This window comes from Candidatus Manganitrophaceae bacterium (assembly GCA_012960925.1).
Classification (GTDB): domain Bacteria; phylum Nitrospirota; class Nitrospiria; order SBBL01; family JAADHI01; genus DUAG01.
In genome coordinates, this window is sequence record DUAG01000055.1 from 16,950 (window position 1) to 69,567 (window position 52,618).

General features: G+C 49.0%; 50 protein-coding genes, 3 tRNA genes and 1 other RNA gene. 42 read left to right on the forward strand and 12 right to left on the reverse strand.

The window, feature by feature from the left end:
* Positions 1 to 99: 99 nt before the first annotated feature.
* The 11 genes from ychF (at position 100) to EYQ01_08870 (ending at position 6,844) form a co-directional block, all read left to right on the forward strand.
* A complete protein-coding gene (gene ychF / locus EYQ01_08820; GenBank protein HIE65892.1) occupies positions 100 to 1,194 on the forward strand; it encodes a redox-regulated ATPase YchF in 1,095 nt (364 codons plus the stop codon).
* 310 nt (positions 1,195 to 1,504) lie between these two features.
* Positions 1,505 to 1,864, forward strand: a complete 360-nt coding sequence (rpsF, locus tag EYQ01_08825; protein ID HIE65893.1) for a 30S ribosomal protein S6 — start codon at positions 1,505 to 1,507, stop codon at positions 1,862 to 1,864.
* On the forward strand, positions 1,865 to 2,263 hold the full coding sequence (locus EYQ01_08830) for a single-stranded DNA-binding protein (GenBank protein HIE65894.1): 399 nt from the start codon (positions 1,865 to 1,867) through the stop codon (positions 2,261 to 2,263). It begins immediately after the preceding gene.
* 18 nt (positions 2,264 to 2,281) lie between these two features.
* Complete coding sequence (gene rpsR, locus EYQ01_08835; protein ID HIE65895.1) at positions 2,282 to 2,509, forward strand: 30S ribosomal protein S18; 228 nt, start codon at positions 2,282 to 2,284, stop codon at positions 2,507 to 2,509.
* A gap of 106 nt (positions 2,510 to 2,615) precedes the next feature.
* Positions 2,616 to 2,999, forward strand: coding sequence for a hypothetical protein (locus EYQ01_08840; GenBank protein HIE65896.1), 384 nt, complete (start codon positions 2,616 to 2,618; stop codon positions 2,997 to 2,999).
* Positions 2,996 to 3,553, forward strand: coding sequence for a hypothetical protein (locus EYQ01_08845; protein ID HIE65897.1), 558 nt, complete (start codon positions 2,996 to 2,998; stop codon positions 3,551 to 3,553). The genes EYQ01_08840 and EYQ01_08845 overlap by 4 nt, the downstream gene beginning before the upstream one ends.
* The gene (locus EYQ01_08850; protein ID HIE65898.1) at positions 3,554 to 4,054 is read left to right on the forward strand and encodes a DUF4149 domain-containing protein; all 501 of its coding nucleotides are present in this window, start codon (positions 3,554 to 3,556) and stop codon (positions 4,052 to 4,054) included. It begins immediately after the preceding gene.
* 41 nt (positions 4,055 to 4,095) lie between these two features.
* The gene (locus EYQ01_08855; protein ID HIE65899.1) at positions 4,096 to 4,929 is read left to right on the forward strand and encodes a septal ring lytic transglycosylase RlpA family protein; all 834 of its coding nucleotides are present in this window, start codon (positions 4,096 to 4,098) and stop codon (positions 4,927 to 4,929) included.
* A gap of 111 nt (positions 4,930 to 5,040) precedes the next feature.
* Positions 5,041 to 5,853: a nucleoside triphosphate pyrophosphohydrolase gene (mazG, locus tag EYQ01_08860; protein ID HIE65900.1), complete on the forward strand. Its 813-nt coding sequence runs from the start codon at positions 5,041 to 5,043 to the stop codon at positions 5,851 to 5,853.
* Positions 5,854 to 5,882: 29 nt separating this feature from the next.
* A complete protein-coding gene (locus tag EYQ01_08865) occupies positions 5,883 to 6,356 on the forward strand; it encodes a c-type cytochrome (GenBank protein HIE65901.1) in 474 nt (157 codons plus the stop codon).
* 20 nt (positions 6,357 to 6,376) lie between these two features.
* A complete protein-coding gene (locus EYQ01_08870) occupies positions 6,377 to 6,844 on the forward strand; it encodes a hypothetical protein (GenBank protein HIE65902.1) in 468 nt (155 codons plus the stop codon).
* A 6-nt stretch (positions 6,845 to 6,850) separates the two neighbouring features.
* On the opposite strand, the gene EYQ01_08875 is transcribed toward EYQ01_08870, so the two are convergent.
* Positions 6,851 to 7,609: a hypothetical protein gene (locus EYQ01_08875; protein ID HIE65903.1), complete on the reverse strand. Its 759-nt coding sequence runs from the start codon at positions 7,607 to 7,609 to the stop codon at positions 6,851 to 6,853.
* A 228-nt stretch (positions 7,610 to 7,837) separates the two neighbouring features.
* The gene (locus tag EYQ01_08880; protein ID HIE65904.1) at positions 7,838 to 8,890 is read right to left on the reverse strand and encodes a hypothetical protein; all 1,053 of its coding nucleotides are present in this window, start codon (positions 8,888 to 8,890) and stop codon (positions 7,838 to 7,840) included.
* Positions 8,891 to 8,978: 88 nt separating this feature from the next.
* On the opposite strand from EYQ01_08880, the gene EYQ01_08885 reads away from it, so the two are divergent.
* From EYQ01_08885 to EYQ01_08975, 19 genes are all read left to right on the forward strand, one after another.
* The gene (locus tag EYQ01_08885; protein HIE65905.1) at positions 8,979 to 10,814 is read left to right on the forward strand and encodes a M3 family oligoendopeptidase; all 1,836 of its coding nucleotides are present in this window, start codon (positions 8,979 to 8,981) and stop codon (positions 10,812 to 10,814) included.
* Positions 10,815 to 10,830: 16 nt separating this feature from the next.
* Positions 10,831 to 12,111 carry a Vi polysaccharide biosynthesis UDP-N-acetylglucosamine C-6 dehydrogenase TviB gene (gene tviB / locus EYQ01_08890; GenBank protein HIE65906.1) on the forward strand — a complete coding sequence of 427 codons (1,281 nt, stop codon included), beginning with the start codon at positions 10,831 to 10,833 and terminating at the stop codon, positions 12,109 to 12,111.
* A 3-nt stretch (positions 12,112 to 12,114) separates the two neighbouring features.
* Positions 12,115 to 13,125, forward strand: coding sequence for an NAD-dependent epimerase (locus tag EYQ01_08895; GenBank protein ID HIE65907.1), 1,011 nt, complete (start codon positions 12,115 to 12,117; stop codon positions 13,123 to 13,125).
* Between the two features lie 8 nt (positions 13,126 to 13,133).
* Complete coding sequence (locus EYQ01_08900; GenBank protein ID HIE65908.1) at positions 13,134 to 13,820, forward strand: DUF374 domain-containing protein; 687 nt, start codon at positions 13,134 to 13,136, stop codon at positions 13,818 to 13,820.
* Between the two features lie 52 nt (positions 13,821 to 13,872).
* Positions 13,873 to 14,193, forward strand: coding sequence for a hypothetical protein (locus EYQ01_08905; protein HIE65909.1), 321 nt, complete (start codon positions 13,873 to 13,875; stop codon positions 14,191 to 14,193).
* Positions 14,194 to 14,385: 192 nt separating this feature from the next.
* Positions 14,386 to 14,694 (forward strand): hypothetical protein, encoded by a 309-nt coding sequence (locus tag EYQ01_08910; GenBank protein HIE65910.1) that lies wholly within the window; start codon positions 14,386 to 14,388, stop codon positions 14,692 to 14,694.
* A 20-nt stretch (positions 14,695 to 14,714) separates the two neighbouring features.
* Positions 14,715 to 14,790 (forward strand) — tRNA-Glu (locus EYQ01_08915).
* 209 nt (positions 14,791 to 14,999) lie between these two features.
* Entirely contained in the window at positions 15,000 to 15,461 is a 462-nt protein-coding gene (locus EYQ01_08920; GenBank protein HIE65911.1) for a hypothetical protein, read from the forward strand.
* A 90-nt stretch (positions 15,462 to 15,551) separates the two neighbouring features.
* On the forward strand, positions 15,552 to 16,964 hold the full coding sequence (locus EYQ01_08925) for a TolC family protein (GenBank protein ID HIE65912.1): 1,413 nt from the start codon (positions 15,552 to 15,554) through the stop codon (positions 16,962 to 16,964).
* A complete protein-coding gene (locus EYQ01_08930; GenBank protein ID HIE65913.1) occupies positions 16,961 to 18,148 on the forward strand; it encodes an HlyD family efflux transporter periplasmic adaptor subunit in 1,188 nt (395 codons plus the stop codon). Before EYQ01_08925 ends, EYQ01_08930 begins: the two co-directional genes overlap by 4 nt.
* Complete coding sequence (locus EYQ01_08935; GenBank protein HIE65914.1) at positions 18,145 to 21,273, forward strand: efflux RND transporter permease subunit; 3,129 nt, start codon at positions 18,145 to 18,147, stop codon at positions 21,271 to 21,273. The genes EYQ01_08930 and EYQ01_08935 overlap by 4 nt, the downstream gene beginning before the upstream one ends.
* Entirely contained in the window at positions 21,176 to 21,550 is a 375-nt protein-coding gene (locus EYQ01_08940; GenBank protein HIE65915.1) for a DUF3240 domain-containing protein, read from the forward strand. The genes EYQ01_08935 and EYQ01_08940 overlap by 98 nt, the downstream gene beginning before the upstream one ends.
* Positions 21,551 to 21,597: 47 nt before the next feature.
* Positions 21,598 to 22,356: a HupE/UreJ family protein gene (locus EYQ01_08945; protein ID HIE65916.1), complete on the forward strand. Its 759-nt coding sequence runs from the start codon at positions 21,598 to 21,600 to the stop codon at positions 22,354 to 22,356.
* A 27-nt stretch (positions 22,357 to 22,383) separates the two neighbouring features.
* Complete coding sequence (locus tag EYQ01_08950) at positions 22,384 to 22,734, forward strand: hypothetical protein (GenBank protein HIE65917.1); 351 nt, start codon at positions 22,384 to 22,386, stop codon at positions 22,732 to 22,734.
* A gap of 93 nt (positions 22,735 to 22,827) precedes the next feature.
* Positions 22,828 to 23,652 carry a hypothetical protein gene (locus EYQ01_08955; GenBank protein ID HIE65918.1) on the forward strand — a complete coding sequence of 275 codons (825 nt, stop codon included), beginning with the start codon at positions 22,828 to 22,830 and terminating at the stop codon, positions 23,650 to 23,652.
* Between the two features lie 18 nt (positions 23,653 to 23,670).
* Complete coding sequence (locus EYQ01_08960) at positions 23,671 to 24,438, forward strand: TIGR00266 family protein (GenBank protein HIE65919.1); 768 nt, start codon at positions 23,671 to 23,673, stop codon at positions 24,436 to 24,438.
* Positions 24,439 to 24,472: 34 nt separating this feature from the next.
* A complete protein-coding gene (locus EYQ01_08965; GenBank protein HIE65920.1) occupies positions 24,473 to 26,707 on the forward strand; it encodes an acyl-CoA dehydrogenase in 2,235 nt (744 codons plus the stop codon).
* Positions 26,708 to 26,905: 198 nt separating this feature from the next.
* Positions 26,906 to 27,508, forward strand: coding sequence for a penicillin-binding protein activator LpoB (locus tag EYQ01_08970; GenBank protein ID HIE65921.1), 603 nt, complete (start codon positions 26,906 to 26,908; stop codon positions 27,506 to 27,508).
* Between the two features lie 16 nt (positions 27,509 to 27,524).
* On the forward strand, positions 27,525 to 28,898 hold the full coding sequence (locus EYQ01_08975; protein ID HIE65922.1) for a hypothetical protein: 1,374 nt from the start codon (positions 27,525 to 27,527) through the stop codon (positions 28,896 to 28,898).
* A gap of 270 nt (positions 28,899 to 29,168) precedes the next feature.
* Here the strand turns inward: EYQ01_08975 and purU are convergent, their stop codons facing one another.
* Both purU and EYQ01_08985 read right to left on the reverse strand, forming a co-directional pair.
* Positions 29,169 to 30,044 (reverse strand): formyltetrahydrofolate deformylase, encoded by an 876-nt coding sequence (purU, locus tag EYQ01_08980; protein ID HIE65923.1) that lies wholly within the window; start codon positions 30,042 to 30,044, stop codon positions 29,169 to 29,171.
* Between the two features lie 139 nt (positions 30,045 to 30,183).
* Positions 30,184 to 30,627 (reverse strand): polymer-forming cytoskeletal protein, encoded by a 444-nt coding sequence (locus EYQ01_08985; GenBank protein ID HIE65924.1) that lies wholly within the window; start codon positions 30,625 to 30,627, stop codon positions 30,184 to 30,186.
* Positions 30,628 to 31,092: 465 nt separating this feature from the next.
* Here EYQ01_08985 and EYQ01_08990 point away from each other — a divergent pair, with 465 nt between their 5' ends.
* Both EYQ01_08990 and EYQ01_08995 read left to right on the forward strand, forming a co-directional pair.
* Entirely contained in the window at positions 31,093 to 32,001 is a 909-nt protein-coding gene (locus EYQ01_08990; GenBank protein ID HIE65925.1) for a type I restriction endonuclease subunit R, read from the forward strand.
* A gap of 46 nt (positions 32,002 to 32,047) precedes the next feature.
* The gene (locus EYQ01_08995; protein HIE65926.1) at positions 32,048 to 33,154 is read left to right on the forward strand and encodes a site-specific integrase; all 1,107 of its coding nucleotides are present in this window, start codon (positions 32,048 to 32,050) and stop codon (positions 33,152 to 33,154) included.
* Positions 33,155 to 33,157: 3 nt separating this feature from the next.
* Here the strand turns inward: EYQ01_08995 and EYQ01_09000 are convergent, their stop codons facing one another.
* The 3 genes from EYQ01_09000 to smpB all read right to left on the reverse strand — a co-directional run bounded on the left by EYQ01_09000 (position 33,158) and on the right by smpB (position 35,535).
* Positions 33,158 to 34,405, reverse strand: coding sequence for a DUF4102 domain-containing protein (locus tag EYQ01_09000; GenBank protein HIE65927.1), 1,248 nt, complete (start codon positions 34,403 to 34,405; stop codon positions 33,158 to 33,160).
* A gap of 162 nt (positions 34,406 to 34,567) precedes the next feature.
* Positions 34,568 to 34,913, reverse strand: a transfer-messenger RNA (tmRNA) gene (ssrA, locus tag EYQ01_09005).
* Between the two features lie 148 nt (positions 34,914 to 35,061).
* Positions 35,062 to 35,535, reverse strand: a complete 474-nt coding sequence (gene smpB / locus EYQ01_09010; GenBank protein ID HIE65928.1) for an SsrA-binding protein SmpB — start codon at positions 35,533 to 35,535, stop codon at positions 35,062 to 35,064.
* Positions 35,536 to 35,750: 215 nt separating this feature from the next.
* Here smpB and EYQ01_09015 point away from each other — a divergent pair, with 215 nt between their 5' ends.
* Positions 35,751 to 36,212 (forward strand): DUF721 domain-containing protein, encoded by a 462-nt coding sequence (locus EYQ01_09015; protein ID HIE65929.1) that lies wholly within the window; start codon positions 35,751 to 35,753, stop codon positions 36,210 to 36,212.
* Between the two features lie 167 nt (positions 36,213 to 36,379).
* Here the strand turns inward: EYQ01_09015 and EYQ01_09020 are convergent, their stop codons facing one another.
* From EYQ01_09020 to dnaA, 5 genes are all read right to left on the reverse strand, one after another.
* Positions 36,380 to 37,201, reverse strand: coding sequence for a tetratricopeptide repeat protein (locus EYQ01_09020; GenBank protein HIE65930.1), 822 nt, complete (start codon positions 37,199 to 37,201; stop codon positions 36,380 to 36,382).
* Positions 37,202 to 37,448: 247 nt separating this feature from the next.
* A complete protein-coding gene (gene gyrA, locus EYQ01_09025; GenBank protein ID HIE65931.1) occupies positions 37,449 to 39,905 on the reverse strand; it encodes a DNA gyrase subunit A in 2,457 nt (818 codons plus the stop codon).
* Positions 39,906 to 39,922: 17 nt separating this feature from the next.
* The gene (gene gyrB / locus EYQ01_09030) at positions 39,923 to 42,343 is read right to left on the reverse strand and encodes a DNA topoisomerase (ATP-hydrolyzing) subunit B (GenBank protein HIE65932.1); all 2,421 of its coding nucleotides are present in this window, start codon (positions 42,341 to 42,343) and stop codon (positions 39,923 to 39,925) included.
* A 96-nt stretch (positions 42,344 to 42,439) separates the two neighbouring features.
* On the reverse strand, positions 42,440 to 43,561 hold the full coding sequence (gene dnaN, locus EYQ01_09035; protein ID HIE65933.1) for a DNA polymerase III subunit beta: 1,122 nt from the start codon (positions 43,559 to 43,561) through the stop codon (positions 42,440 to 42,442).
* Positions 43,562 to 43,564: 3 nt separating this feature from the next.
* The gene (gene dnaA, locus EYQ01_09040; GenBank protein ID HIE65934.1) at positions 43,565 to 44,905 is read right to left on the reverse strand and encodes a chromosomal replication initiator protein DnaA; all 1,341 of its coding nucleotides are present in this window, start codon (positions 44,903 to 44,905) and stop codon (positions 43,565 to 43,567) included.
* A gap of 475 nt (positions 44,906 to 45,380) precedes the next feature.
* On the opposite strand from dnaA, the gene EYQ01_09045 reads away from it, so the two are divergent.
* The 9 genes from EYQ01_09045 to EYQ01_09085 all read left to right on the forward strand — a co-directional run bounded on the left by EYQ01_09045 (position 45,381) and on the right by EYQ01_09085 (position 52,420).
* Positions 45,381 to 45,518, forward strand: a complete 138-nt coding sequence (locus EYQ01_09045) for a 50S ribosomal protein L34 (GenBank protein HIE65935.1) — start codon at positions 45,381 to 45,383, stop codon at positions 45,516 to 45,518.
* A gap of 6 nt (positions 45,519 to 45,524) precedes the next feature.
* Entirely contained in the window at positions 45,525 to 45,854 is a 330-nt protein-coding gene (gene rnpA / locus EYQ01_09050; GenBank protein HIE65936.1) for a ribonuclease P protein component, read from the forward strand.
* Positions 45,855 to 45,880: 26 nt separating this feature from the next.
* A complete protein-coding gene (gene yidD, locus EYQ01_09055) occupies positions 45,881 to 46,063 on the forward strand; it encodes a membrane protein insertion efficiency factor YidD (protein ID HIE65937.1) in 183 nt (60 codons plus the stop codon).
* A 32-nt stretch (positions 46,064 to 46,095) separates the two neighbouring features.
* Positions 46,096 to 47,763, forward strand: a complete 1,668-nt coding sequence (locus tag EYQ01_09060; protein HIE65938.1) for a membrane protein insertase YidC — start codon at positions 46,096 to 46,098, stop codon at positions 47,761 to 47,763.
* A 24-nt stretch (positions 47,764 to 47,787) separates the two neighbouring features.
* Positions 47,788 to 49,173 (forward strand): tRNA uridine-5-carboxymethylaminomethyl(34) synthesis GTPase MnmE, encoded by a 1,386-nt coding sequence (gene mnmE / locus EYQ01_09065; protein HIE65939.1) that lies wholly within the window; start codon positions 47,788 to 47,790, stop codon positions 49,171 to 49,173.
* 148 nt (positions 49,174 to 49,321) lie between these two features.
* Positions 49,322 to 51,253 (forward strand): tRNA uridine-5-carboxymethylaminomethyl(34) synthesis enzyme MnmG, encoded by a 1,932-nt coding sequence (gene mnmG, locus EYQ01_09070; protein HIE65940.1) that lies wholly within the window; start codon positions 49,322 to 49,324, stop codon positions 51,251 to 51,253.
* Positions 51,254 to 51,317: 64 nt separating this feature from the next.
* Entirely contained in the window at positions 51,318 to 51,956 is a 639-nt protein-coding gene (gene rsmG / locus EYQ01_09075; protein ID HIE65941.1) for a 16S rRNA (guanine(527)-N(7))-methyltransferase RsmG, read from the forward strand.
* Between the two features lie 298 nt (positions 51,957 to 52,254).
* Positions 52,255 to 52,331: transfer RNA gene (locus tag EYQ01_09080), tRNA-Arg, on the forward strand.
* A gap of 13 nt (positions 52,332 to 52,344) precedes the next feature.
* Positions 52,345 to 52,420 (forward strand) — tRNA-Lys (locus tag EYQ01_09085).
* Positions 52,421 to 52,618 lie beyond the last annotated feature (198 nt).

A 52,618-nucleotide genomic window follows, 5' to 3' on the forward strand; every position in this document is an offset into this window, starting at 1 on the left:
GAGCTATGCTCCCTCGTCACGCCTTGCCTCGGACTCAAAGCTGGGACTCCCAATCGCGCATGTTATTTTGGGACAGACCCTAACCATTAGGAAAAAAGTATGGCCATCAACTGCGGATTGATCGGACTTCCGAATGTGGGAAAGTCCACGATTTTTAATGCGATGACGCGCGGAAACGCGGCTGTCGCCAACTTTCCCTTTTGCACGGTTGATCCGAATGTCGGCATCGTCGAGGTTCCCGATATCCGCTTGACCCGTCTGACCGAAATTTATAAACCGAAGAAGGTCGCACCCACAAACATGGCTTTTGTCGATATCGCTGGCCTCGTGGCGGGAGCAAGCAAGGGGGAAGGCCTTGGGAATCAATTTTTGAGTCATATGCGGGAAACGGATGCCCTAGTTCATATCGTCCGATGCTTTGAAGACCCTGAAATTGTCCATGTGGATGGCACGGTCGATCCCACACGTGACATCGAAACCATTGACACAGAGTTGATTCTGAAAGACCTGGATACGCTTGAAAAACGACTTTTCCGGACGGGGAAAAAGGCAAAGTCAGGAGACAAGACGGCAATTTATGAAGCCGAGCTCTTGAAACAACTTCAGGACTGTCTTTCCAGCGGAAAGTCAGCGCGTACGCTATCGCTCCCCGAAGAAGCAGCCCCCTTTCTCAAAGAACTCGCCCTCTTGACGGCAAAACCGGTTCTTTATGTCGCCAATGTCCCGGAGGACAAGGTCAAGGAAGGTAATCCCTATTCCGAACGTGTCGCGGAAATTGCCCACCGCGAGGGGACATCCTCCATTATTATCAGCGGAAAGATCGAATCTGAGATCGCCGCGCTCCCACCGGAGGAATGGGAAGAGTTCTTAAACGAACTCGACCTATCCGAGTCCGGACTCTCCCGCTTGATTCAGGCCTCCTACCAGATGCTCGGACTCCTGACCTTTTTTACCGTGGGGGAAGATGAAGTCAAGGGCTGGACCATCGGGAATGAAACCCCCGCAGTCAAGGCGGCCGGGAAAATCCATTCCGATATAGAGAGGGGTTTCATTCGGGCAGAGATATTTCGCTATCAGGACCTGATCGAACATGGCAACCTGCAGGCAATTAAATCGAAAGGCCTCCTGAGACTGGAAGGAAAAGACTATTTGATTCAGGATGGCGATTGTGTCTACTTCCGTTTCAACGTGTGATTCCAAAATACACGATTGGATTTTGGGATAAACCGCTAAGTCGGCTGAAAGACAAGGCCAGAGGTCATAAGGGCGACCGAGGCGTACTCACTCGTACGTTGAGGAGGCCGTTGGCCAATAACGCAGTATTTCAGCCGACTTAGCGGTTTCTAATTCCGCAACCGCGGAATTAGACCATGATTTGACTCGGCAGGATCAAATATGTTAGTAAACATCACATAATTTTCCAATTAATCAATCGGGTTGATCATCTCATCCCAATCCTCGCTCTAAAGACTGATTTAGGGCTAATAGCCAGGAGGGTCACTTTTTGAATGCCTATGAAACAATCTATATCGTAAAACCTACCCTCTCCGAAGAAGAGATCACAAAAATAACCGACAAGATCAAGGCCCTGATTGAAAAGGACGGGGGGGAGATCGTTGGCGCGGACTCCTTTGGGAAGAAAAGGCTAGCCTACGAAGTGCGTAAGGAAAAAAGAGGGATCTATCTCATCCTCCACTTCAGAGCAACACCTGCAATCCTGTTGGAGTTAGAGCAAAGCTATCGCTTGTCTGAAACCATCATCAAGTACCTGACCATTAAGATAAGTGAAGATCAGTTAGGAAAGATGATCCCTGTCCGTGATGAAAAATCATTCTCACCCCGGGCCAGAGGAGGACGGTACTAAATGGTAAGTTTTAACAAGGTCATTCTTATCGGCAATCTGACCAGAGATCCTGAAGTACGTTACACCCCCAGCGGAACAGCCGTTGCCAGCTTTGGGCTTGCTGTGAATCATCGGTATAAACAAGGGGAAGAGATGAGGGACGAGGTCTGTTTTATCGACATTGTGGTTTTTGGGAAGCAGGCTGAAAATTGCGGACAGTACCTCTCAAAGGGACAAGGTGCCATTATCGATGGACGTCTCCAACAGCGTAGATGGGAAACGGAAGAAGGTCAAAAAAGAAACAAGCACGAAGTGGTTGCACAATCGATTCGCTTTCTCCCGAAACGGCAGGGACAGACCGAAGGGGCGGACAAAGAAGGTCCGGCCGTTGAAGAGGGTGGCGACGAGGTTCCATTTTAAGGAAGTTAGGGAGGGTGTGTGGAAAAGAAATACTTTCAAAGAAAACGTGTTTGTCGATTCTGTACTGAGAAGATAAAAGACATCGATTATAAAGATACTCAAATCCTGAAAGGATTTGTCACAGATCGTGGAAAAATTATCCCAAGGCGTATCTCAGGGAATTGTGCCGGACATCAGCGCCAACTCACAAGGGCCATAAAACGGGCCCGGAATATTGCCTTCCTGGCATTTGCAGAAGAGCGCTGACACCATTCATCTCCGGGGAAATGATTCATATTGACCCCCTGCTCACATTATTGCTATAGTTTGACCTGCCTGTATCACTGAAGTCTGATCTCCACCAAGAGGGAGAATGCCGATGCTACCTTCAATTAAAAAAACCCGAACCAAAAATGATAGAGTTCACCAGAGAACTCCGTTTATCATTCTAGAGGTCAAAGGAAAACATTCCAACGAAGTATTCCTCGCTTCCGCGGAAAATATAGGACCGGGCGGACTTTTTCTTTCCTCATCCAAAAAGCTCAAGGTAGGGGGACGCTTTCCAATAGAATTTGTCCTGCCGGATAAGAAGACAAAAATTTTCTGTACCTGTGAAGTGGTCTGGAAAAAGGACTACGACAATTTGGGCCTCGCTTCAGAAGGAATCGGGGTGCGTTTTGTTGATATGGACGCATCCCAGAAAAAGCTTATTTCTGATTGGGTCGATAAAAAACACAGGAGAAAACGTCGTCCATGAACCAATTTTTCCCCATGACTCTTTTCATAAAACGACAGTACCTACCCCTCCTTCTCCCTGTCATCCTCCTTCTTTTCATCGCACTACCCATCGCGCAAGCTGAAGTCGGAGAACTGCGGGCCGATGTCTTTGAAGCAAAAGTTCTCAAGGTCATCGACGGAGATACCATCCGCCTGGAGGATGGCAGGTTGGTCCGCTATCTTGGAATAGATGCCCCGGAAGTCCGAAAAAAAGTGGGCGGAAAATGGGTCTTTGATCCGGAACCTTTCAGTGAAGCGGCAACCGCCCTGAACAAGAAGCTGGTCGAAGGGAGGCCGGTTATCATTCAAATCGACCCGCAAAGGCCGAGGGATCGCTTTGGCCGACTCCTCGCCTATGTCTTCGTTGAGAATGAAAAGAAATACTTTGTGAATGTGGAACTCTTAAAACAGGGTCTGGCCAAGGTGAAGAACATGCCTCTGGGGACAGTACACAGGGTCCGGTTTTTTAGCGCGGAGGAGGTGGCCTGGACAGACAAACGTGGTGTCTGGTCTGAAAATGGAAACCCGGAATAAATGGAAGTCCCAATCCCCAACTTTTATTTCATGGGCATTCAATTCATCCATCTCTTCGCCCTTGCCATCTGGGTAGGCGGCATCGTCATCATCGGCGCTATTGTCGCGCCAACAATTTTCAGGAAGATAGAACCGCGAAGACGGGCCGGAGAACTCATGGGCCAGATCCTCTCGAAGTTCGACAAGGTCGCCTTGGGTTGCAGCGCGGTCTTGATCGGGACCGGGATCGTAAAGTTCTTTACCTGGGAAAATCTGACCCCATGGAATGCGACCCGCTATCTGGCCATCATGATCATGTCCGGGGTCTGTTTCTATTCGGTGTTTGTTATTTCTCCCCGGCTAAGAGTTCTGATTTCGAAACGACAATCCGAAAACAAAACGGATGAGGAGAGCTCTGAATCTGAAATTCCCCGCACAGAATTCAGCAAACTACACTTAACCTCTGTTCGGCTAATGATGGTCAATCTTGTATGCGGTACACTCGCCCTCTTGATGGCATGAGTTTACCGGAGAGATCAAACGATCGAGCATCGTAAGGAGGAATGACGGAAGGGAGATCGCCGCCTGGAAAATCGCCAGATAATGGAAAGACGTTATTAAACCTGCCCCATCTGTCTCGATCAACTGACTTCCCGCTTTTACTGCCCCAATTGCAAGATGAAGGTGGTCAAAATACGGGACTAATTCTTTTGCGGAGCACTAAAATCCTTAAGATCCCTAAGCAGAAAGCCTCTTTTCCTCAGCCTCCGCCTTTTCTATTTACTCTTTTTGTCTCCCTTCTTTTATTAAATGCCTGCAGTGCTTCAAGACAATACCGGGTCGGCTATCGTGAGGTGGGCCTCGCCTCCTGGTATGGGGATAAATTTCACGGACGTCCCACGGCCAGCGGTGAAATTTACGACATGTATGGACTTTCTGCTGCCCACAAGGAACTTCCCCTCGGGACACTCCTTCGAGTAAACGATCCCAAGACTGGCCGTTCGATCAAGGTCAAGGTCAATGATCGGGGACCCTTTATCGGGAGGCGTATCCTCGATCTTTCTTACGGGGCCGCAAAAAAACTGGGTGTGGTAGAGGCGGGAGTCACCACGGTCAAGATCGAAATTATCGGCCGCGCCCCGACATTGCGGCGGTCTCAGTCTGCCAACAATCGCTTCTTTGTGCAGGTGGGTTCTTACTCGATTCGGGAAAACGCCTTACGCATGAAACAGGAAGTCGGCCAATACTATAAAAAGGTCTACCTGAAAGAGGCCGGGACCAATCAAGGGACGCGGTATCGTCTTCGAATCGGTCCTTATCCCTCATTATCCCTCAAAAAAATCGGCACAGACCGTGGCACAAGGTCTACGCACCCGGATGACCGGAGTAAAGATTAACCCGGTCGTCTTCCGTGGCTACTAGCAAGATGCCCCTCCATTGTTGTGAAGGTTCTTGAGAATTAGCATTGTTCGGTTGTATAATGCAGGACTGTTTAGTGTGGGAGCCTGATGTCAAAAGCATTTGATGCCTTGGTCGAGGTCATGGCCCGTTTAAGGGGAGAAGGGGGTTGTCCCTGGGATCGCGAGCAAACCGCGGAATCCTTGAAACCCTTCCTGATCGAAGAGGCTTATGAGGTCTATGAAGCGATAGAGGCCGGACGGGCGGAGCCGCTCTGTGAGGAATTGGGCGACCTGCTTTTTCAGGTTCTTTTCCATGCGGAGATCGCAAAAGAACGCAAACTCTTCGATATTGAAGAGATCCTGGTTACGGTCACAGAAAAGATGACCCGCCGTCACCCCCATGTCTTCACCCCGAAGGGCGAGGGGAAGGCAAACTCCCCGATGGACAGCACGGAAGTCCTTGCAAAATGGGAGGAGATCAAAAAGAAGGAAGATCGCCATCGCGACCGGAAATCCATTCTCGACGGCATCCCAAAACAGCTTCCGGCCCTGCTTCGCGCGCATCAGCTGCAGTCGCGGGCCGCCCGCGTGGGATTTGACTGGAAAACCTCTGAGCCTATCCTCGCCAAGGTCGAAGAAGAGGTTCAGGAGCTTTGCGAGGCCGTTGCCAGAAAAGATCTCGCCGGGATTGAAAGTGAACTGGGTGATCTTCTTTTCTCCATCGTCAATGTCGCGCGTTTTCTGAAAATAAACCCGGAAGATGCCCTGCGCGGAACCATTGATCGTTTTACCGGACGCTTTCATAGGATGGAATCCGCAACGGAGAAAAATGGCGGATTGAAGACGCTTTCGCTTGAGGAAATGGATGCATTGTGGGAAGAGGCTAAACTGGCCGAAAGGGCCGCCCTCCCCCTGGATTAATGCCATTTTAAAATAAAGAGGAACCTTCAATGGCCCAACTGCGTATTATCGGCATCATGATGGCAATGATTATCGGCTTTGCCGTTTTTGTGCATCTGACGACCAAGGCGATCGTCCCGGAGAAACTGGATTCGGGAATGATCTCCTTTGATATGTCCCGCCCGCGCGCGCCCAGCGAGTCCCGGAGGGTAAAGAATCCGATTCTGGTCTCGACGGCTGTGATCGAGGAAGGGAAGAAGGCCTACCTCGGCGGGGGATGCGTGGTTTGTCACGGGAAAGAAGGGCTGGGAGACGGTGATGGCGGCATCCAGTTATCACCGCCTCCTCGGGACCTGACCGACGCGAACTTCCAACTCCTTCGCACCGACGGAGAAATGTTCTGGTCGATCGAACACGGGGTAGAGGGAACCGGAATGTTCGGGTATATCCCGAGGATGGTTTCTGAAGAAGAGGCCTGGAAGATCGTTCACTATATTCGGACATTGAGACGGGGACCAACATAATAGCAGAAAGGATATTAAGAATGAAGCAACAAATGCTATCGAGTCCAGCGGCAAAAAATCCTATCATTTACCGAACTCTCTTGCTCTTTATCATCCTCCTGGGCCTGGGTTCTTCAGGGGCACAGCCGGCCAGCGCAGATCATATCAGTGATGCAGATGTTGAGAAATTTGTCCGGGCAAAGATTGACCTGAGCGAGTCGATGGGGAATTTCTTCCGGGGCAGAAGCTCCCCGCGCTTCGGACCCGATGGGGAAGGCCCCGACATGGAGGCACTCCGAAGGCTTGAAAAAGAGATCAACAACCATGTCGCCAGCGTCCTGGCAAAACATGATCTGAGCATTGAGGAATACCAGGAAAGAAGCCCTGAGATCTTTGAAGACAAAGAAGCCGTCGACAGGTTCCTAGAGGCGCATCCGGATTTAAAGGAACGGTATGAAAAACTTCCGCAGAGCCCAAGGCGGGGAAGGCGCAGCGGTAGACCATTTTAAGGTCTTTCAGTTAGACTGGCACGAGACCCCATTCTGATGGAATGGATCGACAAGCGTCCCTGTAGGACAACCGACAGGGTTTACGACAGGAGAATCATTCATAGTGACAAACCCGGTGGAGGCTGATGTAAAGGTACTCGTGTTTACGCGAAAATTTCCGCTTGTATTGGTGCAGGCATTTGACCCCGGCAGGCAGGTTACCGTAAATGTCCCCGTCGGCGTACCTGGAGCCGTGACGATAATATCTCCGTTGGCATCATTTTTTGAATCAATGACAAAGTCAAAACGCATGGCCGTTTGCGCAGCCGCTGCACCCGTCATATCCTGCTGAATCGAGAATTCGATATGGTTGCAACGGGGCTGGTCACAGAAGACACTCGGGACGTTCGGATCGATAATTCCTCCATTCGGAACAGACCGAAAGCTCTGGAAATGTGTGATGATATTCCGGTTTACGGTCTGTCCACAGGTTGCCTCTGAATTACAATTATTGGTCACTTCACCTGACATCGGGTTAGAGAGAAATGTTCCTCCATGGATCAGGAACCCGGGAATGGTCACGTTACTCGTTCCACTAGGAACTGAGTCATTGGTCAGACCTCCGAAGCTTGCACCGACATCTGTCCCGGTTCCTATAATCGGGTTCAAGCCTGTCCCCACCTGAGTATCGGCACCGGGGGGGATCATTGGAGGAGTGACCCGACAAACAGGCACATCGGTCGGATTCACATTAATGGCTTCACCGCAAAGATTAAAATTTAACATACCCCCGTTAATAGGGATCGTTACCCCTCCAGTTTGAATTGTCCCTGGGCAGATCTCCCCTTGGTTCCCCCGGCAGTCTTCTCCGTTGGTAAAGATCGTTTGGTTTTGGGTTGTCGTTGTCAGGGACCTAGAATCAGTTGCCTGGGCGAAGTCGTAGGATAAAACATTGAAAAAGCCCAAGAAAATTATCACAATAACTGTATTCGCCTTCAAATTCATTACTTATCCTTATGGAATTGTAATGCAAGTCCCGGCCGGTGCACCCGTTGAGCAGACAAATGGTGATGCATTCATCAGCGGGACGGTGACCATCGGGAAGGTCGTTGGACTAGTCGCTGCCCCACTCTCCCGCGTAAAACTCCCTGACATTACGCCTGTATCAAACTCACGGTTGGCAGTCGTCCCATCAAAGACCGGATTCTGAATGCGTTGCGTCCAGCTGACAACCGGAGCATTAAACGTGGTTGCGGTACTCCCTGTAATCTGCCAGCTCGCCGTTTGCTCAAAAATCTGTTCACCCGCGCCGGGAGATGTGCGCGTTCCAGGTGTCCCTGTAAGTGCGGTGACCTGGTTTTCTTTCTGGAACGCACCCACACAGATTGAGGCCCCACACGTTCCCGTTGCCGGCACGGTCAGCACCCCATCACTGGTGGAGTTATTCGTCATGATAAAACGATTTTCAAGCTCTATGCCTGCATGTGCGCCATCACTGGGGAAAAAGTCCCCAACAGGATTATTACTTGCGGAGAAGGGGGCTAGGCTGTTCGTCGCAGGAAAGGTGGGAATAGTTGTCATCCCTTGACTGGCGGGGTCGAATCTTAAATCGCCGCAGTTCAAACCATTCCCGCTCGCGTCGGCTTGATCCGGAGGAATGCCATCCGCATCATTTAGAGCACATCGTGCGGGCTCGTCGTCGGAAGTATCGGGAAGGGCATCTGCGCCACGGTGGACACTCGAAATTACGCCAAACATATTATCGGTAATGGCGCCTGGGCCTAAGGAATTGAAAAAACGGCCGGACACTGTTGCACCAAGAGAAGGAGCCGTTGTTGTTATTGTCAAACTAAAAGTAATGTTCGTATCCAGTGGGTCCGGATCGGTGCCCGAGTGTTTAATGAGCGTATCGGGGTTAAAACCGGGGCAGTTTGGGCAAGCGCCCGCTCCTCCCGTCGACAGTTTGTCCACCGATTGCGTGTTGCTGAAGAAGTCGGATGTTTGAGACCATCCGTTCAGGGGAAATAACAGGACAAAAATAAATAAGGCAAAGGCAAGACGGACCACTTGGAACCTCCTTCAGCAGTCCCCCATTTTGCCAAAGAATTCAACAGAGGTCAAGGACTATTTTGCTGTTTCAGGAGCCCCTGTTTTTATGGTATCTTGGTGTCAATTTTTTATCGGGAAAGGAACCGTTTTGAACGAAGCCGATTTACCGCGCTGGGACCTGAGCGATCTCTATAAGGGGACCGACGATCCAAGGATTGAATCCGACCTGGCAACCGCTTTGAAAGAGGCGAAGGGCTTTGAGAAGCAATACCGGGGAAAGATCGGGGCAGAGGAGAGCGGAGCGAAAGGGCTTTATGAGGCGATCCGCGCGCTTGAGATGGCCCGGGAGCGGAGCGACCGGGTCATCTCCTATGCCTCGCTTGTTTTTTCTACCGATACGAATGACCCTAAAAACGGCGCCTTGTTGCAAATGGCCCAGGAGCGTCTAACCGAGATCAATAAACACCTTCTCTTTTTTGACCTGGAGTGGACCGTCGTCCCCGAAGAACGCGCAGCGGCATGGATGAAGACGCCAACCCTCGCGAAAGACCGTCACTTCCTGGAAGAGATCCGAAAGTTTGGCCCCCACCAACTCTCAGAACCGGAAGAAAAAATCCTGGATGAAAAGGCCAACACCGGCATTCGAGCCTTCCAACGCCTCTTCGACGAAGCGATCAACCTGATCCGGTTCAAGGTCAACGTAAAAGGAGAAATCCAGTCCCTGACGGAGCAGGAGACCCTGTCTCTTCTCCATGATCGACGGCGTTCCACGCGGCGCGCCGCGGCCCTCGGCCTGACGGAGGGTTTAAAGGAGCACGCACCCATCCTCACCTTTATTCTAAACCAGGTCACCGCAGACCATGCCAGTGACGACCGGCTCCGCCGGTTTTCGGATCCAATGGCCTCCCGGAACTTGTCAAGCGAGATCGACGCGAAGGCCGTGGACGCCCTCCTCTCTTCCTGTGAAGAATATTTCTTTCTTGTGGCCCGTTATTACGAACTCAAGAAAAAGGTGCTGGGGCTTGAGACCCTCTATGATTATGACCGTTACGCCCCCCTGTCTTTAATCACAGAACCCGTTACCTTTGATCAGGGGCGTGAGACCGTGCTCTCCGCCTTTCATGATTTCTCCCCGAAAGTCGAGGAGGTCGCGTCCCTCTTTTTTAAAAATCAATGGATCGATGCCGCGGTTCGGCCCGGAAAGCGGGGCGGGGCCTTCAGTCACAGCACTGTCCCGAGTGTCCACCCCTATGTCTTCGTGAACTACCTTGGAAGCCCGCGTGATGTGATGACGCTCGCCCACGAACTCGGCCACGGGGTCCATCAATGGCTCTCTCGTCAACAAAGCTATTTCAACTTTTCCACCCCCTTAACCACGGCGGAGACGGCCAGCGTCTTTGCAGAGATGCTCGTTTTTCACCGACTTAAAAAGTCAGAGAAAGATCCGGAGAAACGCCTGGCGCTGATCATGTCAAAACTCGAAGAGGATTTTGCCACCGTTTTCCGGCAGGTCGTCCTCTGCCGCTTTGAACAGATTGTTCATGCGGCGCGTCGAAGTGAGGGGGAACTCAGTACCACACGGGTCAATGACCTCTGGCTGTCAGCTAACCAAGAGATGTTTAAAGGCTCCGTCACCCTGACGGATGATTACAGCTCCTGGTGGATGTACATCCCTCACTTTATCCATTCCCCCTTTTATACCTATGCTTATGCCTTCGGCCACCTCCTTGTCCTCTCCCTTTTTCAAAAATATATGGAGGAAGGGAAGAGATTTGTCCCGAAGTACTTAAACCTTCTCTCCGCAGGAGGCTCAGTGCGTCCTGATGTACTCCTTCAGGAAAAGATGGGTTTAAATATCAAAGACCCTCTCTTCTGGAGAAGGGGACTCGGCCTGCTCGAGAAGATGGTTGGCGAGGCGGAGCGCCTGGCCGACAGGAAATAACAAGAGGTGAATAACATTGTCGAACCTTGAAAACCAATATCAGATTGCCGTCATCGGCCTCGGATATGTCGGCCTCCCCCTGGCGGCAGAATTTGGAAAGCGCTTCAAAACGGTCGGATTCGATATCGACCTGGATCGGATTGAATCCCTGAAAGAAGGCGTGGATACGACCTTGGAGGTCAGTTCTGAAGGCCTGAAATCAGCGATGCGGCTCTCATACACGACAAGTTTGGCCGAACTCAAAGAGTGTAACTTCTTCATTGTGACGGTGCCCACCCCGATTGACAGTTACAAAAGGCCGGACCTGAGCGCATTGATCCGGGCATCTGAATTTGTCGGGGCCGTCTTAAAGAAAAATGATATTGTCGTCTATGAATCGACCGTCTACCCCGGCGTCACGGAGGATATCTGTGTCCCGATCCTGGAGAAGGCCTCCGGTTTGCGCTTCAATCGTGATTTTTTTGCGGGATATTCTCCAGAGCGGATCAATCCAGGAGACAAAGAGCACTCCTTCACACAAATACTAAAGATCGTCTCCGGCTCAACACCCGAGGCCCTGGAGACGATCGACGCCGTTTACCGATCTGTGATCCAGGCTGGAACCTATCGCGCGGAATCGATTCAGGTGGCCGAAGCGGCTAAGGTAATCGAAAATACACAGCGAGACCTCAATATCGCCCTGATCAATGAATTTGCCCTCCTCTTCAATCGTCTGGAAATTGACACCGAAGCCGTCCTGAAGGCCGCGGGAACCAAGTGGAACTTTTTGAAGTTCACCCCTGGCCTGGTCGGCGGCCATTGTATCGGGGTTGATCCCTATTACCTCTGCCATAAGGCCCAGGAAGTCGGATATCACCCGGATGTCATCCTCGCCGGGAGGAGGATCAATGACAATATGGGAAACTATGTAGCGGGGGAGGTCGTCAAACTCATGACCCGAAAGCGGATTCAGGTTGGCGGAAGTCGTATCCTGATCCTGGGCCTGACCTTCAAAGAAAACTGCCCCGATATCCGAAATACGCGGGTGATTGATATTGTTCAAGAGTTTGAGAAGTATCAAGCTGAGGTCGATATCTATGATCCCTGGGCAGACCCCCCGGAAGTTGAGCGCGAATATGGAATCAAACTGGTCGGGACCTTGTCCGAACATTGCTATGACGCCATCATTCTGGCCGTTCCACACAAGCAGTTTAAAGAATGGGGGAAAGACGACCTTGTTCGTTACACCCGGGAAGTTTCAGTGATCTACGACATTAAGCATCTCTTCGACCGGGCTTGGGTAGATGGAAGGCTTTAGGTCATGAAGATTCTCATCACCGGGTCCGCCGGGTTCATCGGCTTTCATCTTACCCAACGGCTTCTCTCAGAAGGAGAAGAGCTTGTCGGCCTCGATAATCTGAACGATTATTATGATGTCCGGCTCAAGACCGAACGCTTAAAAAAATTGGACGAATCGTCTCGGTTTCGTTTCCTCAAAATGGATCTGGCGTATAAAGAAGGCCTGGAAGACCTTTTTCAGAAAGAGCGCTTTGACCGGGTGATCCATCTCGCCGCACAAGCGGGGGTCCGCTACAGTCTCGAAAACCCCCATGTCTATATCGAAAGCAATCTGATGGGTTTTCTTAATATCCTCGAAGGCTGTCGACATACCAAGGTGCCCCACCTGGTCTACGCCTCCTCCAGTTCGGTCTATGGAGCGAACACCCGGATGCCTTTTTCCATTCATGACAATGTGGACCATCCGGTTTCCCTTTATGGTGCGACAAAAAAAGCCAATGAACTGATGGCCCACGCTTATGCCCACCTTTACCAAGTCCCGACCACCGGCCTTCGATTTTTTACCGTTTACGGCCCGTGGGGCAGACCCGACATGGCTCTCTTTCTTTTCACAAAAGCCATCCTCGACGGAAAACCGATTGACGTATTTAATTATGGCCGGATGCAGCGAGATTTCACCTATGTCGATGATATCGTGGAAGGAATTGTCCGGGTCACGGAAAAGATCCCTTCACCTGATCCAACATGGGACGGGGCAAGCCCTGATCCGGGAACCAGCAAGGCGCCCTATAAAGTTTACAACATCGGGAACAACAACCCTGTCGAACTTTTGAGGCTGATCGAGGTCCTGGAAGATTGTCTCGGCAAAAAAGCAGAACGTCGGCTTTTGCCGATTCAAGCGGGGGATGTACCTGCAACCTATGCCGACGTTGATGATCTGATGCGGGATGTCGGTTTCAAACCGGCGACGCCGATTGAAGAAGGGGTTCAACGCTTTGTCGCCTGGTATAAAGATTATTATCGACTGAAATAGCCCGGTTCATGTCATTTACTTCAAAAATACAAAAGCGTTTCCTCTCCTTTTCGGCCTTTATTTTTATTCGCGTTCTCATAAATATATGGCAATGGACCTGCCGGATTGAAGTTAAGGGCCCTCTCCTAGAAACCCTCAAGGGAGACGAGCCTGTAATCCTGACCTGCTGGCACCAGGACATGATCTTCAACTATGCCTATCTCCTGAAGATCAACCCGCGGCGAAAAATCGCGACGATTGTCAGTCACAGTGAAGATGGAGATCTCGCCGCCTCTGTCATCCAAAAACTGGGGGCAATCGTGGTCCGCGGCTCCAGTTCAAGAGGGGGGAGAGAAGCCTTGGGGGGGCTGACCCGAACCGTCCTTCGAGAAAAAGCAATCGGGATGATCGTCTGCGACGGCCCGAAACCACCGGGACGCATCGTCAAGCCCGGCATTCTCTTGTTGGCGCGAAAATCCGGCTGTCCGATTATGGCGATACGCTCCTGGAGTGATCGGGGGTTTCTCTTTAAAAAAAGCTGGTCGAAGCTTCATGTGGTTTTTCCCTTCTCTCGTGTCGTTATCTGGTCGGCAGCCCCACTCTCCATCCCGACCAACACAAAAAAACCAGAAATGTTGACCTTCCGACTGCATATTGAAAAGGGCTTGAATGATATGGCCGATCTGTCTGAAAGTCACTTTAAGCAACCAGACTGAATCTTCGGATTATGGAATTGACTCTCCCCTGAAGATTTGATAGCTTGCCCCCATGCGGACCAAGCTTTTTCTTAAACCATTTAAGCTTTCTGTCCCCGGCACGGCTGTCACCGGGATCACCGGGGGCGTGGTAGGTTCGTTCATGGGCGGACCCGTTTTCATTGTCGTCATGGCCTTGATCGGCGCACTGATTGGAAACGTCGTGTGGATGATGGGCGGGCAGGACTTTTTTCTCTATGTTGTGGTCGGGGTCTTCCTCGGTATTGGACTCGCAATCTTTATTAGTGGAATGGAAGCGGCATTGCTCGGTGCGGGAACCGGCGGAGCGATTGGGGGGTTTATCGCGGTGAATAAGAGCATGCTCACTAAGTAAAACCGCCGATCGTCCACAAGTCTCCTCACCGTACGTGAGTACGCCTCGGTCGCCCTTGTGACCTCTGGCCTTGTCTTGTGGACGACTTGGCGATTTTACGATACTGATCGCATACATTAGGATACAAGATTTATTGACAATGAATTCAGATTTAGATAAAGTCACCTACAGATCAAACATAGGTTGGACAGGATGATTCAAGGAAAGAGTGAGATTAAAAAGATTTCTGCCAAGGTGGGGAAGCCCTTCCAGATCCGGATCTGGGAAGACCGGACCAAGGGGGGATGTCGTTTTGTCCCGACCTTTGATACAGGCATTTTAAGACTTTTGAGTGACGAATATGACCGAATGCGGAACATTCGCGTGACCGATTCGGGGATGCGGTCTTTTGAATTTGTCGCACTGTCTTCCGGAAAGACCACCATTGAACTTGAATCAAGATATGGCTGGAAATTCTCCGCCGAAAGTCATCTAAGCTACGAAGTGGATATCACCCAATAACGAAAGGTATTTCAAATAATGGTCCCATCGTCTAGTGGCCTAGGACGTTGGCCTCTCACGCCGAAAACACGGGTTCGAACCCCGTTGGGACCACCAGTTTTTCAACAGCTTGCGTTCTTTCCTTGCTCTTCATCATTCTCATAGCGTCTTACCTTTTGCAGACCTGTCAGTCTTCTGATCTGTTTTCCCTGGAAGGTTTTTTCAATCTCCAATGAATGCAACCTTTCACGTATAATTTGTTTTTATGGTAAAGTTTATGTTATAAAGTGATTTTATCAACGGACAATATCCCCAAAGGCATGATATTGAGTAGGTATTTTTCTTCCCAGCGTGTCGGTACTTTTGCACTGCTCTTTCCGATGCTTCTCCTGCCGATGCTACACCTTCACCCGGCATACGAACATGTGCGAGGGGATGCGGAAGGTCATCAGCATCAATCTGCTGTTCATATCAATTTCTTTCCAGAGGTGACCCATGGGCACGAACGTCAGGATGATCATGATCAAGGTGTGCTGGATTTTGGCCTTTCAATAGATGTCTCACACCATAGCCTTTCCCAAGTTGCCCTCCTTCCCCTCCATATAGGACAATCTTTCCAATTCTCTTCAGTATTCAAGAAAAATCTGCTCGCCTTAGATCAGGGTTCGCCTGACCTCTCCATGCTTTTCCATTTTCAAAGAGGGGCTCTGGTACGCCTGAGTATCCCTCCTCTACAAACAAGCCAATTTTCACCCCCCTCACTCCGTGCACCTCCCTACTCCACGTAAATTCCTAAAACCATCCATCTTTAATCGCTAAAACTTTAGGCCTTTTTTCAAAGAGGTGCGTTCTTATTCGTAACGTAGCGGAGGAATTCTATGCGTTTTAATCCCATATTCGTCCTAAGTCTTGTTCTGGCGACAGGACTTTCCGGATGTAACACTTCACGTGAAAATATTAAATGGCCGGTACCGCGTCCCCTGGGTCATGACATCGCGGTCTTTCGTCCACCGGAAACACCGGGAAAGAGGGTGCCCCCCTCCTCGGTGAAGGAACCCGACGGCGAGATCACCTTGAGAAAAGCGATCGCCCTGGCACTCCTGAACAACCCGGAGTTGAAAGCATTCTCATGGGCGCTGCGAGCCCGTGAGGCCGGAAGACTGCAAGCCAGTCTAAGACCAAACCCGGAAATCGGAATTACCATCGAAAACATGGCTGGCTCCGGTGCCTTCAGCGGTACAGATGAAGCAGAAACGACGATACAACTGAGCCAAGTGATTGAGCTCGGGGCAAAGCGATTTGCAAGAACCCAGGCTGCGACACGTCAGCGGGATCTGACAGGATGGGAATATGAAATAAAGCGGATGGAAGTGTTTACCCGGGTATCGAAGGCCTTTACCGCCATCTTAAGTGCGCAAGAACGCCTCATCTTGATTGAAGAGGTTCTGCGCATCGGGAGACAGGTGGTCGAAACCGTCTCTGCAAGGGTGGATGCCGGAAAAACCTCCCCGGTTGAGGAAATTAAGGTAAAAGTCGCCCTTGCATCCATCCAAATTAAATTGGAACGTGCCAAGCGGGCCTTAATCGTTTCCCGACAACATCTGGGGGCAACATGGGGAAACACTGATCCGTTTTTTAAGCGGGCCAAGGGTCGACTTTCCTTTGTCTCTGGAATCCCGTCTCAAGAAAAATTGATGCAAAGTCTGACACAAAACCCGGAACTCGCGCGGTGGTCTGCTGAACTTTCAAGCCGTCAGGCCCTCATTGTTTTGGAAAAGAGTAAAGCCATTCCGGATCTGAACATCAGCGGCGGCCTCCGGCGTTTAAGCGGACCGGGTGAGGATGTTTTTGTCGTGGGGCTTTCCTTCCCGCTTCCTTTGATGAATCAAAATCAGGGGGGGATCCTGGAAGCGCGTCATGAACTTGCGAGGGCGGAAGAAGCGCGCCGCGCGGTCGAAGTCCGGATCAATATTGCGCTGACCGATGCCTACAACAGGCTGGCGACGGCGCGTGCCGAGCTTTCTGCGCTCAATCGTAACGTGCTTCCCGGGGCGCAAGAAACCTTTGATGCGATGAGTGAGGGCTATCGTTTAGGAAAATTCAGTCTGATGGATATGCTGGACACTCAGCGGACGATTTCTGATGTGAAAAGTCAACATCTGGATGCATTGACAGATTACCATATGGCCCTTTTTGATTTGGAGCAACTCATCGGGGAATCAATACCGAATAAGCCAATAAACGCGGACAAATCGATGGCAGATGAGAAGAAAAGGGAGGACGCTCGATGAAAAATTTTACAGAGATGATTTTAAAAATGGTGTCGGGGCTTATATTGCTGTTTGTTCTCATCATGGGGACAGCCGATCCGGTCAAAAGCGCAGAATCGCCTCATCTTGTTTTGACACTGACCGATGAAGTGATTACCAATGCTCAAATCACAGTTGAAACGGCCAGGCCCGTTCAAATAAAAACCGCCCTGACCTTTGCGGGTCAGGTGAAGCTGAACATCAAAAAGGTGGCCCATGTTGTTCCCAGGCTTTCCGGAATCGTGAGTGAAATCCGAAAAACTCTAGGGGATGTGGTCAAAAAAAACGAAGTCATTGCTGTCATTGAGAGCCGAGAGCTGGCCAATGCCAAAAGTGATTATATCGAAGCCGTAAATCGGCTCGCATTTGCCCGGAATTCTTTTACCAGAGAAGAAGCGCTTTTAAAACAAAAGATCTCTGCAAAAGAGGATTATTTTGCCAGCCGTCAGGCCCTGCAAGAAGCGGAACTGGAAAAATACGTGACTGGACAGGATTTATTTGCCCTAGGGTTGCGTTCTGCTGAACTTTCGGGGCTCGTGAATATCCCGAAGGGAAAAGAGCGTCTCATTATTTTTTCCGGTCAGTCCCTGACACGGTATGAGCTTCGTGCCGCAATGAGTGGCATTGTGATCGAAGAAAATGTGATCTTGGGTAAGGCGGTGGACAAAAAGACTCCGCTTTTTGTTTTGGCCGATATGGGCGAGATCTGGGTGGATGCCCAAGTGCTGGCCAAAGATTTGAACCGTCTCAAGGTGGGTCAAAATGCAAGGGTGACTTCCAAAAACGCAGGCCTGGGAGGATTGGGAGAGGTGATTTATATCGGACCACGCTTCGACGAAAAAACCCAGATGGGGATGGTCCGCTTAAGGCTTCAAAACCCGGACGGGAAATGGCGTCCCGGACTCTTTGTCTCGGTGGATCTGGTTCGGGAAGAGGTGGCGGCCCCAGTAGCTGTTTCTGTGAGTGCGATACAGGTTATCGGGGATCGTAGCGCGCTCTTTATTCAGGTTGGAAAGCGTTTTGAACTCCGCCCCGTAAAGCTAGGGATCTCAGACGGGCGTCAGGTCGAAATTCTGGAAGGTCTTTCCGGTGGAGAGCAGGTCGTCACCCGGAACAGTTTTGTCATCAAGGCTGAATGGCTGAACCAGGGAGGTGAACTGAAATGATTGCCCATCTCATACGTTTTGTTTTAACGCAGCGGTTGATGGTTCTGGTTACCGCTTTAGGGCTTTCCGCTGCCGGCGCGTGGTCCTTTCTGCAGTTGCCGATTGATGCCTTTCCTGATGTTTCATCCCCTCAAGTGGTCATCATTGTAAAAGCGCCTGGTATGGCACCTCTGGAGGTGGAGCAGCGGATCACCCGCTTGATTGAGGTCGAGGTGAATGGCATCCCTCGCCAGACGGTTCTGCGTTCCCTGACAAAATATGCACTTTCTTCCATTACGATTGATTTTGAAGAAGGCACCGATATCTATTGGGCACGGCAGCAAGTCTCCGAACGGCTCAACCAGGTCTGGAGCAGCCTGCCCAGCGGTGTGGAGGCCGGACTCGCACCAATCATCACCCCATTAGGTGAAGCCTACATGTTCATGGTCGAGGGTGAGGGGCATTCAAACATCGAGTTACGCGGGCTGCTCGATTGGGTGATCCGGCCTCGGCTTCTTTCCGTCGAAGGGGTGGCCGATGTGAATGCACTGGGGGGCGAAGTGAGAAGTTACCACGTGACGCCTGACCCGGAGGCGCTCCTGGCAATGGACCTGAATATCGGCGACCTGAAAAAGGCCCTGGAAAACAATAACCGTAACGCGGGCGGGGACCGGGTCGTCCGAAACAATGAGGTCTTGCTGGTTCGCACTGTCGGCCATATTACCTCAGGCGAGGATATTGAGAATATCACGGTCACAACGCAGAATGGTCAGCCCATCCATATCAAAGACCTCGCCAGTGTTCAAATCGGGTCTCTGACCCGCTATGGCGGGGTAACCAAGAATGGTGAAGGAGAATTTGTAGAAGGGATCGTCCTGAACCGGATGGGGGCCAATGCCAGTCTGACTGTTGCGGGAGTCAAAACCGCGTTGAAGGAAATCGAAAAAAGCCTTCCCGACGGCGTAAAAATCGTTCCCTTTTATGACCGGACCGACCTGGTCAATACCGCAATCGGGACAGTAAAAACCGCCTTGAGTGCGGCATTTGTTCTGGTGGTCATCGTCCTCATTATTTTCCTGGGGTATATGCGCGGGGCGATTACGGTTGCGGCGATCCTGCCTTTGAGCATCTTGTTCACCTTTATTCTGATGTACCTCGGCGGGGTCTCGGCCAACTTGATGTCTTTGGGGGGGCTGGCCATTGCGATCGGGGTACTGGTCGATCCTGCGGTTGTGGTCGTGGAAAATATCCAGACCCACCTCGCGCGTCGTTTGAAGGGGGTCGATCCTTTGCACGTTATCTACCGCGCGGTAATAGAAGTGGCACAGCCTGTCGTTTCCGGGACACTCATTATCATCGTGGTTTTTCTCCCCCTGCTCAGCCTGAGCGGTCTTGAGGGAAAACTCTTCACGCCGCTGGCGATCACTATCACTCTGGCTTTAGCCGTTTCGATGTTGATCGCCCTGACGGTGATCCCCGTGCTGGCCAGTTTTTTGATGAAATGCGGCCCCGCAAAAGAAAATCGCCTGATCGAAAGCTTAAAGAACCTTCATCGACCGATCATTGCTTTTGCATTGAGCCATCGAAAATGGTCGGTGGGTGTTTCCATGATGCTTTTGGCCGGGGCAATCAGCCTTTATCCCTTTATCGGAAAGGAATTTATGCCGGTATTGGATGAAGGCATGACGGTCGTAATTGTCGAAAAACTGCCGAGTATTTCGCTCGAACGTTCTCTCGAAATAGACGGAGACATCCAGACGGCCCTTATGGCTCTGCCTGAAATCGAAGGCGTGGCTGCCCGGATGGGCTCTGACGAGTTGCGATTAGATCCGATGGGTTTGTATCAAACGGATAACTTCCTCCTAACCAAGCCCCGCTCAGAATGGACGGTAGACGGCCCGGCCGAACTTGAAGTGAAAATTCGCGAGATTCTCGACCGTTTTCCGGGGATCGTTTATGCCTTTACACAGCCGATTGATATGCGGGTCTCAGAGATGTTGACAGGTGTCCGAGCCGCCCTTGCCGTGAAATTGTATGGTGAAGACCTTGCCTTACTTGAAGAAACGGCAAAGAAGATAGAGGCCCTTGTGGCGGAGATTCCCGGCAGTGTCGATCTCTTCCGGACAGACATCACCGGCCAGCGCTACCTGGAGGTTCGAATGCGCTCAGAGGTGATGAGCCGTTTTGGGATCAACACCGAGGACATCAATGAACTGATCAGCACGGCTGTGGGAGGAAACATTGTCACTGAGGTGATGGAAGGCGTCCGGCGAACGCCCGTGTTGCTGAGATATCCTGAATCCATGCGGAACTCCGCTGAGGCCATCGGCAATATTCGGGTAGATACCCCGACAGGAGACAAAGTCCCCATCAGCCTCCTGGCCGATATTGTAGATGTAGACGGACCGGTTCAGGTCGTTCATGAAGGCATTTTGCGGCAAGTCGTGATTCAAACGAACCTCGAAGGCCGGGATATTGTCGGTTTTGTAGATGAAATCAGGGCAGCCATTGATGAAAAAATCGTCCTTCCGCCTGGATTTTTTGTGGAATTTGGCGGCCAGTTTGAAAATCAGCAGCGCGCGGCCAAGCGGTTGGCGATTGTTGTGCCCATTGCCATTGCGCTCATTTTTCTATTTTTATTCACCACCTTCAATTCTGTTCGACAAGCAGGACTGATCATCCTGAATATTCCCTTCGCCATGATCGGCGGGATCGTTGCCCTGTATTTCTCAGGTCTCTACCTTTCAGTGCCGGCCTCGGTCGGTTTTATCGCCCTTTTTGGCATGGCGATCATGAACGGCATCGTGATGGTTAGTTATTTCAATCAGCTTCGAGAAGAAGGGCTTCCGCTTCATCAAGCCGTTCTTCAGGGTGCAGAACGGCGGCTTCGTCCTGTGCTTATGACGGCAATTACAACAGGTCTCGCCTTGATTCCCTTGCTGATTGCGACCGGGCCGGGTTCGGAGTTACAGAAACCCCTGGCGATCGTGGTGATCGGAGGGCTTTTTACATCCACACTTTTAACCTTGATATTGCTGCCGACACTCTATGCCTGGTTCGAAGGGGATGGCGAAGAGAAAATACAAAAGGAGGAAACCGGCGATGAAATGTTTGACCTTGATCGTACACGCGTCCGCGAAGCGTGACCTGGCAGATCGTCTTAGAAATATTACTGGCGTGAAGGGGTTTACATTGCTTGCATGTGAAGGACATTCCGCTGAGACCGAGCACGAACCCTTTCAAAGCGTCCGGGACCGGGTGGTGGGTTATGTCCCTCGCGTACGTGTGGACATCCTCCTGGAGGATGCACATACAGACGGCGTCATTAAAGCCCTCAAGGAAGCATTCAAAACAGATGAAAAGCAGCGTGCCCGAATCGGTATCTGGTTCATGACAGATATTTTGGCGTCTGGTAAAATATGAAAAAGGAGATCAGAATGAATTTAAAAAAATTGAAGGTCGCTGCGGGGATGCTTATGCTGATACTTATTCCTGTGCTTGCACTGGCCCATGGTATTTCTGAAGCAGATAAACAGGCCATGATCGACGGCGGTTACCTCCAGTATGTTTGGCTCGGGGGAAGTCACATGCTGACCGGCTATGACCATCTTCTCTTTATTTTCGGGGTGATCTTTTTTCTGACCGGGTTTCGTGATATCGTGAAATACATCACCATTTTTACCCTGGGACACAGCCTGACGCTTGTTTTTGCGACCATCTTCAGCATCTCGGCAAACTACCATCTCGTTGATGCCGTGATTGCCCTTAGTGTTTGCTACAAGGGATTTGATAATCTGGATGGCTTTAAAAAATACTTGAAGATGTCCTCCCCCAATCTCTTGTGGGTTATCTTTATTTTTGGTTTGATTCATGGTTTTGGTCTTTCGACAAGGCTTCAACAATTACCTTTGGGAGAAAGCGGTTTGATCTTCCGGATACTGTCTTTTAACGTCGGCGTCGAATTGGGACAGATCACGGCCTTGACTATTATGCTGTCACTTATTATCACCTGGCGCAGATTTAACTCTTTCAAGCAGTTCAGTACGGTCTCTAACGCCGGACTGATTGTGGCCGGGGCATTTCTGTTTTTGATGCAAATTCATGGTTATGGTCATACGACCGATCCGGATAGTTTCGGATTTAGTACGGACAACCACATTCACGAACATCAGCAGATGGAAGAAGAAATCATCACGCAGCAAAGAAACAGTCGCGACTCAATCTTTTAACGCAATTCAACTTTCTGGGAGGTTCAGATGAAAAAAATATCAGCTTATCTACTTGTTCTATTTGTATTTTCGGCCCCCGTGGTTTTTGCCGGCCCAGGTGGTGGCGACCATTCGCACGAATCCGCCAGCCCAATATCAGAGGACGAAGCCCTGAAAACGGCGAGTGGCGTTGTGGCGGAGATTGTCAATGAAGGGAAATTGGATAAATCCTGGGAGGTGGTTAAACCGAAACAAATTATACAGAAAACTTTTAAAAAAGGCCCAGAATGGGTGGTCACCTTTGACAATCCTCTGGCCGAAAACAAAGACAAGCAAACCTTGTACGTCTTTCTCAGTCTGTCCGGGCGTTACCTCGGTGCTAATTTTTCAGGGAATTAGTCCATCTTAATGCACTCTTATCCAAAAGTTCGAAATGAGAGTGCATTAAGATATCCTTGACAAAAATATCATCTCAGAACACAATCACACTCCATGCGGAAACAAGTCGATCAACAAATAGAGCGGCATACCAACCAGGCCCTGTTGGGTTTTTGGGGCGCACCTTTTTTTAAAAAGGCGGTCCTTGGCCTTATCTTTCTTTGTACTGCATCGGTCTTGCTTGGCGCCTGCGCTTCCCGGCAGCGTGTTCCTTCTGCCTCAGCTTTGCCCTTGGCCCTCTCCGAAAGCCCCCCGGAAGGAGAGGATAATCGCTTCTGGTGGGAGGCCCGCTTTAAAATAGTATGGCCTTCAGATCACGCTCCGGATAGCGCCGTAGACCTCCTCCTTGCACATGCCGTTATTGAGCCTTTATTGAAAGACCATGCAAAGCATCTTCTCCGCTGGCGCTTCCACCGGAGGGCCGCCCCGGACAGCACGGGCCACCAGTTCACCTTTTTTTTCTACACAAACACGGACACTGCAGCCGAACTCTTTAAAAAAATTAAAGAGAATGATCATCTGATTCAGGCGCTGTCGGCTCAGATTGTTGAAAAGGTTATTTTGGACAATCCTGACAAACCCTCTCGTCCTCAGATTGAAGACACGAGTGACCCCCAATGGTCACCCTCGCTTCAAAAGAATTGGCCTTCATACATCATGGGGGTCAGCGCCTTATGGCTTGGTCTCATCGACGATGAAATGACCCAGGTCTCGCACCTCCCGGGAATGGAAATCTCTCAACAACTTGAGACCTATCGAAAGGCTGAAATTCGCATCACGAAGTCCTGGAATCGTGAAGGTCAACACGCATTTCTTCACCACCTCAGTGCGGTGTTCGGATACGAACCCTTGCTCATCAGGAAAAATATTCTCTTTTAAGAACAGGAGAGTCATTTTATGAAATGTCACGAAGTGGACTACCAGATCATTGGAGATGATATGCAGATCGTAGAAGTCGAACTCGATCCCGGAGAAACAGTCATCGCTGAAGCAGGTGCCATGAATTATATGGACGACGGCATCACCTTCGAGGCGAAAATGGGGGATGGTTCCAATCCTGGCGAGGGTATTTTCGGTAAACTTTTGAATGTCGGTAAGCGGGTGCTCACGGGGGAATCTATTTTTTTGACCCATTTCTCAAATGAGGGCCGCAGCAAAAAACGTGTCGCCTTTGCCGCACCCTATCCCGGAAAAATTATTCCCATACATCTGGCAGACGTCCAGGGAGAGTTGATGTGCCAGAAAGATGCCTTTCTCTGCGCAGCCTTTGGGACCGAAATCGGGATTGCCTTTACAAAGCGTCTTGGCGCTGGCTTCTTTGGGGGTGAAGGATTCATTCTCCAACGCCTCCGGGGCGACGGGATGACCTTTGTCCACGTCGGGGGGACCGTGATCCGGAAGACCTTGAATAATGAACGGATTCGTGTGGATACGGGTTGTCTCGCGGCATTTACATCGGGTATTCATTATGATATTGAGCGGGCCGGCAGCCTGAAGTCGATGTTTTTCGGTGGGGAAGGTCTTTTTCTCGCAACCTTGAGCGGGACAGGGACGGTCTGGCTTCAGAGTCTTCCTTTCTCTCGAATGGCAGATCGTATTCTTCAGCATGCCCCCGCGGCCGGGGGAGGCCGCAAAGGAGAAAGCGGGATATTGGGAGGCCTGTAAGCGGCTGTGCAATATTTTCTTTGAGGAGAAAACCATGGTTTTTACCACATTGCGCAGAAATATCCTGACCCGGCCTATTTTTCGATGGGCCCGGAAGGCTTTACCAAGTCTTTCTGAAACAGAAAGAGAAGCCTTGGAGTCCGGCGATGTCTGGTGGGATGGAGAACTGTTCACCGGAGATCCGGATTGGCAAAAACTTCTTGATACCCCGCCTTCAAAACTGTCCGAAAAAGAACAGGCATTCCAGGACGGTCCGGTGGAAGAACTCTGCGGTATGTTGAATGAGTGGGAATTCAATCATGTTATTCTCGGTCTGCCGGAGCAGGTATGGGATTTCATGCGCAAAAATAAATTTTTTGCCATTATTATTCCTGAAGCATTTGGCGGGTTGGAATTTTCCGCCTATGGCCACTCAGAAGTTATCCGAAAAATTGGTAGCCGTTCTCTCGTCGCTGCCGTCACCGTCATGGTGCCGAATTCCTTAGGCCCCGGCGAACTTTTGATGCAATTCGGGACAAAAAAACAACAGGATTATTGGCTCCCGCGCCTTGCAAAAGGTGATGAAATCCCCTGTTTTGGGCTCACCAGTCCGACAGCCGGTTCGGATGCCGCATCATTACATGATAATGGAATTGTCTGCAAAAGCACCTTTGAAGGAAAGAAAGTGACGGGCATTCGCCTGAACTGGCACAAACGCTATACCACATTGGGACCTGTCGCCACGGTACTGGGCCTGGCTTTTAAGCTTTACGATCCAGAGCATATTCTTGGCGAGCAGAACGATCTTGGGATTACAGTTGCACTTGTCCCCACAGATCTAAAAGGCATTGAGATCGGCCGTCGGCATTTGCCGGCAGGACAGATGTTCCAGGTCGGACCCAATTGGGGCAAGGATGTCTTTATCCCAATGGATTATATTATTGGCGGAGAAGCGCAAATCGGAAAAGGATGGAAAATGCTGATGATGGCTCTTGCTGCAGGGCGGGGAATTTCACTGCCTTCCCTTTCAGCTTCCAGTATAGCGTTTTCTGCGCGCACGACCGGGGCTTACGCCCAGATCCGAAAACAATTCGGTATCCCCATCGGAAAATTTGGAGGGATACAAACGCTCCTGGGCCGTATGGCCGCGAGTGCCTACCTGGTTGATGCCGCCCGGAAACTCACCTGTGCCGGATTGGACGAAGGATACAAGCTTGCCGTTATTTCCGCCATTATGAAAGCACATGCAACCTCCCGGATGCGGGACTCGGTGATTGATGCGATGGACGTGCATGCCGGAAAGGCCGTGATGGATGGTCCGTTAAATTACATCGGCCAACGGTACAAGGCCTTGCCTGTTGCCATTACCGTGGAAGGGGCTAATGTTTTAACACGCAGCATGATTATCTTCGGACAAGGGGCCATTCGCTGCCACCCGTGGTTGCTCAAAGAAATGACGGCCCTCGACGAAAAAGACAAGGCCAGGGCTTTGGCCGATTTTGATAAGGCCTTATGGGGCCACGTCGGGCATGGATTCAGAACACTGGGCCGGGCGTGGTTGTGGTCCTTGAGCAAGGCTTTGATCGTACCGGCCCCACTCGTACCGGATGCAGTCCGCCCTTATTACAAAAATCTGAGTCGATATGCGGCTGGATTTGCCTTGCTGTCGGACATCGCCTTTTTGACCCTTGGCGGCACCTTGAAGAGAAGGGAAATGCTCTCGGGCCGACTCGGCGATATTCTCTCGGAGCTTTATCTGCTCTCTGCGGTTTTAAAGCGCTGGGAAGATGACGGACGCAAAGAAGAGGATCTGCCTCTTGTGGCCTATTGTATGGAGGACGGGTTTACCACAATAGAGGCACGGACGGCCGCCATCTTAAAAAATCTGCCGAGCAGGCCTTTCGCCTGGCTCGTCCGCCTGATCACCCAGCCTTTCGGCCCCCGCAATTACGGCCCATCCGATGACTTGATCAAGCAATGTGCAGGAATATTGTTGGAGTCGTCGGAAACACGGGATCGTTTGACCGGGGGATTGTATTTTGGCAATGAGGGCGACCCCGTCCATACGCTTGAAAAAGCCTTCGTCGGGGTGCAGGAGACAAGATCTCTAAGGGAAAAAATGCACAAGGCCAATATTGATGATGTCGAAGAGGCACAACAGAAGGGTATTCTGACAGACAATGAAGCCGAAAAGCTGCAGGAAACGAATGAGGCGATCGAGAAGACGATTGCTGTTGACGATTTTGCACCTGAAGACCTGGTCGGCCTCAAAGGGCATCAGGATACATGACAAAGTAATTATCGCCTCTTCCAGAAAACCCTTCGTCTAATATTAAGATACAATCGTAAAGCTGACTTAAACATGGTAAAACTCTTGGGGGTAGGAGGGTTATCTTTAAGAAATTGTGAGGCTTGAGCTGTAAAGATAAAGTTACTAAGATCGGTGAAGCCTAAACTAGGGACCACATTCAGGGGAGGAGGAGATCCTATGAAAAGAACTATTAGATATCTACTAAGCGTGATCTGTGTGGTAGGAGCTCTAAGTGCTTGTGCAACAAGCGTGACGCGGGTCAGCCCTGATAAAATCATTGACCTGAGCGGACGGTGGAATGATACGGATTCCCGCTTGGTGGCCGAAGAAATGATGAAAGAGGCCTTGATCCGGCCATGGATAGACAATTTTTCCAGTAAAAACAATAAACCGCCGACGGTTATCGTGGGAAGCATTCTTAATCGGAGCCATGAACACATCAATGTTCAGACATTTACTAAGGATCTGGAGCGGGAGTTGACCAATTCGGGCCGGGTCCGGTTTGTTGCCTCCAAAAGCGAAAGGGAAGAGCTTCGCCAGGAACGTGAGGAACAGATGGAGCATTCGAGAAAGGATACTGTAAAAGCGCCCGGCAGAGAAATCGGCGCCGACTATATGTTGAAGGGAAGTATTAACAGTATCCAGGATGAGGAGGGAGGCAGGAAAGTGGTTTACTTCCAAGTGACGCTTGAAATGATCGATATTGAGAGCAACATCAAGGTCTGGTTTGGAGATAAGAAGATCAAAAAGTTTATCAAAAAAAGACGCTTCGGCTTCTGAGAGATGGATGAGTGTGATGAGTAGTTACAGGAATTTAAGGATTAAAGGGTTCTGGTTCTTCAATTCTTGTACCTTGCTGCTGTCCTTTTCTGCTTGTAGTCCTGTGACCGAGCACTATGTCCAGGTAGATCATTACCTCGCACAGGAAAAGTATAGCGAGGCGGATCTTCTTATCGAACAGAACCAGGAAGGGTATGGCAAGAAAAATTTTGTGTTGTACAATCTGGATCGGGCCATGACCTTGCATCTTGAGGGCAGGTACACGGAGAGCAACCGCTTTCTCGATGTGGCCGAACAGCAGATCGACCTTTTGTATACGAAAAGCATTCCCGGTGAAACCGGTGCAATGTTGACCAATGACAATATGCTTCCATACGAAGGAGAAGACTTTGAGAAGGCAATGATTAACGTCATCTCCTCTTTGAACTATGTCTATCTTGGCCAGTTGGACGAGGCCCTTGTGGAAATGCGCAAGGTCGACCATAAGCTCAACCTCTTGAACGATAAGTATGAGCAAAGAAATATTTATAAGGAAGATGCCTTCGCTCGTTACCTTTCCGGTATTCTATATGAGGCCAAGGGAGAGCTTAATGATGCCTTTATTGCGTACAGGAAGGCCTTTGAAACATATAATGATTACTGGGAAGACTATGGTACCGTCCTGCTTCCAACGCTTCCGGGAGACCTTCTTCGTGTCACCGAGGCCATCGGATTGACCGAAGAATTCCAATTCTATCGGAATAAGTTCCCAAATGTCATATGGGTTTCTCAAAATGAACTCGACCGGCAGGCCGAGTTGGTGTTTCTCAGTTATGACGGCCTCTCCCCGATAAAAGAAGATTTTTTTATCGATGCCCCTGTTCCGAATGGTGAGGGAGGGTTTTACTTCATTCGAATCGCCCTTCCTCGATATATTAACCGTCTGACAGACTTAGTATATACCAATATCCGTTTGATTGGACCCCAGGGTGAGGCTGCTTCTCAGCGTACCTTTTTGGTCGAGGATATTGAGGCCATTGCAAACAAGAATCTGGACGACCGTATTGCCAGAATTACGGTAAAAGCGATTGCCCGTGCGACAAGTAAATACCTTGCAGCCCATAAAATCCGAGAGAACACTAAAGAGAATTCCCTGGCAAAATTATTGGCCGATTTGGGTACGAATATCTATTCTATTGTGTCGGAACAATCCGACAAGCGAAGCTGGAGGACCCTGCCGGGAAAGATTCGAATGGCCCGCCTGTTTGTACCTCCAGGACCCTACACTGTTTCTGTAGACTACTATGCAAATGCCGGAGGGTTAATCGCATCAAAAAACTATCAGGTCATATTGAAAGCGGGGGAAAAGCGGTTCTTGAGCCACCGTGTATTGGGACACGTTCTTCCATAAAACATGATTTTAATTGATGTGGGCTTCCACGGACTGGAGGGGGTTCTTCTACATGAAGGGACCTCGGACTCAAAGGTAACTTCTGACCTTAGGGAAGCTCTGAATAAGTCATGAATTGTTTTTTCAGGGCAAAAAATGTCCCGCTTCTGCGTTGCAAATCTTGACAATAGCGGGCTATGGCTTCGCGAGAACCATCCTCTGCGATTTGAGCCTTGAATCGATACATTATTATCTCCTGAAAAACTCAACCCAGACTTAATCAGAGCTTCCTTAGGTGAAAATAACCGTCCGGTTATCGTATACCAGGGTTTTTCTCTCTACGTGGGACCAAATGGCCCTTGAGAGGACGACCTTTTCCAGGTCACGCCCTTTCCTGATCAAATCTTCTACCGAGTCGGTATGACTCACCCTCGTGACATCCTGTTCGATGATCGGCCCGGAATCCAATTCCGATGTGACATAATGACTTGTCGCCCCAATAACCTTAACCCCTCGATCATGAGCAGAATGATAAGGCTTTGCGCCTGGAAAGGCGGGAAGGAAGGAATGGTGTATATTTATAATCCTATTTGGGTATTGATCGACAAAGTCTTTGGTTAAGATCTGCATATAGCGGGCGAGGACAATAAAATTTATTTTATGTTCCCGCATCAAAGCCAATTGGATTTTTTCCTGACTACGTTTATTCTGAGGCGTGATTTCGGAGTGATGGAAATTCATCCTGAATTGGTCTGCAATAACCTTTAAGTGAATGTGGTTACTGATAATGAGGGGGATGTCTACTTTCAGTTCTCCTGATTTGCAACGGGCCAGGATGTCGTATAAACAGTGCGGAAGTTTAGAAACGAAAACGGCCATCCGAGGAACTTCACCAGAAAAGTGCAGCTTCCACTGCATGTTGAATCGCTCACCGATGAGGCTTCCAAATGATTCACCGATTTTTTCTCTCGGGATGGAAAATCCGGTCAAATCCCATTCGACCCGCATAAAAAAAAGATCCTTCACCGGATCAACGTGCTGATCGAGATAAAGGATGTTCCCCTTGTTCTTGAAGATGAACTCGGTCACAGAGGAAACCACTCCCCTCATATCCGGGCAGTGAATCAATAAAGTCGCAGAATCAATAGCGTTGGATTTTTCTTTCATGATGATTTATCCTGATGCAGGGAAAAATCAGGTTCACTAGACAGGATTTTCCGATTCCGAATATGGCGGGAAGGGCTTGGCATGCTTACGGCAGGTCATGGAGAAAACATGACCTGCCATTTATAAAACGAGTAGAGAGCTACTTCACTGCCATGACGATGGGTCTCTTCGTCTCCTCATCCGTCTGCGTCACAGTTGATGTCGCACCCACCTCTTTGGTCATCTTAGAGGTCCCGTTGAACTGAGCCCCTTCCTCTATCGTGAGCGACGGGGTAACAATCTCACCGCTTACAACGGAACTTTTGAGGAGCTGAACCTTTTGGTGACCCACAATTCTTCCGCTCACCTTGCCGCCAACGATGATATGGTCGCCGTCAATCTCGGAAGAAATATCGGCCCCCTCACCTAAGACAAGACTCCCTTTGACCTTAATCTTCCCATCTACCTTTCCGTCAATCCGGCCCGAGCCATCAAAGCGGATATCCCCCTTGATTTCAACCCCTTTTCCCATATAGATAATCATCTCATCCACCGGACCGTTATTGCAGTCTGCTTTTCCAAAAGCCATTCCCTTCTCCTCCATCTTTTTTCACAGGATGCCGTCGATAAAAGTATAGCTGATGATCATAAAATGTCAAAGAAAAGGGATCCAGAATACTCATCAAAAAAAGGACCCGGAAACCGGGTCCTTTTCATTATTGGGCGGCGGGAACTGAAGTCTGCTCGTAACCTTTTAATATATAAGCATATGTAATAATTACAGTTTTCTCTGTACTACCATTAGTACTACCAAAAGTGAAAGTCATCTAATATTTTAGGGATAATCAGTCTCCTGGTAAAGTCGGCCCTCGGTTCGATTGTGAAGTTCGGAATGGAATAATAACAGCTTAGAAGTACCCCACCCACCATAAGTAAAGCACTATATTCTTCACCCCTTCTACATCAAAATCGGCTATTATATCCTGTTCCCACATAAAGCCGTGATGCTTAGGTGTATCAAGCATTCAATGGTGAGGGTATGCCAAAGGTCTGAGAAGGGTGTTCTAGGATGAAGTTCAACGAAGATTCACGGGTAAAAATCCCCACTATCCTGCATTTAATCCGTTTAGGATATGAATACCTATCCCTGAAAGCCCCCAAAGCCACATGGGATGAGTCAACCAACATCTTCACCAAAATCTTCCATCAGAGCATCAAGCGCATTAATCCCAATCTTAGCGACCTCGAAGCCAAGCAATACTTTGATGAGGTATCACTCTGCCTTGAAAACGAAGACCTGGGCAAAGCCTTTTACGAAAAGCTCACCAATAAATCAGGTACACGCCTAATCGACTTTGAGGATTTCAACAACAACACCTTCAACGTCGTCACTGAACTGCCCTATAAAAAGGATGATGAAGAGTTCCGCCCCGATATCATATTACTCATCAACGGCCTACCACTGGTATTTATCGAGGTCAAAAAGCCCAATAACAAAGATGGCATATTGGCAGAGCACAAGCGTATTCAAACACGCTTTCAAAACAAGAAGTTCAGAAAGTTCGTCAACATAACGCAATTAATGGTGTTCTCGAACAATATGGAATATGACGATAGCTCACCGATGCCGATTGAGGGGGCATTTTATGCCACCTCATCATATCAAAAGCCGATTTTTAACTATTTCCGAGAAGAGGAAAAGTTCAACCTAAGCGAGTTACTCTCTACGGTGGATGATGCCAGTGAAACCACGGTGCTTAGAGACAATAACCTGCTAAGCATCAAACAATCACCTGAGTTTGCCAAGAACAAAAGTCCTGATACACCTACTAACCGAATCTGTACCTCACTGTTCCAGCGTGAACGCTTGTCCTTTGTGCTGGAGTTTGCCCTGGCCTATGTGAAAGAGCGTACTGGCTTACAAAAGCACATCATGCGTTATCCACAGATGTTCGCCACCAAAGCGATTAGACGATAGTGATAACCCTATCTTAAACAGTGACTTTGAAAGGTGAGGTAAACCCATGAAAAATCATAACGCCAACAACGAACGGATTAAGCGTAAATATCTGACCTTTTTAAAGCAAGCCAAGGGACAAAATGAAGCTTCTATTGATGCCGTTGCAAAGGCGATTGCTCGGTTTGAGTCTTACAACAAACAGAAAGATTTTAAGGCATTTCACTTTGAGCAGGCGATAGGATTTAAAAAACATCTGGCCAAGCAAAAGCACCATAGAACAGGTAAGCCACTAACCCTGGCAACGATGAACGGAGCGCTTAGGCATTTAAAAGGGTTTATCGAGTGGTTGTCACAAGAGACGGGCTATAAAGTACGGATTAAGTATTCGGATGCCGAGTATTTCAATCTCTCTGAGAAAGAGGCGCGTACCGCTAAGGCAACACGCCAAAAGCCGGTTGCAAGTGTGGAACAGATTAAGCATGTATTGGAGATGATGCCGAACGAAACGGCTATTGAGAAGCGTGATAGAGCATTGATTGCCTTCACTCTGCTCACCGGGGCGAGAGATCGCGCAATCGCTTCGCTGAAGTTGAAACACATCGACTTAAAAGCGGGGACGGTCTATCAAGACGCCAGAGAGGTGAACACCAAATTCAGTAAAACCTTTACCACCGGCTTTTTCCCTGTGGGTGATGATGTGCGTGATATTGTTATTCAGTGGGTGGAGTACTTGAAGAGTGAGCTATTGATGGGAAACAATGCACCGCTTTTTCCTAAAACCAAAATGAGCCAAGATTGTGATAACAGCTTTAAAGTTGCGGGTTTGGCCTGTGAGCATTGGAGCAATGCCGCCGCGATACGAAGAATCTTCAAAAATGCTTTCTTATTGGCTGAGTTGCCCAACTTTAACCCGCATAGCTTTCGCAATACCCTGGCGGCTTTGGGTGAGAGTCTTTGCCAATCCCCCGAAGAATTTAAGGCGTGGAGCCAAAATTTAGGTCATGAAGGGGTTCTGACTACGTTTTTAAGTTACGGGGAAGTACAGCCAAAGCGACAAGTTGAGATTATCCAAAATATAGGGTTGCCCCGTGAAGCGACTACGCAAAATATAAACACTGCTGAACTCGCTAAAGCAGTTGCCCGTGAAATACAAAATCAGGCCGTGGAGTAGCGGCTATTTCATGCCAACTATTTTTAAGCCCCTGTTTCCTGTTAGGCTCATATTCCCCGTTGCGGCCTTTTCTATCTGGTCACTCCACCACGCCATCACTGGCTTTCTACGTTCGAGGTAGTTGGCTCGGTTGTAGGCATTGCGAACCTCATTATTCCCAATATGAGCAAGAGCGGCTTCAATTACGTCACCATCAAAGCCCTCTTCATTTAAGATGGTACTGGCCAGTGACCGCATACCATGGGCGACCAGCTTTTTATCAAAACCCATGCGCTTTATGGCAGTGTTTGCGGTTTGCGCGTTGGTGTGCTTTTTGGGGTCACGATCTGAGGGGAAGACAAACTGACTTCGCCCACTGATTGGCTTCATGAGTTCCAGCAACGCCAAGCATTGGCTGGATAGTGGAATAACATGCTCTTTTTTCCGCTTCATACGTTCTGACGGGATATGCCAGATGGCTGTTTCAAGGTTGATCTCATCCCAACGGGTGCCAGCGGCTTCACTGGGCCTTACCATGGTGTGAAGTTGCCACTCTATCAGGCAGCGGGTTGTGTATTTGATACTGGCTGTGGTTAGGGTGCGGAGTAGAAGAGGTAGCTCTTCAGGTTTGAGTGTGGGTAGGTGTTGTTTTGCAGGCTTTTGGAATGCCTTGCTAATCCCAGCCAGTGGGTTACTCTTTATGATGCCGGTATTAACCGCATAGATCATGATTTCATTCAGGCGTTGGCAAAGGCGTTTGATGGTCTCAAGGCTCCCTTTCGCTGCAATGGGCTTGATGGTATCAATGGCCTTAATCGCTGTGATTTTGTGGATAGGGACTTTTCCCAATTGAGGAAAAATGTGCAACTCAAGAGAGCGCCACGTATCTGATGCATGGTCACCTGAAATATCAGCCTTCTTAACTTCCAGCCATTGGGCAGCTATATATTCCAGTGTGTTGTTGTCTGCTGTCTTACTTATGCGGCTTTGCTCATCCCTGTATTCCTGTGGGTCAATATCCTTTGCCAGTAGCTCCTTGGCCTCAGTGCGCTTTTTTCGGGCATCAGCAATGGAAATTGTAGGATAAGCCCCCAGGCTCAAGCAGGTTCGTTTTTTTGTATAGGGTCTCTTATAATCAAACAACCATATTTTTGAGCCGCTTGGCATGATCCTGAGTTGTAGTCCATCACCATCATATAGCTTATAAAGCCTCTCTCTAGGTTTGGCCTGTTTTACTGCTGTATTTGTCAGTGGTTTGGTTTTAGTTGCCATTTTGGTAGTACATTTGGTCGTATTGAGTGAGTACTACCAAATGTACTACCAAAACGGCAGGATTGTCTAGAACTATTTGGGATGCTATAGGCAATAAAAAGCCCGCTAACCTTTGTTTCTAAGGCCTAGCGGGCTTTTTTAGGTTCTTGTTGAACCTTGTTCTGGTGGAGGCGGCGGGAATCGAACCCGCGTCCGAAGAAATTCAGTCAAAGACCACTACATGCTTAGTCTCTACTTTTTAAATTCGCATTAAATCCCACCTAGAGACAGGTTGAATCATCTGCTAGCCTCATAAATCTTACCCGCTCCCCTGAAGCACTGAAGCGAGCCAGCCTGCTATCTGGCATCTTCCCCCCGCGCAGACAAAGGAAGGTTGATGTCACTGCACTTAGGCAGCGAGAGCTAACGGTGTGTTAGCAACTATGTTTTTCCCATTTGTTTAACGAGCCCAATGGGACCTCGGCATGCACTCCCTGACCTCCAAACCCCGTCGAAGCCGATCGCCCCCCTTTCTCTTGTTATCAACAATCGTAATTTCTTAAAAAGTCCCCACTCCGGTTCTTACCGGGACTCAAGGGTATTGGAGCTTACTAAGACCTCTGGATTCCAGCCTCCGCCGGAATGACGAAAATGGACATTTTACCTGACCATCAAGCCTAATCCTGAACTTTTGCCCTCACCGCCTTCTCCATTTCCCGTTGGGCGGTCTTTTTGGCCTCAGTCTCTCGCTTATCGTACAGATTCTTCCCTTTGGCCAGTCCCAGTTCTACTTTTACCAAGCCACGCTTAAAATAGAACTTCAGGGGAATTAGGGTCAGTCCCTTTATTTGTGTCTGTCCAATGAATCGCTCGATCTCTCTTTTCTTGAGTAGGAGCTTCCGTCTGCGCAATGGCTCGTGATTCGCGAGATTTCCGTGACGGTAGGGGCTGATGTGACAATTATAGAGGTAAATCTCTCCTTTTTCAAGCCGCGCATAGCTGTCTTTAAGGTTAATACGCCCGTCACGTATCGATTTCACTTCGGTGCCCAGAAGGACAATGCCAGCCTCCATGGACTCCTGGATAAAGTAGTCATGGAAAGCCTTTCGATTCTTGGCGATGACAGCATCTTTCTCCTTCTTCCCAGACATCGTTATTATCCGTAATCGTAGAATTAGACTCTATGGCGGTAACATCACCATTTTTGCGTAGACCTCTCCCCCGTGTTCATAACCAGCGAACCCCTGAAAGCGTTGAGGGGGAGGCTCCGTCCGGCTTTGCCGGTAGAGGGGGCGACGCAAGCCCCTTTCCGGCTCCGCCGGATTAGGGCGTTGACTTCAATCTGTCGCTATTATAACATTGTTCCATGGCAAGCAGACTATCCTCCATTGCGCCGATCCTGAACAGGCTGGCGAAAAATGCGGGGCTGGAAAAGGGGATCGCCTCTTTTCACTTAGGAGAACATTGGGAGGAAGCGGTCGGACCCCAGATCGCAGCCCATACCCATCCTCAAGACATTCGCCATGCGACCCTGATCATCCTGGTCGACGAGGCCGTCTGGATGCATCAACTTTCGTTTATGAAGAAAGAAATTATTGAAAAGGTCAATCACTTCCTTAAAAAACGTCCCATTCAAAATATTCGCTTCCAAATCTCTTCCCTCCCACCCCCTTCCAAACCTTCTAGTAACCCTCCGGCTCCGAAGAGGGCGAAACTAAGTGATCAGGACGCCGCCATTCTGAGACAACAACTCGAACCCGTGCAAGATCACGATTTAAAGGAGGCCATTCAAAAGGCTATGCGACGGCATCTTACGGTGAAAGATTAGATGATTCAGCCTGCCTGGATTTGGCTTTGCGAAACCCATTCCTTCAGAACGAGGCACAAGGAGCGGCTTACCTAAGCGTAAATATTTTGTTTATATCTGAGGTCTTGTCGCATAGCAAGGCCGTCATGGAGGCTTCGGTGGGTGAGAGCTGAATTCTTACTCTCAAATCAGGAACCCTGAGTCAGTGACTTCAACTTATTAATCTTGCCGGTCAGGAGTTCTTTGTTCGGATAAATACCCTCTAATTCCAGGTAAAGTTGAAGCGCCTCTGTATGGCTTTTGTTTTCCTCAAAACAATTGGCCGCCCTGAACTTTGCAAAGGGACTCATTTCGTGTTCAGGGTACTCAGTGTAGAGCGTCTGGTAGATTTTGATCGCCTCATCACACTTTCCAAGAATAAAATACGTACCCCCCCCACGGTAAAGCGCCGCAGGAGCCCATTTGTTTCTTGGATCTTTCCTGGCCAGAATATCCCATTCAACACGGGCCTGCTCCAGATCTCCCAGATCAAAGTAAAGAACACCAACCTTGTATTGAACTTCCAGAACCTGATTCGGATCCGGCGTGATTTCCATTACTTTTTCATAGACTGCTATTGCCTTTTTGGGTTGGTTTAGTTTGTTATCGTAGATTTCTGCGATATAAAGATAAGCCTCCAGGGCATGGGCCTTGTCAAAGGGAGAAACAGCGACCCGAATGCTTTCATTGAAAGAGGTGATTGCCTTCTGGTAGTTGTCGAGATAGAGAAAATAAGCGACCCCTTTCCAGTAGTTGGCCTCTGAAACCACTTTGCTTTTGGGATACTCTTCGACGATCTTCTCATAGTCTCGAATTGCGCCAAGATAGTCTTCCTTTTCCCATCGAAGTTCTGCCGATTCAAGGTATTTCCTGGAGGTTCGGTCCGCAGCAGACCAAAACCACCAGAGCGTCAATGAAAGGGCACAGAGCCAAAAGACAAACCAGGGGAAAACCCTTGAACGGAGATTCATCTTGATCCCTCGTAAGGATTCAGGGAAGCTCTTATTAAGTCTGGGTTGAAATTTTCAGGAGATAAAATATTTCGATTCAAGGCGCAAATCGCAGAGGATGGTTCTCGCGAAGCGATAGCCCGCTATTGTCAAGATTTGCAACGTAGAAGCGGGACATTTTTGCCCTGAAAAATAAATTCATGACTTATTCAGAGTTTCCTCAGCATACCCATCTTTTTCTGCATGGCGGCCTTGCTGTGGAAAAGGTTCATGTGGATTCTTCCGATTCTCCTTTTTCAGCCAGCCCCGCCACGCCAATAACACGATCTCCTGCATTCATCTCGATAAGGCGGACGCCCTGTGTATTCCGGCCAATTATGCGGAGATCTTTTATCTTGAGGCGGACGATCTTCCCGATCGCGGTCATAATCATCACCTCGGCTTCCGGGTCGACCTGGAAGGCCGCGACAACGTGGCCATTCCGCTGACTGGTCTGGATGGTTATGATCCCTTGCCCCCCCCGACCCTGCGTCCGATATTCCGAAAGACCGGTCCGTTTTCCATATCCATTTTCGGTAACCGTCAGAATGGCGGAATGGCTGTCGGGCGTCAGGGTTTCCATGCTGATGACTTCATCGCCCTTTCGCAGGCGAATGCCCCGAACACCGGTCGAGACCCGACCGAGCGGCCGCGCTTCTTTTTCCTGGAACCGTATGGAGAGTCCAAGCATCGTCCCGATCAGGATATCATGGTCGCCTGCAGTCATGCCAACCGCAATCAAGCGGTCCCCCTCTGCCAGATTGATCGCCCGAATCCCGCCCACACGCGGATTTCCGTAGGCCGTCAACGCGGTTTTCTTGATGAGGCCTCGAGAAGTCGCCATGACCACAAACTTCCCCTCCTGAAACTGTTCGACCTTAAGAATGGCGCGGATCTTTTCCGTTTGTGAGATTTGAAGGAGATTCACGATCGCCTTCCCTTTAGAGGCCCGACCGGCCTCGGGGATCTGGTGAACCTTCAACCAGTAAACCCTTCCGGCATCTGTAAAGAAGAGAATATAATCGTGTGTCGAGGCGAGGAAGAGATGCGATACAAAATCTTCCTGCTTCAATCCCGCGCCAATCTTTCCTTTGCCACCCCTCCGCTGGCTGCGATAAATCGAAACCGGGTTTCGCTTTATATACCCGGTGTGGGAGACGGTAATTACCATTTCCTCATGTGCGATAAGATCCTCGATATAGATCTCTCCCGTCTCTGGGATAATCTCAGTCTTTCGCGTGTCCCCGTATTTTTCCTTGATCTCTCCAAGTTCTTCCTGGATGACTTTTTTGATAAGGAGATTGCTGGCAAGAAGGGCCTTCAGCGCCTTGATCTTCTTCATGATGGCCTGATATTCCGCGATGAGTTTTTCCCGTTCAAGGGCCGTCAAACGCTGCAACTTCATGTCAAGGATCGCCTGGGATTGTATGGTTGAGAGACCGAAACGGCTGATCAATCCCGTCCGCGCCGTCTCGGGTGAATTTGAGGCGCGAATCAAGGAGATGACTTCGTCAAGGTTGTCCAGGGCGATCTTCAACCCTTCGAGGATATGGGCACGGGCCTCCGCCTGACGAAGCTCAAAGCGGGTTCGGCGGATAATGACCTCTTTCCTGAAGTCCAGAAAAAACTGGAGGATCTCTTTGAGATTCAGAACCCGGGGCTGTTTGTTCACCAAGGCCAGCATGATAATCCCAAAAGATGACTGCAATGCCGTATGCTTGTACAACTTGTTCAGGATAATTTTTCCAATCTCTCCGCGTTTCAATTCGATGACAATCCGCATCCCGTCACGGTCGGATTCATCCCGAAGGTCCGATATCCCCTCCACCTTCTTATCCCGGATAAGAGAGGCAATCTTTTCAATCAGCCTCGACTTGTTGACCTGATATGGAAGTTGCGTCACGACGATCGTCTCCCGCTCAGTACGCGGGTTGACTTCTATGACCGCCCTCGCCCTCATGATCACGGATCCCCGGCCGGTTCTGAAGGCATCTTCGATCCCCTTCGTCCCGTATATAAATCCGGCCGTTGGGAAATCCGGGCCCTTAATCGTCTCCATCAGGCCGTCAATCGTAATGTCCGGATCTTCCAGGAGGATCATCAGGCCATCAATCAGTTCGGAGAGATTGTGAGGCGGAATATTGGTTGCCATGCCGACCGCGATACCTGCGGATCCATTCATAAGCAGATTCGGAATACGGCTTGGAAGAACAACCGGTTCAACCACGGTATCATCATAGTTGGGAGAAAAGTCAACGGTCTCCATGTCGATGTTGGCCAGCATCTCTTCAGCCAGTTTCGTCAAACGGGCTTCGGTGTAACGGTAGGCCGCAGCCCGATCACCATCAATCGATCCATAATTTCCCTGACCATCGACCAGGGGATAGCGCATGTTGAAGTCCTGCGCCATCCGAACCATAGTATCGTAGACTGCTGTGTCTCCATGAGGATGATATTTCTTGATCACCTCTCCAACCACACCGGCTGATTTAGAATAACGCCGATTCGATAAGAGTCCCTCACGAAACATTGCGTAGAGGATTCGCCGGTGAACCGGCTTCAGTCCATCCCGGACATCTGGCAGGGCCCGTCCGACAATGACACTCATCGCATAGTCCATGTAGGCGGTTTTCATCTCGGTTTCGAGATTCACCGGGATACTTCTTTCCTCTATGGGTACAGGCATGATGACTCCAGTTTATTTTAAATATCGAGATTTTTTACTTCGGACGCATGTTTTTGAATAAAGGCCCTTCTGGGTTCAACGTCATCCCCCATTAGGACGGAGAAGGTTTTCTCTGCGCCGACGATATCCTCAAGATTGACCCGAAGCAGGGTCCGCTTTTCCGGATCCATCGTTGTCTCCCAAAGCTGGTTCGGATTCATCTCCCCCAGACCTTTATAGCGTTGAATGCTGAGTCCCTTCTTCCCCCGATCCAGAATATGCTGGATGATCTCGGCCGTGGTGGAATACTCTTTTTCTCCTTCGGGGTCGGAAATACGAAACGGCGGCACGCCAAGCCCGATCCGCAACGGAGAAAGGTTCAACAGTTCCCGAAATTCAGGGGAGGTCACAAGCGCTTCATCAATCCTGAAGGTTTGGGTCGTTCCGTCTCTTTCTACCCGGCATTCGATCAGGTTTGATTTATGTTCTTCGTCTTTTTTGATCGTCGGAATGAACTTTTCAGTGGGGCAATAGGTCTTCCAGTATGTTTTGGCTCTCTCAAGGAGAACCTGCAGTTGTTCCCGGTCTTTCAGCAGGTTTCGATTTAAACCTTCTCCCTGCATCAATCCCCGGAGAGCATCCGGATCGATCTGCTTTCGCTGAAAGTGATCGATAAGCAATTCGTAAGACGTCATTTTTTTCAGGAGGGCCTTTATTTTTGCACCGCCGACAAAGGTTTCTCCGTTTGCTAAAAATATTTTAACCTCGTCACCTGATGCCCCGATCAGGTACTCTCTCAATCCGGCCTCATCCTTGATGTATTGCTCCTTCTTTCCCTTTTTGACTTTGAAGAGCGGCGGCTGGGCGATATAGATATACCCCTTTTCAATCATCGGAACCATTTGACGATAAAAAAAGGTCAGCAGAAGTGTCCGGATATGGGCCCCATCCACATCGGCATCGGTCATAATAATCACGCGGTGGTATCGGGCCTTGGCAATATCAAAATCGGTCGTTCCTATCCCGCATCCCAAGGCCGTAATCAGTACACGGATTTCCTCAGAGGAAACCATCTTGTCAAAGCGCGCCCGTTCGACATTGAGAATTTTCCCCTTTAAGGGAAGGATCGCCTGATAGCGCCGGTCTCGACCCTGTTTAGCAGATCCTCCCGCAGAATCTCCCTCGACGAGATAAATCTCGCTCCGCGCGGGATCTTTCTCAGAGCAATCCGCCAGCTTTCCCGGAAGCGTTCCCACACCGTCGAGGACGTTTTTCCGACGGATCAGTTCTCTGGCTTTTTTCGCCGCGTCCCGCGCTCTTGCTGCTGTGATTGCCTTCTCGATTATCTTTTTCGCGACACTTGGATTTTCCTCAAAGTACTCCCCAAGGGCCTCGTTCACGGCTGCTTCAACAATCCCTTTCACCTCGGAGTTTCCAAGTTTGGTCTTCGTCTGTCCCTCGAATTGAGGTTCCGGAAGCTTGATGGAAATAACAGCGGTAAGACCCTCCCGGGCATCATCCCCAGTGATACTTTCCCCGTTTTTTAAGATTTTGTTCGCCTGACCATAACTGTTGGTTGTTCGGGTCAGGGCGGCCTTAAACCCGCTGAGATGGGTTCCCCCCTCCTTGGTATTGATGTTATTGGCAAAAGAGAAAAGGTTTTCAGAGTAACTCGCGTTATATTGGAGTCCAAGGTCCAGCAGGACGCCATTCTTCTCTTTCTCTATAAAAATCGGCTTGTGAAGCGGCGACTTTGTTTCATTGAGCATCTCCACAAAAGAGACGATCCCGCCTTTGTAACAAAAGTGATCGTTTTTCTCCGTCCGCTCATCCTCAATGGATATCTCGAGTCCCTTGTTCAGAAATGCAAGTTCCCGGAGCCGGTAGGCCAGGGTATCATAGGAATATTCTGTCCCTTCGAAGATATCCGCATCAGGTTTAAAGGTAATCTGGGTCCCCCGCTTTTTAGTCTTTCCTGTGACTTCAAGAGGATCAAGCGGTTTCCCCCTTTCATACCGTTGCTGGTAAACGATTCCTTCCTGTTTTATTTCAAGCTCCAGCCATTCCGACAGGGCATTCACCACAGAAACCCCGACACCGTGCAAACCCCCGGAGACCTTATATGTTTCGTTATCAAACTTACTTCCGGCATGGAGATAGGTCAGCGCGACTTCTGCGGCCGAAACTTTTTTCTGAGGATGGAGTTTGGTCGGGATTCCACGGCCATTGTCAATAATGGTCATCGAGTTGTCTATGTGGATCATCACCTGAATCTCAGTACAATGACCGGCCATGGCTTCATCAACCGCATTGTCCACAACCTCGTAAACAAGATGGTGAAGCCCCGTCGGCCCGGTGCTGCCGATATACATCGCTGGACGTTTCCGTACCGCCTCAAGGCCTTCAAGGATCTTGATCTTTCCTGCATCGTATTCTTGTTCTTTTTTCTCTGATGGCATGGCGTTTCTTACCTCAAACCTCTCTCACATCAACCTCGCAAGCGGATCCCTTCAGCACATTTTCTGTATTGAACCGCCTGGAAGTAATGAACAGATTTAGACCCGCATCGGCATGATGACGGCTAGGAAGTTATTTGACTCTTCTTTGATTAAGCAGGGAGAAAGTGCATCCTTAAATTCGAGGGTGACCTCCTCTTTTTTCACAACGGAGAGGACATCTAGAAAATAACGGGCATTAAACCCTGTGGTCAGTCCCTCTCCCTTGAATGAAGTCACCACCTCCTCACTGGCCTCTCCCATTTCAGGATTATTCGAACTCAGGGTAATGCCCCCTTCCTGAAGGGAAAATTTAATCGCGTTTGTCTTCTCGCGCGCGAGGATAGACACACGTCGCAACCCACCTTCAAGGTCCTTCTTTATGACCGTGACCTTCTTCACGTTTCCCTTTGGAATCACCTGTTTATAGTTTGGATAAGTTCCCTCCATGAGTCTTGAGGTCAGAACAAAGGAACCTCTGCGGAAGACCAGTTGGCTTTTTCCGATCAGGAGTTCGGGCGCTTCCCCTCCCTCGTCTTCTTCCAGTGCCTTCTTAATCTCAAGAATAGCCTTTTTAGGGATGATGACCTCTCTTTCTTCCGCATCTTCACCTGCTTTAATCAAACCCTCTGCAAGGGCCAATCGATGCCCATCCGTCGCAACAAAACGGATACCCTGTTCATTTCCTTTAATCTTCTCCAACTGCAGAAGGATTCCGTTCAGGATATACCGGGTGTCGTTTTCTCCAGAGGCAAAAAGGGTCCTCCGAATCAGGGCCAAAAAGAGTGACGAATCTATAAGAATCTTCCTCTGGCTGTCTGGTGGAGGAGATGACGGAAACTCATCAGGGGGCAGCCCAACAATCTTGAAGTAGCTCTTTCCTGATTCAATCACGACCCAATGGTTTTCCTGGGTCGTGATTGTCACAGTCCCTTCCGGAAACTCGCGAATAATCTCATAAAGCTTTCTTGCCGAGAAAGTCATTTTCCCCGGTTTTAAAATTTTAGCGGGATATGAACCCCGTATTCCGATTTCAAGATCAGTGGCAAAGAGTCTGATTCCATCATCGCTTGTCTCCATGAGAATATGAGCAAGGATCGGCATTGTATTTCGCTTTTCCACAACCCCCTGGACCCGTTGTATCCCGGTCAGCAGGTCCTTCCGGTTGATCTCTATCTTCATTGCTCACTCCTCCTTAAGATGTTGAGCCAAGCTCTCTAGTGTTGTTCTTAGGTTAAAATTTTCCTGTTTCTCTTTTTCGATGTTTTTGCAGGCATGGATGACGGTTGAATGATCTTTTCCTCCAAAACGCTTCCCGATCTCTGGAAAAGAGAGATTGGTCAGTTGCCTTGAGAGATACATCCCTATCTGTCTGGGATAAACCAGATTTTTGGTCCGTCTTTTTGACTTCAGCTCAACAATCTTCACCTGAAAACGTTCTGAAACCATTTTCTGAATGTTGTCGATGGTAATGATCTTCTTTTGCTCATGGATCGTATCTCTTAAGACCCGTTTTGCCATCTCAAGGTTAATTTCATGCCCGGTGAGCGAGCTGAAGGCCCCGAGGCGAATAAGGGCACCTTCCAGCTCTCGTATGTTTGACTTGATATGGGTTGCCAACAGAAGCGTAACATCATCCGGGATGACGATTGCTTCATTCTCTGATTTTTTCCGTAGAATCGCCACCCTTGTTTCAAAGTCTGGAGGTTGAACGTCCGCAATAAGCCCCATTTCAAACCTGGACCGCAGACGTTCTTCCATACCCGACATCTCTTTAGCGGATCGGTCACTTGAAATAACAACCTGCTTATTGTCGTCATAGAGCGTGTTAAATGTGTGGAAAAACTCTTCTTGCGTTCGTTCTTTCCCGGCAATAAACTGGATATCATCGATAAGAAGAACATCAACGCTCCGATATTTACTTCGAAATTCGATCATTCTGTTGAAGCGGATTGAATTAATCAAATCATTTGTAAATTGTTCTGAAGAGAGATAGGCAACGCGAAGGAGTGGATGTCTGGAAGATATAAAATTCCCAATTGCGCTTAGAAGATGCGTCTTCCCTAATCCGACTCCCCCATATAGAAAAAGGGGATTGTAGGATATTCCCGGTTGTTCAGCAACCTTGAGAGAGGCGGCATGGGCAAATTGATTGCTTGCCCCAACCACGAAGGAACGAAATGAATATTTTGGGTTGACCGATCCTTTTCTTCTCTCACGCCGTCGCCCCAGTTTTTTTCCTTCGTTTTCTTGTTGATCTTTTTGTTCCCAAACCTCCACATTCTTTATTACAAAATGAATACGGACATTTTCTTCTGACAATTCCTTTTCCAGGGCATCTTTTATGAGAATGAAATAGTGGTCTCGAATCCATTCACAAAAAAAACTATTTGGAACAGTCACTTGTACTTCGGTCTCTTTTACAGAGAGGAGAGTCGTTGGTTTAAGCCAGGTATCGAAACTCTTTGGATTAATATGAGGTTGAATTTGTAGAAGAACCTGCTTCCAGATATGAGCCAACTGCATCAAAGGCCTTTGTTATTATCCACAATGTTGTCAACAGGTGTGAATTAGTAAAATTAACTAGTTATCAACTACTTACCCATGAACTCTCTTGGAACAATATTTGTTCCCTTTCATTTACATCAACAAGCTTGGGTATTATACATAAACATAAAATTTGAATCAAGTTTTTCTCTAAACATTGATCTCTATCAACACCAATATCATCATAAAATTTCCTTTAATATAAAGGGTCTCCATAAGTTATGCATAGAAATGTACTCCCTTTATTATTAATTACTCTTTAATCAAAAATAAAAAAATAGACTTATATTCTTTAAATAATAATAGGGTTGTTTAAAAACCGGACGATGAGGGGTCTTTATTTTTTTATCCATCCCTAAATATGTCTTACGATAGGACTTAAATTTTGATTTAAAGCTTGACATGAAAGATAAAATTTAAGATGATTGCCCTTTTAACCAGATGGGGAACGGCGATGTCTATAACATATCGGCAACCAAGTAATCGTAAGCGTAAACGGACACATGGATTTTTAAAAAGAATGGAAACGGCAAATGGCCGAAAAGTGATCAAGAGGAGGCGAGAAAAAGGAAGAAAGCGCCTCAGCGTGTAATCTCCCTTGAAGCGTCTCAGGGATAAGAAGGCGATTCAAAAGATCTATCACAATGGGAAGAGAAGAAGCTCTGGTGATCTCACCCTTTTGTATCTTGAAAATAAATCCCTCCAATGTAATTATGCAGTGCATGTCGCTAAACGATTTGGGATTGCAGTGAAGCGTAACAGGATAAAGCGTGTTTTCAGAGAACTTCTCCTACGGTTCAGGGAGAGACTTATTGGATATGACATCGTTATTCGACCAAAAAGAAAAGCAGGTGAACTCAACTTTAATAAACTGTTTCAAAGACTTGAACGTATGTTTATAGAGGCGGAAATCCCGAACCAAAAGTGATCTCCGTAGTATATACCAGAACGGTAATGTTTTACCAACAGTTTATCTCTCCTGTTTTCCCCCCGGTTTGTCGGTTTTCCCCGACTTGTTCATCCTATTCCGTTCAGGCAGTTAAAAGGTATGGTTTTATTGTCGGAATCCTGATGACCTTGAAGCGTCTGATGCGGTGCCATCCCTTCAGCAGCGGTGGCTACGACCCCATAAGTTAATATAACGACAGAGAGGAAAGAGAGTCCGTCTTATGGATAAACGGCTTATCATTTTCTTAGCATTATCCATCTTTATTATTTTTATGTATCCTTTTTTCATCACCTGGATCATCGGAACGCCTCTACAGCAACCCTCACCTCCAGTCATAGAGTTAGACGAAAAAGACCGATCTGTTGAAATCGAAACAGAGAATTCTAAGACGAGACAGGTTCGTAAAGAGGGGGATGAAGCGGGTCATAAGGAGAGCAATATCTTTGTGGATGAAGAGCTGAATCATGAGGTGGCCACAGAATTCGAAGAGAAGTTGACTGTCATCGAAAGTGATCTTTATCGAATTACACTTTCCAGCCTCGGGGGGACAATTAAGGGATGGGAGTTAAAGCAATATACGGAAAAAGATGAAGAAGGCAATGAACACCGCATAGAATTGGTTTCTGAAGGTGCGGTAGTCCATCCTTTGAGCTTTTTCACCGGGAAGAATGCGGAGAACGAAAAAAGGGTTTATTCCCTGGATACACCCCTACTCCAGTTGAGCCAGGTTAATCCTGAAGGCAAAGTTAAAATGACATTCAAAGGACCGGATGGTCAAAAAATTGTGAAGGAGCTTCGTTTCTATCATGATCAGTATCGTGTCAATCTCAGTATCCTGACGGAGGGTTACGATAATGGGTACAGCCTATCATTGGGGACTAATTTTGGTATCCACGACTGGGGAGATCAGAGAGGACGCGGTTCCGGAGCGATAAGCCTGGTCAACGGAGAAGTTGTTCTGGAAACACCTGCTAGAATGGAGGGGAATGTCACTCATGAGGGAACGCTACGGTGGATAGCCCTTCAAGACAAATATTTTTTGAGTGCTCTGATTCCTGAAGACCCCTCAGGAGAGGCAGAGGTTTACATCGAGGGAGAAGGCGAAAATTCGATCACTTCATCGATTCGTATTAAAACAGAAGAGAATCATGGGACGAGAAACTTTTCTCTGTATGTTGGACCAAAAGAATATGATCGTTTGCAGGAAATGCGGGTTAATCTGGATGAAAGCATTGACTTTGGCTGGTTTATCTCTGGAAGCTGGCTTCCGGTCAGATTAATCGCAAAACCAATCTTTTACCTTCTGAGGTTTTTCTTTAAATTTACAGGTAACTATGGGGTTGCCATTATTCTGGTAACTGTTCTCGTCAAGGCCATTCTGTTTCCAGTTACATGGAAAAGCCTTCGGTCAATGAAGGCGATGGGTGCCGTTCAACCTAAAGTTGCCGCCATCAAGAAAAAATGGGCAAAAGATAAGGAAAGACTGAACAAGGAATTGATTAATCTATATAAGGTGGAAAAGATTAATCCACTTGGGGGTTGTCTTCCGATGCTTGTTCAGATCCCGGTGTTTATCTCCCTGTTTAATATTCTGTATACAACCATTGATCTAAGGCAAGCCCATTTCATATTTTGGGTCACAGATCTTTCTGAAAAAGATCCATTGTATGTATTGCCTATCGTCATGGGTGCGACAATGATTTTACAACAATTTTCGCAACCGAGCACGATGGAGGCATCTCAAGCCAAGATGATGAAGTTTCTTCCAATCGTCTATACCTTCTTCTTCCTAAACTTTCCTTCTGGGTTGGTCCTTTACTGGTTGGTGAATAACATCCTGACGGTCGGCCAACAGATCCTTATGAAACAAGAGAAAGTTGCAGTATAAATCTAAGAAGTATCGGTTCAGAAAATGCTTGAAGTGAACGGAGAGAACGATACGATTTGTGCCATTTCAACTCCGGCAGGAAGATCTGCGATTGGCATTGTCCGTGTCAGCGGGACAAATGCCTTCTCAATCGTACAGCCGCTCTTTAAAAGAAAAGGGCGGCTGACTGATTTTAGAACACAGACGGTTCATTATTCGGAAATTCAGGATCCACATGGGAAAGAGGTTATTGATCAAGGCATATTTCTTGTTATGAAAGGTCCGGGGTCGTATACAGGTGAAGATCTTGTCGAAATTCAATCTCACGGGAACCCTGTTGGTTTAAAAAGAATCTTATCTGCGCTGGTTAAGGAGGGCGCCCGGCTTGCCGGACCTGGTGAGTTCACGCGACGTGCCTTTCTCTCCGGGAGGATGGACCTTGCGCAAGCAGAAGCGGTGATGGAGGTCATCTCATCAGAGGGCGAGAGGCATTACCAGTGGGCCCTCAGCCAGTTAAAAGGGACCCTGTCTGATAAAGTGAATGATTTACGGAAAAAGCTTCTATCTTCCCTTGCTGAGATAGAGGCATCGATTGATTTTTCAGAAGATGGCATCTCTTCTGGTTCCCAGAAAGCCTTGCTCGCCGGATTCAACACCATAAACGAAGAGGTCAAGATGCTCTTGTCAGGGTATGAATCGGGCCGGCAGATTCGAGAGGGATTCACTGTGGTCATTGTCGGGCGTCCAAACGTCGGAAAATCAAGCCTGATGAATGCGCTTCTTAAGGAAGACAGAGCAATCGTGACCTCTTTTCCGGGAACAACCCGGGATCTCCTGAAAGAGTGGCTTGTCCTGGATGGAATCACGATTCGTTTGGTCGACACCGCAGGTTACCGGGAAACAGACCATCCTATCGAGGTTGAGGGTGTTCTGCGTGCTGAAACGGCTGAAAAAGAAGCTGATCTAAGGATCTGGGTCCTTGATGCGAGTGAAGCCCTCGCAAAGGAGGATAAACGTCTTGATGAGCGCTTAAAGAGACGAAAAAAAATCCTCGTTCTTAATAAAATCGATCTTCCAGGAATTCTTAACGAGAAGGGCCTGGAGAAAGAGGCTTCTGAGGATCCGCTTGTCAAGGTTTCGACGCTGACTGGAGAGGGAATACCTGATCTTCTGGAAACAATAAAAAGAAGCCTTCTCCCGCTGGCGAATAAGGAACGCCCCCTCGTTGCCTTGGTGAGGCATCGAGACGTCTTGGAACGGGTCCATGAAGGCTTGGAAAGGGCCATACATGCTGCCCAGGAGAACAATCCTTCAGAGTTCATAGCAGTGGATCTTAGAGATGCGATCGATGCCCTCGGGGAGGTTGTGGGCGAAACCACGACAGAGGATATTATGGACGAGATATTCAGTAAGTTTTGTATTGGAAAGTAACAACAAGGCAAAGAACCAGCATGCTGAATAGCAGTCAATTCCCTTGCTGAGGGTATGTTCGTAAGGCGAGTAAAGTGGCAATGTTCCACGTGGAACATTGGCTCCTCTTTCTCTTCCATGAGGTTCAAGCCGGAACGAAGTGAAGAAGATGGTGCGACGAGAATTTGACATTATTGTTGTTGGTGGAGGTCACGCGGGGTGTGAGGCGGCCTTGGCCGCAGGACGAATGGGGGCCTCAACTCTCCTGGTAACCCTCAAGCTCGAAAATATCGGGCAGATGTCGTGCAACCCCGCGATAGGGGGGATCGCAAAGGGTCACATCGTTAGAGAAATCGATGCCCTTGGGGGTGAGATGGCCCGTGCGATCGACCGTGCCGGCATTCAATTCCGTATGCTGAACATGAGCAAGGGACCTGCGGTTCGCGCCCTCCGCGCCCAAGCCGACAGAGAGGTCTACAGGCGAGTGATGACGGAGGCCCTCACTCAAGCTCCGAACCTCTGCTTGTTGGAGGCGGCTGTTGAGCGCCTGCTGGTTCAAGCGGGCCGGATACAAGGAGTGATCCTGGATGATCAGTCCCGATGCTTTGCTCCGGCGGTCATCCTGACGACGGGTACTTTTCTGCGGGGCCTCATTCATATAGGACAGAAGTCTTTTCCGGCGGGAAGGATGGGAGAGGCCCCCGCGATCAAGGCCTCTGAAAGCCTGGTCAGTCTTGGTTTTCACCTCGGGAGACTCAAAACCGGCACACCGCCCCGGCTGGACGGTCGAACGATTGATTATACCAATCTCCTGCCACAGCATGGTGATAACCCTCCGATTCCTTTTTCTTACACAACCGACCGCTTAGAGGTCGACCAGCTCCCTTGTCACCTGACCTATACGAATGAGAAAACGCACGAGATGATCCGGGCGCATCTTGGGGAATCGCCTCTCTATTCGGGGGTGATTACCGGGGTGGGGCCACGGTATTGTCCTTCTATCGAAGATAAGGTCTCAAAGTTCTCGTCTCATCCGCGCCACCAGATTTTTCTCGAACCGGAGGGGAGAAGCACGGAGGTTGTTTATCCCAATGGGATCTCAACCTGTCTGCCCGAGGCGGTTCAGCTTGAATTTGTTCAAACAATCTCTGGACTTGAAAAGGTCAAGATGCTTCGACCCGGTTACGCGATCGAGTACGATTATATCCCTTCAACCCAGCTTAACGCGACCCTGGAGACCAAGCCGGTGGCGGGTCTCTATCATGCCGGACAGATCAACGGGACTTCGGGTTATGAGGAAGCGGCCGCGCAGGGGCTGATGGCAGGCATCAATGCGGTCCTGAAGCTTCGGAATGAGCCGCCGCTGATCCTTGACCGCTCAGAGGCCTATATCGGGGTATTGATCGATGATCTGGTGACCCTTGGCACAGAAGAACCCTACCGAATGTTTACCTCCCGGGCGGAATATCGTCTCCTGCTTCGCCACGATAACGCAGATCTGAGGCTTATGGAGAAGGGATATAAGTTGGGTTTGATCCCGGAAAAACAGTATGAGGCCTGCGTGTCAAAAAACGAGCGTGTTTCCAAAGCGAAGCAGTGGCTGGAAAATACGCAGGTCCGGATGTTTCCAGGGGGGATTGAAAAGATGATGTTTGATGGAATGGAAAGTATTCTCCCCTCCCTGAGTCTGGCAAAGCTGCTGAAGCGTCCTGGCATCGACACCCGAAAATTGAGAGCATGGTTTGGCTTGAATGGAAAGATCGATGCGTCGATTGCAGATCAGGTTGAAATAGAGATCAAATATGAGGGCTATATTCGGCGTGAACTTTCATTGGTCGCCCGTAAGCGCCGCTTGGAAGGGAAGAGAATCCCGACCTCTTTTGACTTTGAAGCGGTCAGTTGTCTTTCGAACGAAGTAAAAGAAAAGTTGGGGCGGATTCGTCCTCATTCTCTTGGACAGGCCTCGCGTATTTCAGGGGTGACACCTGCAGCCATTTCCATCCTGATGATCGCTCTTGAACGGAAAAGACGCACTTCACCCTTAGGCCCTGGGTCATCCCCCGAGAAGACTGGCCTTAAAGAGCCACACCTCACCGCTTAGCCTTGTGTAATCCTTTAAGGTGGCTGGAAAAGATGGACTCTTGCAAAAAATAAGTCCAAAATCCATGCTTGTCGCCGGGTGTAAAACGCTTGGCCTATTTTTGTCTTCCTCTCAGGTGGATCAATTCATGGCCTACCTCTCAGAGCTCATCCGATGGAACGGCAAGATCAATCTGACGGGGTTTCAGACTGAGGATGAGATCGTTATCAAGTTTTTTTTGGATGCGCTTACGCCGCTAGGCAAGAAGGAAAGCGCATGCGGGATCAGGTGGATTGATGTTGGAACAGGGGCCGGTTCTCCGGGGCTTCCGCTTAAGATTGTCAGGCCAGATCTGCAGATGACTCTGGTCGAGCCAATTGAAAAGAAAGTCACCTTTCTTCACCATATCATCGGCCTGCTCGGTCTTTCAGAGATCTCCGTTGCCCATGACAGGATAGAATCATTACGTGGTAAGGAATGGGATTGGAGTTATGACCTGCTCCTGACACGAGGTCTTGATCCGAGACTTGTCCTCAGGGAGGGGGCCTCTCTTGTTCGCAAGGGGGGACACCTCCTTTTTTATCAAGCCGCTGGGGAGGACAAAAAGTGGAGAGATCTTCTAAGGGGATATCCTGATATGGTATTAGAAGAGTTGCGGCCGGTGCGCCTACCGTTTAGTACAGATCCGCGGACCCTTATCCTGATAAATCGGCGATTTGCCTGACATCCTGCATTATCGGCCTTTTTGGCTCCTCACCGTACCGTGAGTATGCCTCGATCGCCAAAAAGATCTCTGGCCTTGTCTTTCAGACGACTTGACGGTTTATCTTAAACTCTATTGCAGTCCTGCCGCGTTCTCCCGGGTTTCTTCTGGAATCCCCTCTATTTATAAAGGAAGAGTTAGGGGAGATTAAAACCTATTTTGAATGCCCTCTGTTTGTGCCATGGATCATTTATTGACGATTAATGGAGGGCCTTTTTATTGTTTCGGCTTTCCTTTTATGATATAAAGGACCGACGTTGCGCCTGTAGCTCAATTGGATAGAGCGCCGGCCTCCGGAGCCGGAGGTTGGGGGTTCGAGCCCCTCCAGGCGCACCATACAAATACATTCGGGCCGTTAGCTCAGTTGGTAGAGCAGCTGACTCTTAATCAGCGGGTCCACGGTTCGATCCCGTGACGGCCCACCAGTTATCTACAATCTTTAAAGCGTTTCGAGCCTCTTTCCGGTATGTGGGAAGGGGCTCTTTCGTTGGTCATTGTTGGTCTTTTGCTTTTGGGTTCAACTGAAGATAGGTTGAGAACATTGACTACCGAAAGATGATGTCTCGGTAAATAGGCAAGACCTCATCCTTAGAATTGTACATGCCGGACCCCCCCCCCCCCCC

Coding starts and splice junctions, on each gene's coding strand:
- EYQ01_08905 (HIE65909.1), top strand. CDS start 13,873: ATGCGGACCAAGCTTTTTCTTAAACCATTTAAGCTTTCTGTCCCCGGC.
- mnmE (HIE65939.1), top strand. CDS start 47,788: ATGCTTGAAGTGAACGGAGAGAACGATACGATTTGTGCCATTTCAACT.
- mazG (HIE65900.1), top strand. CDS start 5,041: ATGTCAAAAGCATTTGATGCCTTGGTCGAGGTCATGGCCCGTTTAAGG.
- EYQ01_08970 (HIE65921.1), top strand. CDS start 26,906: ATGAAAAGAACTATTAGATATCTACTAAGCGTGATCTGTGTGGTAGGA.
- EYQ01_08975 (HIE65922.1), top strand. CDS start 27,525: ATGAGTAGTTACAGGAATTTAAGGATTAAAGGGTTCTGGTTCTTCAAT.
- mnmG (HIE65940.1), top strand. CDS start 49,322: ATGGTGCGACGAGAATTTGACATTATTGTTGTTGGTGGAGGTCACGCG.
- purU (HIE65923.1), bottom strand. CDS start 30,044: ATGAAAGAAAAATCCAACGCTATTGATTCTGCGACTTTATTGATTCAC.
- EYQ01_08985 (HIE65924.1), bottom strand. CDS start 30,627: ATGGAGGAGAAGGGAATGGCTTTTGGAAAAGCAGACTGCAATAACGGT.
- EYQ01_08945 (HIE65916.1), top strand. CDS start 21,598: ATGCTTATGCTGATACTTATTCCTGTGCTTGCACTGGCCCATGGTATT.
- EYQ01_08990 (HIE65925.1), top strand. CDS start 31,093: ATGAAGTTCAACGAAGATTCACGGGTAAAAATCCCCACTATCCTGCAT.
- ychF (HIE65892.1), top strand. CDS start 100: ATGGCCATCAACTGCGGATTGATCGGACTTCCGAATGTGGGAAAGTCC.
- rsmG (HIE65941.1), top strand. CDS start 51,318: ATGCTTGTCGCCGGGTGTAAAACGCTTGGCCTATTTTTGTCTTCCTCT.
- EYQ01_08950 (HIE65917.1), top strand. CDS start 22,384: ATGAAAAAAATATCAGCTTATCTACTTGTTCTATTTGTATTTTCGGCC.
- EYQ01_08935 (HIE65914.1), top strand. CDS start 18,145: ATGATTGCCCATCTCATACGTTTTGTTTTAACGCAGCGGTTGATGGTT.
- EYQ01_09045 (HIE65935.1), top strand. CDS start 45,381: ATGTCTATAACATATCGGCAACCAAGTAATCGTAAGCGTAAACGGACA.
- smpB (HIE65928.1), bottom strand. CDS start 35,535: ATGTCTGGGAAGAAGGAGAAAGATGCTGTCATCGCCAAGAATCGAAAG.
- EYQ01_08840 (HIE65896.1), top strand. CDS start 2,616: ATGCCGATGCTACCTTCAATTAAAAAAACCCGAACCAAAAATGATAGA.
- EYQ01_08995 (HIE65926.1), top strand. CDS start 32,048: ATGAAAAATCATAACGCCAACAACGAACGGATTAAGCGTAAATATCTG.
- EYQ01_08925 (HIE65912.1), top strand. CDS start 15,552: ATGCGTTTTAATCCCATATTCGTCCTAAGTCTTGTTCTGGCGACAGGA.
- yidD (HIE65937.1), top strand. CDS start 45,881: ATGTTTTACCAACAGTTTATCTCTCCTGTTTTCCCCCCGGTTTGTCGG.
- dnaA (HIE65934.1), bottom strand. CDS start 44,905: ATGCAGTTGGCTCATATCTGGAAGCAGGTTCTTCTACAAATTCAACCT.
- EYQ01_08865 (HIE65901.1), top strand. CDS start 5,883: ATGGCCCAACTGCGTATTATCGGCATCATGATGGCAATGATTATCGGC.
- EYQ01_08940 (HIE65915.1), top strand. CDS start 21,176: ATGCCTGGTTCGAAGGGGATGGCGAAGAGAAAATACAAAAGGAGGAAA.
- EYQ01_08895 (HIE65907.1), top strand. CDS start 12,115: ATGAAGATTCTCATCACCGGGTCCGCCGGGTTCATCGGCTTTCATCTT.
- EYQ01_08870 (HIE65902.1), top strand. CDS start 6,377: ATGAAGCAACAAATGCTATCGAGTCCAGCGGCAAAAAATCCTATCATT.
- gyrB (HIE65932.1), bottom strand. CDS start 42,343: ATGCCATCAGAGAAAAAAGAACAAGAATACGATGCAGGAAAGATCAAG.
- EYQ01_09020 (HIE65930.1), bottom strand. CDS start 37,201: ATGAATCTCCGTTCAAGGGTTTTCCCCTGGTTTGTCTTTTGGCTCTGT.
- EYQ01_08885 (HIE65905.1), top strand. CDS start 8,979: ATGGTATCTTGGTGTCAATTTTTTATCGGGAAAGGAACCGTTTTGAAC.
- EYQ01_09015 (HIE65929.1), top strand. CDS start 35,751: ATGGCAAGCAGACTATCCTCCATTGCGCCGATCCTGAACAGGCTGGCG.
- EYQ01_08965 (HIE65920.1), top strand. CDS start 24,473: ATGGTTTTTACCACATTGCGCAGAAATATCCTGACCCGGCCTATTTTT.
- EYQ01_08855 (HIE65899.1), top strand. CDS start 4,096: ATGACGGAAGGGAGATCGCCGCCTGGAAAATCGCCAGATAATGGAAAG.
- EYQ01_08930 (HIE65913.1), top strand. CDS start 16,961: ATGAAAAATTTTACAGAGATGATTTTAAAAATGGTGTCGGGGCTTATA.
- EYQ01_08910 (HIE65910.1), top strand. CDS start 14,386: ATGATTCAAGGAAAGAGTGAGATTAAAAAGATTTCTGCCAAGGTGGGG.
- EYQ01_08845 (HIE65897.1), top strand. CDS start 2,996: ATGAACCAATTTTTCCCCATGACTCTTTTCATAAAACGACAGTACCTA.
- EYQ01_08850 (HIE65898.1), top strand. CDS start 3,554: ATGGAAGTCCCAATCCCCAACTTTTATTTCATGGGCATTCAATTCATC.
- EYQ01_08955 (HIE65918.1), top strand. CDS start 22,828: ATGCGGAAACAAGTCGATCAACAAATAGAGCGGCATACCAACCAGGCC.
- EYQ01_08875 (HIE65903.1), bottom strand. CDS start 7,609: ATGTTAAATTTTAATCTTTGCGGTGAAGCCATTAATGTGAATCCGACC.
- EYQ01_08960 (HIE65919.1), top strand. CDS start 23,671: ATGAAATGTCACGAAGTGGACTACCAGATCATTGGAGATGATATGCAG.
- EYQ01_09060 (HIE65938.1), top strand. CDS start 46,096: ATGGATAAACGGCTTATCATTTTCTTAGCATTATCCATCTTTATTATT.
- gyrA (HIE65931.1), bottom strand. CDS start 39,905: ATGCCTGTACCCATAGAGGAAAGAAGTATCCCGGTGAATCTCGAAACC.
- dnaN (HIE65933.1), bottom strand. CDS start 43,561: ATGAAGATAGAGATCAACCGGAAGGACCTGCTGACCGGGATACAACGG.
- EYQ01_08830 (HIE65894.1), top strand. CDS start 1,865: ATGGTAAGTTTTAACAAGGTCATTCTTATCGGCAATCTGACCAGAGAT.
- EYQ01_09000 (HIE65927.1), bottom strand. CDS start 34,405: ATGGCAACTAAAACCAAACCACTGACAAATACAGCAGTAAAACAGGCC.
- EYQ01_08900 (HIE65908.1), top strand. CDS start 13,134: ATGTCATTTACTTCAAAAATACAAAAGCGTTTCCTCTCCTTTTCGGCC.